General features: G+C 60.9%; 53 protein-coding genes (2 of these 53 cut by a window edge). 35 read left to right on the plus strand and 18 right to left on the minus strand.

Going from position 1 to position 56340, the window contains the following annotated elements:
* The 3 genes from AC6BYQ_RS10420 to AC6BYQ_RS10430 all read right to left on the minus strand — a co-directional run.
* Positions 1-426 carry the 5' portion of a GNAT family N-acetyltransferase gene (locus AC6BYQ_RS10420; RefSeq protein ID WP_498056840.1) on the minus strand. It extends 120 nt beyond the left edge of the window, so 426 of the gene's 546 nt are visible here — the first part of the coding sequence; the start codon lies at positions 424-426; its stop codon lies beyond the left edge, outside the window.
* 97 nt (positions 427-523) lie between these two features.
* The gene (locus tag AC6BYQ_RS10425) at positions 524-1276 is read right to left on the minus strand and encodes a DUF2076 domain-containing protein (RefSeq protein WP_019454250.1); all 753 of its coding nucleotides are present in this window, start codon (positions 1274-1276) and stop codon (positions 524-526) included.
* A gap of 125 nt (positions 1277-1401) precedes the next feature.
* Positions 1402-2187, minus strand: coding sequence for a helix-turn-helix transcriptional regulator (locus tag AC6BYQ_RS10430; protein WP_074055262.1), 786 nt, complete (start codon positions 2185-2187; stop codon positions 1402-1404).
* Positions 2188-2304: 117 nt separating this feature from the next.
* On the opposite strand from AC6BYQ_RS10430, the gene AC6BYQ_RS10435 reads away from it, so the two are divergent.
* Positions 2305-3075: a class I SAM-dependent methyltransferase gene (locus AC6BYQ_RS10435; protein ID WP_019454248.1), complete on the plus strand. Its 771-nt coding sequence runs from the start codon at positions 2305-2307 to the stop codon at positions 3073-3075.
* A 56-nt stretch (positions 3076-3131) separates the two neighbouring features.
* Here the strand turns inward: AC6BYQ_RS10435 and aqpZ are convergent, their stop codons facing one another.
* Positions 3132-3827, minus strand: coding sequence for an aquaporin Z (gene aqpZ / locus AC6BYQ_RS10440; RefSeq protein WP_004940529.1), 696 nt, complete (start codon positions 3825-3827; stop codon positions 3132-3134).
* 427 nt (positions 3828-4254) lie between these two features.
* Here aqpZ and AC6BYQ_RS10445 point away from each other — a divergent pair, with 427 nt between their 5' ends.
* Entirely contained in the window at positions 4255-5616 is a 1362-nt protein-coding gene (locus tag AC6BYQ_RS10445; RefSeq protein ID WP_498056841.1) for an esterase-like activity of phytase family protein, read from the plus strand.
* Positions 5617-5815: 199 nt separating this feature from the next.
* Here the strand turns inward: AC6BYQ_RS10445 and AC6BYQ_RS10450 are convergent, their stop codons facing one another.
* The gene (locus AC6BYQ_RS10450) at positions 5816-6991 is read right to left on the minus strand and encodes a low temperature requirement protein A (RefSeq protein WP_063918819.1); all 1176 of its coding nucleotides are present in this window, start codon (positions 6989-6991) and stop codon (positions 5816-5818) included.
* Between the two features lie 309 nt (positions 6992-7300).
* On the opposite strand from AC6BYQ_RS10450, the gene AC6BYQ_RS10455 reads away from it, so the two are divergent.
* Both AC6BYQ_RS10455 and AC6BYQ_RS10460 read left to right on the plus strand, forming a co-directional pair.
* Positions 7301-7585 (plus strand): YdgH/BhsA/McbA-like domain containing protein, encoded by a 285-nt coding sequence (locus AC6BYQ_RS10455; protein ID WP_019454243.1) that lies wholly within the window; start codon positions 7301-7303, stop codon positions 7583-7585.
* Positions 7586-7826: 241 nt separating this feature from the next.
* A complete protein-coding gene (locus AC6BYQ_RS10460) occupies positions 7827-8384 on the plus strand; it encodes a class I SAM-dependent methyltransferase (protein WP_025160073.1) in 558 nt (185 codons plus the stop codon).
* Here the strand turns inward: AC6BYQ_RS10460 and AC6BYQ_RS10465 are convergent, their stop codons facing one another.
* Entirely contained in the window at positions 8385-8846 is a 462-nt protein-coding gene (locus tag AC6BYQ_RS10465) for a GNAT family N-acetyltransferase (protein WP_498056842.1), read from the minus strand.
* Between the two features lie 217 nt (positions 8847-9063).
* On the opposite strand from AC6BYQ_RS10465, the gene AC6BYQ_RS10470 reads away from it, so the two are divergent.
* The 4 genes from AC6BYQ_RS10470 (at position 9064) to aroL (ending at position 13491) form a co-directional block, all read left to right on the plus strand.
* Complete coding sequence (locus tag AC6BYQ_RS10470; RefSeq protein WP_019454240.1) at positions 9064-10179, plus strand: ABC transporter substrate-binding protein; 1116 nt, start codon at positions 9064-9066, stop codon at positions 10177-10179.
* Complete coding sequence (locus tag AC6BYQ_RS10475; RefSeq protein ID WP_498056843.1) at positions 10172-12295, plus strand: TonB-dependent siderophore receptor; 2124 nt, start codon at positions 10172-10174, stop codon at positions 12293-12295. Before AC6BYQ_RS10470 ends, AC6BYQ_RS10475 begins: the two co-directional genes overlap by 8 nt.
* A gap of 42 nt (positions 12296-12337) precedes the next feature.
* Complete coding sequence (locus AC6BYQ_RS10480) at positions 12338-12856, plus strand: GNAT family N-acetyltransferase (protein WP_019454238.1); 519 nt, start codon at positions 12338-12340, stop codon at positions 12854-12856.
* 110 nt (positions 12857-12966) lie between these two features.
* The gene (aroL, locus tag AC6BYQ_RS10485; RefSeq protein ID WP_063918821.1) at positions 12967-13491 is read left to right on the plus strand and encodes a shikimate kinase AroL; all 525 of its coding nucleotides are present in this window, start codon (positions 12967-12969) and stop codon (positions 13489-13491) included.
* A gap of 36 nt (positions 13492-13527) precedes the next feature.
* Here aroL and AC6BYQ_RS10490 read toward each other — a convergent pair whose 3' ends face one another.
* Positions 13528-14268 (minus strand): helix-turn-helix domain-containing protein, encoded by a 741-nt coding sequence (locus AC6BYQ_RS10490; RefSeq protein WP_498056844.1) that lies wholly within the window; start codon positions 14266-14268, stop codon positions 13528-13530.
* A 98-nt stretch (positions 14269-14366) separates the two neighbouring features.
* Here AC6BYQ_RS10490 and AC6BYQ_RS10495 point away from each other — a divergent pair, with 98 nt between their 5' ends.
* The 14 genes from AC6BYQ_RS10495 (at position 14367) to ppnP (ending at position 29112) form a co-directional block, all read left to right on the plus strand.
* Positions 14367-14771 (plus strand): nuclear transport factor 2 family protein, encoded by a 405-nt coding sequence (locus tag AC6BYQ_RS10495; protein ID WP_498056845.1) that lies wholly within the window; start codon positions 14367-14369, stop codon positions 14769-14771.
* 47 nt (positions 14772-14818) lie between these two features.
* Entirely contained in the window at positions 14819-15019 is a 201-nt protein-coding gene (locus AC6BYQ_RS10500; RefSeq protein WP_004940491.1) for a YaiA family protein, read from the plus strand.
* Between the two features lie 144 nt (positions 15020-15163).
* The gene (locus AC6BYQ_RS10505) at positions 15164-15664 is read left to right on the plus strand and encodes an RNA polymerase sigma factor (protein WP_019454234.1); all 501 of its coding nucleotides are present in this window, start codon (positions 15164-15166) and stop codon (positions 15662-15664) included.
* A gap of 76 nt (positions 15665-15740) precedes the next feature.
* Positions 15741-16694: a FecR family protein gene (locus AC6BYQ_RS10510; RefSeq protein WP_019454233.1), complete on the plus strand. Its 954-nt coding sequence runs from the start codon at positions 15741-15743 to the stop codon at positions 16692-16694.
* A 156-nt stretch (positions 16695-16850) separates the two neighbouring features.
* Positions 16851-19538, plus strand: a complete 2688-nt coding sequence (locus tag AC6BYQ_RS10515) for a TonB-dependent receptor (RefSeq protein ID WP_342134955.1) — start codon at positions 16851-16853, stop codon at positions 19536-19538.
* A gap of 78 nt (positions 19539-19616) precedes the next feature.
* Positions 19617-20183 carry a heme acquisition protein HasA gene (locus tag AC6BYQ_RS10520; RefSeq protein WP_004940479.1) on the plus strand — a complete coding sequence of 189 codons (567 nt, stop codon included), beginning with the start codon at positions 19617-19619 and terminating at the stop codon, positions 20181-20183.
* Positions 20184-20255: 72 nt separating this feature from the next.
* On the plus strand, positions 20256-22040 hold the full coding sequence (locus tag AC6BYQ_RS10525; RefSeq protein WP_498056846.1) for a type I secretion system permease/ATPase: 1785 nt from the start codon (positions 20256-20258) through the stop codon (positions 22038-22040).
* Positions 22037-23368, plus strand: coding sequence for an HlyD family type I secretion periplasmic adaptor subunit (locus AC6BYQ_RS10530; protein ID WP_019454230.1), 1332 nt, complete (start codon positions 22037-22039; stop codon positions 23366-23368). The genes AC6BYQ_RS10525 and AC6BYQ_RS10530 overlap by 4 nt, the downstream gene beginning before the upstream one ends.
* 2 nt (positions 23369-23370) lie before the next feature.
* Positions 23371-24162 (plus strand): energy transducer TonB, encoded by a 792-nt coding sequence (locus AC6BYQ_RS10535; RefSeq protein ID WP_498056847.1) that lies wholly within the window; start codon positions 23371-23373, stop codon positions 24160-24162.
* Between the two features lie 253 nt (positions 24163-24415).
* Positions 24416-25189 (plus strand): IclR family transcriptional regulator, encoded by a 774-nt coding sequence (locus tag AC6BYQ_RS10540; RefSeq protein ID WP_498056848.1) that lies wholly within the window; start codon positions 24416-24418, stop codon positions 25187-25189.
* Between the two features lie 218 nt (positions 25190-25407).
* Positions 25408-26964, plus strand: coding sequence for an OPT/YSL family transporter (locus tag AC6BYQ_RS10545; protein ID WP_498056849.1), 1557 nt, complete (start codon positions 25408-25410; stop codon positions 26962-26964).
* Between the two features lie 34 nt (positions 26965-26998).
* Positions 26999-27928 carry a DUF1177 domain-containing protein gene (locus AC6BYQ_RS10550; protein WP_498056850.1) on the plus strand — a complete coding sequence of 310 codons (930 nt, stop codon included), beginning with the start codon at positions 26999-27001 and terminating at the stop codon, positions 27926-27928.
* A gap of 4 nt (positions 27929-27932) precedes the next feature.
* Positions 27933-28610, plus strand: coding sequence for an AroM family protein (locus tag AC6BYQ_RS10555; protein ID WP_498056851.1), 678 nt, complete (start codon positions 27933-27935; stop codon positions 28608-28610).
* Positions 28611-28821: 211 nt separating this feature from the next.
* The gene (gene ppnP / locus AC6BYQ_RS10560) at positions 28822-29112 is read left to right on the plus strand and encodes a pyrimidine/purine nucleoside phosphorylase (protein WP_004940463.1); all 291 of its coding nucleotides are present in this window, start codon (positions 28822-28824) and stop codon (positions 29110-29112) included.
* A gap of 65 nt (positions 29113-29177) precedes the next feature.
* Here the strand turns inward: ppnP and rdgC are convergent, their stop codons facing one another.
* Positions 29178-30089, minus strand: a complete 912-nt coding sequence (gene rdgC, locus AC6BYQ_RS10565; RefSeq protein ID WP_004940461.1) for a recombination-associated protein RdgC — start codon at positions 30087-30089, stop codon at positions 29178-29180.
* 217 nt (positions 30090-30306) lie between these two features.
* Here rdgC and mak point away from each other — a divergent pair, with 217 nt between their 5' ends.
* From mak to AC6BYQ_RS10580, 3 genes are all read left to right on the plus strand, one after another.
* A complete protein-coding gene (gene mak / locus AC6BYQ_RS10570; RefSeq protein WP_498056905.1) occupies positions 30307-31221 on the plus strand; it encodes a fructokinase in 915 nt (304 codons plus the stop codon).
* Positions 31222-31323: 102 nt separating this feature from the next.
* A complete protein-coding gene (locus AC6BYQ_RS10575; RefSeq protein WP_498056852.1) occupies positions 31324-31557 on the plus strand; it encodes a type II toxin-antitoxin system Phd/YefM family antitoxin in 234 nt (77 codons plus the stop codon).
* Positions 31554-31940, plus strand: coding sequence for a type II toxin-antitoxin system VapC family toxin (locus AC6BYQ_RS10580; protein WP_019454226.1), 387 nt, complete (start codon positions 31554-31556; stop codon positions 31938-31940). Before AC6BYQ_RS10575 ends, AC6BYQ_RS10580 begins: the two co-directional genes overlap by 4 nt.
* Here the strand turns inward: AC6BYQ_RS10580 and licT are convergent.
* The 3 genes from licT to sbcD all read right to left on the minus strand — a co-directional run bounded on the left by licT (position 31937) and on the right by sbcD (position 37498).
* A complete protein-coding gene (gene licT / locus AC6BYQ_RS10585) occupies positions 31937-32785 on the minus strand; it encodes a BglG family transcription antiterminator LicT (protein ID WP_063918827.1) in 849 nt (282 codons plus the stop codon). The two genes, AC6BYQ_RS10580 and licT, sit on opposite strands and share 4 nt — an antisense overlap.
* A 232-nt stretch (positions 32786-33017) precedes the next feature.
* Positions 33018-36269, minus strand: coding sequence for an exonuclease subunit SbcC (gene sbcC, locus AC6BYQ_RS10590; protein ID WP_498056853.1), 3252 nt, complete (start codon positions 36267-36269; stop codon positions 33018-33020).
* Entirely contained in the window at positions 36266-37498 is a 1233-nt protein-coding gene (gene sbcD / locus AC6BYQ_RS10595; protein ID WP_498056854.1) for an exonuclease subunit SbcD, read from the minus strand. Before sbcD ends, sbcC begins: the two co-directional genes overlap by 4 nt.
* Positions 37499-37713: 215 nt before the next feature.
* Here sbcD and phoB point away from each other — a divergent pair, with 215 nt between their 5' ends.
* The 5 genes from phoB (at position 37714) to proY (ending at position 44002) form a co-directional block, all read left to right on the plus strand.
* Positions 37714-38403 carry a phosphate response regulator transcription factor PhoB gene (phoB, locus tag AC6BYQ_RS10600; RefSeq protein WP_004940438.1) on the plus strand — a complete coding sequence of 230 codons (690 nt, stop codon included), beginning with the start codon at positions 37714-37716 and terminating at the stop codon, positions 38401-38403.
* A gap of 24 nt (positions 38404-38427) precedes the next feature.
* Positions 38428-39744, plus strand: a complete 1317-nt coding sequence (gene phoR / locus AC6BYQ_RS10605) for a phosphate regulon sensor histidine kinase PhoR (RefSeq protein WP_019454221.1) — start codon at positions 38428-38430, stop codon at positions 39742-39744.
* Positions 39745-39758: 14 nt separating this feature from the next.
* Positions 39759-40721: a PstS family phosphate ABC transporter substrate-binding protein gene (locus tag AC6BYQ_RS10610; protein WP_498056855.1), complete on the plus strand. Its 963-nt coding sequence runs from the start codon at positions 39759-39761 to the stop codon at positions 40719-40721.
* 484 nt (positions 40722-41205) lie between these two features.
* Positions 41206-42522 (plus strand): branched-chain amino acid transport system II carrier protein, encoded by a 1317-nt coding sequence (gene brnQ, locus AC6BYQ_RS10615; protein WP_038873241.1) that lies wholly within the window; start codon positions 41206-41208, stop codon positions 42520-42522.
* A gap of 73 nt (positions 42523-42595) precedes the next feature.
* Complete coding sequence (gene proY / locus AC6BYQ_RS10620; RefSeq protein ID WP_019454218.1) at positions 42596-44002, plus strand: proline-specific permease ProY; 1407 nt, start codon at positions 42596-42598, stop codon at positions 44000-44002.
* Positions 44003-44047: 45 nt separating this feature from the next.
* Here the strand turns inward: proY and AC6BYQ_RS10625 are convergent, their stop codons facing one another.
* The 4 genes from AC6BYQ_RS10625 to AC6BYQ_RS10640 form a co-directional block, all read right to left on the minus strand.
* Entirely contained in the window at positions 44048-44335 is a 288-nt protein-coding gene (locus AC6BYQ_RS10625) for a HigA family addiction module antitoxin (RefSeq protein WP_498056856.1), read from the minus strand.
* Entirely contained in the window at positions 44335-44613 is a 279-nt protein-coding gene (locus tag AC6BYQ_RS10630; protein ID WP_019454217.1) for a type II toxin-antitoxin system RelE/ParE family toxin, read from the minus strand. The genes AC6BYQ_RS10625 and AC6BYQ_RS10630 overlap by 1 nt, the downstream gene beginning before the upstream one ends.
* Positions 44614-44697: 84 nt before the next feature.
* The gene (locus AC6BYQ_RS10635; RefSeq protein ID WP_154747570.1) at positions 44698-44967 is read right to left on the minus strand and encodes a hypothetical protein; all 270 of its coding nucleotides are present in this window, start codon (positions 44965-44967) and stop codon (positions 44698-44700) included.
* A gap of 132 nt (positions 44968-45099) precedes the next feature.
* A complete protein-coding gene (locus AC6BYQ_RS10640; protein ID WP_063918831.1) occupies positions 45100-46356 on the minus strand; it encodes a mechanosensitive ion channel family protein in 1257 nt (418 codons plus the stop codon).
* Between the two features lie 246 nt (positions 46357-46602).
* Here AC6BYQ_RS10640 and malZ point away from each other — a divergent pair, with 246 nt between their 5' ends.
* Positions 46603-48426 carry a maltodextrin glucosidase gene (malZ, locus tag AC6BYQ_RS10645; protein ID WP_498056857.1) on the plus strand — a complete coding sequence of 608 codons (1824 nt, stop codon included), beginning with the start codon at positions 46603-46605 and terminating at the stop codon, positions 48424-48426.
* Between the two features lie 53 nt (positions 48427-48479).
* On the opposite strand, the gene ggt is transcribed toward malZ, so the two are convergent.
* The 3 genes from ggt to AC6BYQ_RS10660 all read right to left on the minus strand — a co-directional run bounded on the left by ggt (position 48480) and on the right by AC6BYQ_RS10660 (position 51890).
* Entirely contained in the window at positions 48480-50243 is a 1764-nt protein-coding gene (gene ggt / locus AC6BYQ_RS10650) for a gamma-glutamyltransferase (RefSeq protein WP_063918833.1), read from the minus strand.
* A gap of 233 nt (positions 50244-50476) precedes the next feature.
* Entirely contained in the window at positions 50477-51079 is a 603-nt protein-coding gene (locus AC6BYQ_RS10655) for a peroxiredoxin C (RefSeq protein WP_019454212.1), read from the minus strand.
* A gap of 229 nt (positions 51080-51308) precedes the next feature.
* On the minus strand, positions 51309-51890 hold the full coding sequence (locus AC6BYQ_RS10660) for an acyl carrier protein phosphodiesterase (RefSeq protein ID WP_019454211.1): 582 nt from the start codon (positions 51888-51890) through the stop codon (positions 51309-51311).
* 120 nt (positions 51891-52010) lie between these two features.
* On the opposite strand from AC6BYQ_RS10660, the gene queA reads away from it, so the two are divergent.
* From queA to secD, 4 genes are all read left to right on the plus strand, one after another.
* Positions 52011-53081: a tRNA preQ1(34) S-adenosylmethionine ribosyltransferase-isomerase QueA gene (gene queA / locus AC6BYQ_RS10665; protein ID WP_004940394.1), complete on the plus strand. Its 1071-nt coding sequence runs from the start codon at positions 52011-52013 to the stop codon at positions 53079-53081.
* Positions 53082-53153: 72 nt separating this feature from the next.
* A complete protein-coding gene (tgt, locus tag AC6BYQ_RS10670; RefSeq protein WP_016928877.1) occupies positions 53154-54278 on the plus strand; it encodes a tRNA guanosine(34) transglycosylase Tgt in 1125 nt (374 codons plus the stop codon).
* Positions 54279-54311: 33 nt separating this feature from the next.
* Positions 54312-54644, plus strand: a complete 333-nt coding sequence (yajC, locus tag AC6BYQ_RS10675) for a preprotein translocase subunit YajC (protein ID WP_004940391.1) — start codon at positions 54312-54314, stop codon at positions 54642-54644.
* Between the two features lie 24 nt (positions 54645-54668).
* Positions 54669-56340, plus strand: partial view of a protein translocase subunit SecD gene (secD, locus tag AC6BYQ_RS10680; RefSeq protein WP_071845087.1) — the 5' portion only. Its footprint extends 176 nt past the window's final position; only the first 1672 of its 1848 coding nucleotides appear in the window; it begins with the start codon at positions 54669-54671; its stop codon lies off the right edge, out of view.

Genomic DNA, 56340 nt, shown 5'->3' on the forward strand with positions numbered 1-56340 from the left:
ATTCTCCGCCCGCACAATGGCGGAAATCTCCTCCAGACCTAATCCGATAAAACCGTACCGCAATGAAGCGCGCGCCATTTCGGTGGCTAGCCCCATGCCCCACACGCGGGTGTCGAAGCGATAGCCGAGGTTCACGGTGCGCTGCGCGCCGAGCGGTTTCCAGGACAATCCGCCAAAGCCGATAATCCAATCCGGCTGTTCGCGCAGCGCGAGCGCCCAGGAGCCGTAGCCGTGTTGATGCCAGCCGGCGAGCCGGTCTTGCAGCGCCGAAGCGGCCTGCGCTTCGCTGGTAAGCGGGCCGGCGGGGTTAAAGCGCTGGGTTTGCGGATCGCCGAAGATGGCGTAGAAGCGTTCGAGGTCCGCCATCACCGGCGGGCGCATCTGCAGGCGTTCACTGAAGAACGGATCTGAAGGCGTAAAGCTCATCGTCGTTTCTCCTGGCTGGATAAATGAACAGCGTTCACTGTAGTCCAGATCGGCGAAACGGGAAATCCCCCTCTCAGGGCGAGAGGGGGAACGGGCATTACAGGAAGGAATCGTCGTCGTCGTTGTAATCGTCGTCGGCGTAGTCCGTGTCGTCCTGATAGTTGGCGTTTTGGAAGCCGTTGTCCTGGTTCAGGAAGCTGCCGCCATCGCCGTTGTTGAAGGTATCAAGGTTGTTGGAGGCGTCGAAATTGCGCATCGCGCTGTCGTCCAATTGCGCCGGGGTCTCTTCGATAATGTTCACGATTTCCTGCGGTTGCGAATGGCGGAACATGCCGGTCAGCATGTCGGCCAATACCACGCCGCCGGCGACGCCGGCCGCCGTTTGCAAGGCGCCTCCCAGGAAGCCGCCGGCGCGTGAAGGCGCCGCCTGCTGAGGTTGGGCATAGGCAGGCTGTTGCTGCTGCTGTTGCGCGTAGCCCCCCTGCTGCGCGTTGTTCCAGGCCGCCGTATTTTGCTGCTGCGCCTGATACTGTTCACGCGGGCTCGGCGTGCTGCGGTTGCCGCCGCCGAACAGCCCGGCCAGGAAGCCGCCGCTGCTCTGCTGGCCGTTGGCGTTTTGCTGCAGCTGAGCCACCTGGGCCTCAAGCTCTTTGACCCGCTGGTCCATCTGCTTGAGCGCCGCTTCCTGAATGATCATCGCCTGCGCCATGTAATAAGGGGCGGAAGGTTGCTCGCGAATATGCTGATTGATTTGCTGCTCTGCCTGGAGATCCCGTGGGCCAGTCTTGGTCTCGGCTTCTTTCAGGCGGCCAAACAGACCATCGATAAGGCGTTGTTCTTCGGATTGCATAGGAGTACCTCAGGAGATAAATAACGGTGCTGGATGATCACTATCATCGGTAACAATCACCCTAGCGCGTTTGCGTGAACCAATAAATAAATGGTGGGTAAACCTGTCTATGAATTTGTTACCAATTACGGCAGCGGGATCAGCATCACCAGCTTCAGGCCGCCGTGTTCCGCCGGGTGAAAGGTGAGCTGGCGATAGCGCAGCGCGCCTTGCTGAGGATGCTCGAAGGTTCTTTCGCCGCCTTCGCGCGCCATCACGTCATGCTGCTTCCACCAGTGATTAAAGTCCGCGCTGTTGTGCGTCATGTTGCGCACAAAGGCGCGCATCTCTTCGGTATTTTGATGATGGCTGGTCTCGGCGCGAAACTCGGCCACCACGCGGCGCGCGCGTTCTTCCCAATCGCTGACCAGCGTTTTCGCCAGCGGGTGGAAGAACATGAAGTGCAGCAGGTTGGGGCTGTTGGCCGCATCCAGCCAGCCGCTGAACAGCGTCGCCGCCTGCGGGTTCCAGGCGACGACGTTCCAGGTCACGTCCAACAGATAGCAGGGGACCGTCATCTGATGCACGCTTTGCAGCACCGCGTCATTGGCGGTTTCGCGGTGCGTTTCCTGCTCAGGATCGGCGACGCGCGCCAGGGTAAACAGATAGTGACGTTCGGCGGGGCCGAGCCGCAGCGCCCCGGCGATGCGCGCCAGCGTGAAGGGGGAAATGGACACCTCGCGCCCCTGTTCTATCCAGGTATACCAGGTGGCGCTGATGCCGCTGATCTGCGCCAGCTCTTCGCGCCGCAGGCCGCTGGTGCGGCGCCGTGAAGAGCTGGGCAGGCCGATCATTTCCGGCGTGATGCGTTCGCGGTGCGCGCGCAGAAACGCACCGAGGGCTTTTGGCCCGGATAAGGCTTCTGATGACATTGCATGGTACCTATTTATACCAGGATAACTGCTCATATTGTACCCGTATATCAGCCTGATTATAGTAGCCGAAAGCCTTCAGGCACAGGCGCAAGCCGGATAATAACGGGAGCAAACATGAGCATCAGCAACAGTCACAAAAACGCGGTAGACCGGCAGTTCGGCGAGCAGGCCAACGCTTATTTAACCAGTGCGGTGCATGCGCAGGGCAAGGATTTGCAACGTCTCACGCAGTTGCTGGCGCCGCACGCCGATGCGCGCCTTCTCGATCTGGGCTGCGGCGCCGGGCACGCCAGCTTCACGGCGGCGGCCAGGGTGGCGCAGGTGGTGGCCTACGATCTGTCGGCGCAAATGCTGGCGGTGGTGAAGCAGGCGGCGGCGGAAAAAGGCCTGGGCAACATCCAACTGCAACAGGGGGTGGCGGAGTCGTTGCCGTTTGAGGACGCCAGCTTCGATCTGGTGATCAGCCGCTATTCGGCGCACCACTGGCACGACGTTGGCCAGGCATTGCGCGAAGTACGGCGGGTGCTCAAACCGGGCGGCAAAGCGATCTTTATGGACGTGGTTTCGCCGGGGCATCCGCTGTTGGATATCTATCTGCAAACCGTGGAAGTGCTGCGCGATACCTCGCACGTGCGCAACTATGCGCCGGGCGAATGGCTGACGTTGCTGACCGAGGCCGGGCTGGTGGTGCGTGAGGTGACGTCGGATCGGTTGGTGCTGGAGTTCGGCAGTTGGGTGGCGCGCATGCGCACGCCGGCGCATTTCGTTACCGCGATCCGCGCGCTGCAGCAAAGCGTGTCGCAAGAGGTGGCGGCGCATTTCGCCATTCAGCCGGACGGCTCCTTTACCAGCGATATCATGATGTTTGAAGCGACGAGAGGCTGAAAGCAACGGGGCAGCCGATAAAGGCTGCCCCGCGAAACGCTATCGACAAGATGCGCTTATTTTTTGTCTTCCAGCAGGCAGCGGTAGATCAGGCCGCCGATAATGCCGCCGACCAGTGGCACCAGCCAGAATACCCACAGCTGCTGCAGCGCCCAGGTGCCCTGGAAGATCGCTACGCCGGTGCTGCGCGCCGGGTTGACGGAGGTATTGGTCACCGGGATGCTGATCAGGTGGATCAGGGTCAGCGTCAGGCCGATCGCCAGCGGGGCAAAGCCTGCCGGCGCGCGCTTGTCGGTTACGCCGTGAATAACGATCAGGAAGAAGGCGGTGAGCACCAGCTCAATCACGATCGCGGCTTGCAGAGAATAACCGCCTGGTGAGTGTTCGCCGTAACCGTTGGAGGCGAAACCGCCTGCGGTGGCGTCGAAACCGGCTTTGCCGCTGGCGATCAAATACAGCACCGCCGCTGCGGCGATACCGCCGATGACCTGAGCGATAACGTAAGGAATAACGTCTTTCGCCGCGAAACGGCCGCCGGCGAATAAGCCGACGGTGACCGCCGGGTTAAAATGCCCGCCGGAAATATGGCCGACGGCATAGGCCATCGTCACTACGGTCAGGCCGAAAGCGAGCGCGACGCCGAGGAAACCAATACCCAGCTGTGGGAATGCCGCTGCTAATACTGCGCTACCACAACCACCAAACACCAACCAAAATGTGCCAAAAAATTCAGCAAAAAGTCGCTTTGACATAGATTCCATCCTGCGGAATAGACTAACGGGCGTTAGCACTAAAAACTATAGAACAGCTTTTTCAGTTCATGCAGATATTCTATAGAATTTTCTTAATGCACCTTGAATAACGGCGGTATTAAATCCCCGGCATTTTATTTTGTCTATGGGAAAAACACCGTTTTTCACCGCACTGGCGCGCGTTTGCCGATTTTTTTATCTTCGCTATGAGAATTTACCCTAAGCGAAATGACGGGCTATTTCCGGGCATTTTTTTCCAGCGGTTTTCTCCATTCAATACGCTCGGGTTAATTGCTAATTTCTATTTGCCAGCCAATCATATTGCCTGTTTTACATTTGACGAAGCGCCTATTGTCATCTAAGTGTCATGCTAAATTAATATCGTCTTCTGCCTGACAATGCTTCATTCAACCTCGGGTAAAAAAACATGAAAATAAAATCGCTCTCCCTGCTGTTGGCTTCACTGTTTCCTGTATTGGCTCATGCTGCTGATATTGAGGTGGCGCGTTATGTGGTCGGCTTCCCCGGCGGGGAACGCGTCGCCTATCAGGGGGAGTTCGCCAAAAATTTCCCGCAGGGATTGCCGGTGGGAATTGGCTCCGGGCTGACGTTCAACCGGAAACAGGGCGACGATCTGGTGCTGACGACGCTGACCGATCGCGGCCCTAATGCCGATGCCCCGGCGGTGGGCAAGCAAGAAGCCAAGATTTTCGCCAATCCGCAATTCACGCCTCTGTTGATGGACATCCGCATCGGCGGCGGCAAGGCCGTGGCCGAGAATGCACGGCCTTTGCATGACGAAAAAGGGCCGATTAGCGGACTGCCGCTGCCGAGCGAGCTGATTGGTTCCACGAACGAAGTGGCGTTGAATGACGCATTGCAGGCGCTGTCGGGCGATCGCCGCGGGTTGGATACCGAGGGCATTACCAGTGACGGCAACGGCGGTTACTGGCTGTGCGATGAGTACGGCCCGTTTCTGATCCATATCGACGGCAAAGGTAAAATTCTCGCCAAATACGGCCCAACGCCGCAGGCCGGCGAACAGGCGGTGGCGGGCGGTTTGCCGAACATCCTGAAGTGGCGCCAGCCTAATCGCGGTTTTGAGGGGCTGACCCGGATGCCGGATGGGCGCATTTTGGCGGCGGTGCAGAGCACGCTGGATGTCGATGGTAAAAGCAAAAACAAGGCGCAGTTTACCCGGTTGGTGAGCTTCGATCCGCGCAGTGGCAAAACCGCCATGTACGGCTATCCCATCGATGTCGACAGCTATAAAAAAGCCAAAGACGCCAAAATTGGCGATGTGGTGGCGTTGGACAATCAGCGCATCTTGTTGATTGAACAGGGCAGCGGTAAAGACAAAACGATGATCAACAAAATCTACCTGGTGGATCTCGCGCAGGCCAGCGATCTGAGCGCGTTTGACGGCCAGGGGAAAGCGCTGGAGTTCGACGACGCGAAAGATCTCGCTAAACGCGGCGTGAAGCTGGCGCAGAAACGGCAAGTGGCGGATCTGCGCCGGTTGGGCTGGCGCCAGGAGAAAGCGGAAGGGTTGGCGCTGATCGACGATCGTACGCTGGCGGTGATCAATGACAATGATTTCGGCTTGCAGGCGAAGCTGGTGGATGCGTCGCCAAAGAGCAAGAAAATCGGCGACTATCAGCTGGAGAAAGAAGGGCGGTTGAGCCTCGACGGCGACAAGACCGACGCCCGCATCGAATTGCGCCCGCTGGAGCAGCCGGAATCGCTGAGCGAGCTCTGGGTGCTCACCTTGCCGCAACCCTTGCAGTGAGCGATATCGGGGGCGACATCGCCCCCGTCAGACCGTTGACAAAGGAGAAAAAAACGTGGTTTTTCCTCCTTTGTGGCCATCAGCCGAAAATCAATAAATTGATTTTCCTTGTTTTTTATCCGCTGCTCTTTGCAAACCCGGCAATGGCATGAGTTTTGTCATCAATCTCACAGCGGGGGCGATAGCGCCCCCGTTTGCTTCAGGCTTCCGCCTGCCGCTGCGGCGCTCTGCCGCGCGAGATGCTCTCCCACACCGCCACCATCACCATGATCAGCGTCGTCAGGCCATTGACCATCAGCAGATCGGTTAAATAGGCGAAAGGGGCCAATACCGCCAGCGCCAGCAGCCCGACCAGATGCGACAGCGGGAAACGGTGATACACCAGCCGTTTGTACAGCGCATTGGCGAGCAGGTAAATCGCCGGGCCGAGCAGCAACACCGCCGCCGTGGCGTGTTGGATGCGGCCGTCGGGATGGGCGATCACCAGCTCGTTGGCCACGGCGCAGACGATGATCGCCCCCACCAGCGCAACGTGGACGTAATGGAAGTAAGCGCCCAGTTGGCCGGGGTTTTCCGCCTGGCTGATGGCGTGGCTGCCGGCTTTGCTGCTGGTGTCGAAGTAGACCCACCACATCGCCAGGCTGCCGAGAAAGGCCACCAGCGAGGCGATAAGCACCGGCGGGCTCCAGCTTTCCATCTCGCTCAGGGTGGCGCCGGTGATCAGAATGGTCTCCCCCAGCGCCACGATCACGAATAGCTGGCAGCGCTCCGCCAGATGGTGGCCTTCGATGGTCCATTCGCTGCTGCTGTCCGAGCGCCCCAGCACCGGCAGACGGAAACCGAACATCGGCGAGACGTATTCGCACAGTACGGCGATCGCCCACAGCGCCGGGCGCGCGCTGCCCTCCGCCAGCCCGCCGGCGATCCAGAAGACGGCGGAGATGCACAGCCAGCCGAGGATGCGGCGAAAGTTTTGCTTTAACGGGTGGCCGGGCTCCAGCAGGCGCAGCACGGTAATGGAACGCCCGACCTGGATGGCGACGTAGAACAGGGCGAAGATCAGGCCGCGTTCGCCAAACGCCTGCGGCAACGCGGCGGCGGCGAACAGCCCCAGCAGCATGATCGCGAACAGCAGCAGGCGGATCTGACGGGTATCCGGGTTAAACCAGTTGGTGACCCAGGCGGTGTATTGCCAGGCCAACCAGACGGCGAACCACAGCAGCAGGGTTTCCAGCGCCCCGGTCAGCGTCAGGTGATGCAGCAGATAGTGGGAGAGTTGGGTCACGGCGAAAACGTAGATCAGATCGAACAGCAGCTCGGAGAATGAGACCGAAGCGCCATGACCGTCACGCACGCGCAGCAGGTTTTGCGACATAAGCGTTCTTCCTTAAAAGGGTAAGCCACAAAATCAGCGTAGCTCAGCGCGCTCCGGCGGGTAAAAAATCTTAAATAGCGACGGCGCCCATTCTTTATCTCGCACCGTCTTTAATTGTTCATCAAATAGGGGTAAGGTGAGGTCTATAAAGTCATTCCCGCCTGAAAATACACACTCGCTCTCACTTCCTCCTTATTCTCCTCACAATGATTGATGTTCTTTACGTTGCATGACGTCCGTTTTCATTGGCTAGCGGATAATTAACATCACTGACCACGAGCTAATAAACAAGAACACCTGGAGTCAATCATGAAACTTATCCCAAGCATCGCAGCAGTCTTGATCGCCGCCGCCTCATTCTCCACTTTCGCCGCGCCGCTGTCGTCGGTGAAACAGGTTAACAGCGAGCAGGCCGCCAATCTGCAAAGCCTCGGCGTGGTGTCGGTTTCCGGCATTAGCGGTTCACCGCATGACGCCATTCACGCCCTGAAAGAAAAAGCCGCGGCGGACGGCGCCAGTCATTACCGCATCATCGGTCTGGACACCCCCGGGGACTCCAGCAACTGGCGCGGCAATGCGGAAATTTATCGCTAAGCGTTGACTTTTTACCCTTTGGCCACGGCAACGTGGCCAATAAAATAAACGGTCGTAATAATTATCTGGTAAGTCGGCGTATAAGCGGCTTATTTTCAGGTCATTATTACGACCGTTTTTATTTGTGCCGCTGCCGCTGAGGTTGCATTTGATTACAACTGTGTTCGCCGCTTTCGGAATCATGTTAATGAAGACTTAAGAAATTCGGTTCACATTGGGGGCTTAACCCAAGGAGGCCTCAATGTTAAATGCGACCCGGCTACAACTGATGAATCACTTCGCTTACCTGCAGCAATTTATGGCTTCACCGCGCACCGTCGGTACGCTGGCGCCTTCCTCCCCGTGGCTGTGTCAGGCGATGTTGAACCAGGTGGAGTGGACCCGGGCGCTGTCGATCGCGGAGCTGGGCGCGGCGGACGGCGTACTGACCAAACGCATCCTGGGGCGGATGCGCGCCGACGCGACTCTGGAGGCTTTCGAGATCCAACCCCATTTCGTGCATCGGCTGCGCGGGATTGACGATCGGCGGCTGCAGGTGATGGCCCATTCGGCGACCCGGATGGCCACGGATTACGACGTGGTGTTTTCCTGTCTGCCGCTGCTGTCGATCCCGCTCAGGATCAGCGCGCGCATTCTTCAGCAGGCCCGGCAACGGCTGCTGGCGCGCGACGGCACGTTGGTGCTGTTCCAATACAGTCACCTGTCGGAAAAATTGCTGTCACGCTATTTTCACTGGAAACGCCTGCGGGTAGTGCGCAACTTCCCGCCGGCGCTGGTGTATGTTTGTACCCCGCGTTAACTACAGTTTCTTCGCCATCACCACCACCTCTTCGTCGTGCTGCCGGCGGCGTTCAAGGGGATGCCAACCCCAGCTGGCGTACAGCGCTTCCGACTTGTCGGTGATCAGATGCAAGACGGGATGATGGCGCTGCCGCGCCGCCTCGACGATCGCCATCTCCAGACGGTGGGCGATGCCCTTGCGGCGGTGATCGGGATGCACGAAGACGCCGGCCAGCCACGGGGTGAGGTCCTGGCGCTGATGATCGTCGCTGGGCCACAGGCTGGCCATCCCCACCGGGCGATCGCCGTCGATCATCATCAGCGTCAGGTGATCGTCGCTCGGCCGGCTGCATTGGGCGAAGCGCAGCTGGGTGCGCTCCAGCGAGCCGCCGCGCTGTGAGCCCCACTGGCCGAAGGCCCAGGCGGCGCACACATCGGCAAACTGCGGGCAATCCGACAGCGGAATGATGCGTTGAGTCATGGATGTCTCCCGATTCTTTTCTGGGTTCCCACCCCATTTAACCCATTTTTCGGCCATTTTTTTAACTTTTTAAAGCCGTTCTTTTAGCGGTTTCGCGGTGTTTCGCCCCGCGCCCGGCGTCGTTTCCCGGATTTCTTTTGGCAATCGCGGTGCAGGATTGCAAGTGCTAATGAGAGTGATTATCATGCGCACACTATTTCTCCGTTTCGGCTCAATCATGCGCAATTCCCTCATTTTACTGCTGCTTTCCCTGTGGTTCGGCCTGTTCCCCGCCCAGGCGAAAACGGTCACCGACATCACCGGCCGTCAGGTCGTGGTGCCGGATAACCCGCAGCGTATCGTGCTGGGAGAGAGCCGCATGCTGTATACGCTGGCGCTGCTGGAGCCGGGCAACCCGGCGCAGCGCATCGTCGGCTGGCCGGCGGATCTGGCGCGCTTCGATGCGCAAAGCTGGCAGCTTTATACGCAGAAGTTTCCGCAGATCGCCGCGATCCCCGTTATCAGCGGCAACAATTTTCGCCAGGTCAATATCGAAAGCCTGCTGCAGCTGAAGCCGGATCTGGTGATCCTGGCGCGCTACGCGCGTGAAGACGGCGACAACGATCTGCTGGTTTCCGCGTTGAACAAGGCCGGCGTGGCGGTGATCTATGTCGATCTGCGCATCGATCTGCTGAACAACACCGTGCCGAGCGTGCGGCTGCTGGGCGACGTGCTCAATCGCCAGGAGCGCGCCGAGCAGTTCATCGAATTTTATCAGCAGCATATGGCGGTGATTCAGCAACGGCTGGCGGGCTATCAGGGGGCGAAACCCAAAGTGATGCTGCACCTGCATCTGGGGCGACGCGACACCTGCTGCACCACCGCCGCGCACGGTAATCTCGGCGATCTGCTGACCTTCGCCGGCGGTGACAACATCGCCAACGCCAGCGTCAAAGGCGTGTATGGCGAACTGAACCCGGAAACCATTCTGAGCGCCAATCCCGACGTTTACCTCGCCACCGGCATGGCCGGGCCGCAGGGCAAACGGCTGTCCGACTTGCGCCTCGGGCCGCAGGTCAGCCCACAGGAGGCTGCCGCCAGCTTCCACCAGTTGATCGCCAAACAGCCGATGCTGGCCAGCCTGCAGGCGGTGAAAAACCACCGTGCCTGGAGCGTCTGGCACAATTTTTACCTCAGCCCGTACCACGTGGTGCTGGTCGAGATGTTCGCCAAAGCGTTTTACCCGGATCTGTTCGCCGACATTAACCCGCAACAGACCTTCCAACAGCTGTATCAGCAGTTTTTGCCGTTACCTTTTTCAGGGACCTATTGGAGTCAGTTAGATAATGAATAACAACAAGCGCGGTTGGTGGTGCGCATTGCCTTTGGCGGCCTGCGCGACATCGCCGACGTGGGCGGCGGAAAAAAACGCGTCGCAGGACGAGAACCTGGTGGTGATCGGCCGTAAAGACGCCGACGGCGTGCAGAGCTATCAGCCGTTGACCAGCGTCACCGGCACCCGCAGCGAAACCAACCTGCTGAACGTGCCGCAGGCGATCGACGTGGTGCCGCAGCAGGTGATTACCGATCAGGCGGTCAGCAGCCTGGACGAGGCGTTATACAACGTCAGCGGCATTACCCAGGCCAACACGCTGGGCGGCACTCAGGACGCGGTAATGAAGCGCGGCTTCGGCGACAACCGCGACGGCTCCATTCTGCGCGACGGCGTGCGCTCGGTGCAGGCGCGCAACTTCACGCCGACCACCGAACGGGTGGAGGTGCTCAAGGGGCCGGCCTCGATGCTGTACGGCATGGGCGAGCCGGGAGGGATGATCAACATGATCACCAAAAAGCCCCAGCTGCAGCAGCATACCCACGTGGAGGGCTGGGGCAGCAGTTTCAACGGCGGCGGCGGCCAGCTCGACGTCACCGGGCCGCTCGGCACGTCGGGATTCGCCTATCGGATGATCGTCGATCACGATGAAACCGACTACTGGCGCAACTTTGGCCGCAATCGTCAGACGGTGATCGCGCCCTCGCTGATGTGGTACGGCGAGAACACCACCGTGCGGCTGGCCTACGAGCATATGGAATATCTGGTGCCGTTCGATCGCGGCACCATTATCGATTCGCGCACCGGCAAACCGGTGAATACGCCGCGCGATCGCCGTTTCGACGAGGCTTACAACGCCACCCGCGGCGATCAGGACAGCGTCACTTTGCAGATCGATCAGACGCTCAACGAGCGCTGGAAAAGCTCGCTGACCTACGCCTATAGCCGCAACAGCTACAGCGACAACCAGGCGCGCGCCACGGCGTTGAACCCGGAGAACGGTAAATTGAGCCGCCAGGCCGACTCGACCGCCAACGCCGTCAGCCATGCCAACGCGGTGCAGCTGACGCTCAATGGCGACGTGGACTGGGGCAGCATCAACCACCAGATGCTGTTCGGCTTCGATTTTGAGGATAACCGCACCTACCGCGGCGACATGATCCGCGGCAAAAAGAACGGCGATTTCAATATTTATCATCCGGTATACGGCCTGATGCCGCCGTCGACGGCGGTCAGCGCCAAAGACAGCGACCAGCGGGAAAACCTCACCAGCTACGGCTGGTTTATGCAGGATTCTATCCAACTGACCGATAAATGGCTGGTGATGGGCGGGCTGCGTTACGACGCTTTCGACGTCTATGCCGGCAAGGGGCGGCCGTTCCAGACCAACACCGACAGCTCGGACGGCAAGCTGGTGCCGCGCGCCGGGGTGGTGTACAAGCTGACGCCTTATGTGTCGCTGTACAGCAGCTATACCGAGTCGTTCAAGCCGAACTCCTCCATCGCCACCCAGATCGGTTCGCTGCCGCCGGAGCAGGGCAAATCCTGGGAAGTCGGCGGCAAGCTGGCGCTGCCTAACGGCGTCACCGGCACCCTGGCGCTGTTCGACATCACCAAGCGCAACGTGATGGTCAATGAGCTGGTGGAGGGCGAAACCGTGACGCGCACCGCCGGGCGCGTGCGTTCGCAGGGCGTGGAGCTGGACGTGGCCGGCAATCTCACCGATTCGCTGAGCCTGATCGGCTCCTATGCTTATACCGACGCCCGCGTGGTGGACGATCCGGACAACAAGGGCAAAGAGATGACCAACGTGGCGCGCCACACCGCCTCGCTGTTCCTGACCCAGAACCTGGGCAGTCTGGGCCTGTACAGCGGCGATGAGGTGCGCATCGGCGCCGGCGCGCGCTATGTCGGCCGCCGCCCGGGTGACGCTGCCAACAGCTTCTACCTGGATAATTACACCGTTGCCGATGCGTTCGCCGCTTACACCATGCCGATCAACGGCTATCGGGTGAAATGGCAGCTGAACGTGAAGAACCTGTTCGATAAAACCTACTACCCATCCAGCGGGGGCAACTTGCGCGTGGCGGTGGGGGAACCGCGTGAGGTGGTGCTGCGCGGCAGTATCGATTTCTAAGCCACGGGCGGTAAATAACCGCCCCAACGTTAAGGAGAACGCATGAGCCTGCAGATTCGTTTGGCGCAGCAGCGGGATATCGCGCATCTGATGGCGGTTGAACGCTCGGCGGCGCAGCTGTTTCGCCAGCAGCCGACATGGCGCTTTATCGCTGAAGGCGAGGTGATGACCCCGCAACAGCACGCCGCATTTATTGCCGATCGCCGTGAATGGCTGGCGGAAAGCGACCACGGCGAGTGCGCCGGTTTTATCGCCGTGCAGGCTCAGGGGGAAGATTGGCACATCGCCGAATTGTCGGTCGCCGGCACCTGGCAGCGGCAGGGCGTCGGCCGCCGCCTGATCGGGGCGGTGGCGGAAGAGGCCAAACGGCAAGGCGCCTGTCGCCTGACGCTCACCACCTTTATTGACGTGCCGTGGAATGCGCCTTACTACCGGCGGCTGGGATTCCGGCCGCTTGAAGGCGCGCAACTCACGGTCGCCCTGCGGCGGCATCTGGATGAGGATCTGGCGCATGGCTTTGCCGCCGGCAGTCGCTGTGCCATGGAATTTACACTATCGTAAATATTGAAATACAGAGCGGGCAGGGTATGATGCTGCCACCACGCCATCGCACCCGTTCGGTATTTTTGGTATGCAATGCACTCAAGTCACCGTATAAGGGACAACCCGTAATGACACAAACCCTGTTCATGGTAGGCGCTCGCGGAGCCGGCAAGACCACGGTAGGCAGCGCATTGGCGCTGGCGTTGGGCTATCAGTTCGTCGATACCGATCTGTTTATGCAGCAGGCGGCGCAGATGAGCGTGGCGGAAATGGTCGAGCGCGAAGGTTGGCTGGGGTTCCGCCGCCGCGAGACTATCGCGTTGCAGACCGTGACCAAACCGTCAACCATAGTTGCCACTGGGGGCGGCGCGATCCTGGCGGAGGAGAACCGTCAGTTTATGCGTCAGCATGGCACCGTTATCTACCTGCGCGCGCCGGCCAGCGTGTTGGCGCAGCGGTTGGAAGCCTATCCGGAAGATGCGCAGCGCCCGACGCTCACCGGCAGGCCGATCGCCGAGGAGATGCTCGAGGTACTGGCGGCGCGCGAAGCGCTGTATCAGGACGCCGCGCATTACGTGATGGATGCGGCGGCCGATCCGCAGCGGGTGGTGGAACAAATCCTCGCGGTGCTGCCGCGTGAGACGGTGAAATAACCTTTTCTTCTCTTCGGGCGCCGTGCGCCCGTTTCCCTATTCCGTTAGCCGAACTGCCGCAAAGTAGGCGCCGGGCGTGACGCCGAAGCGGCGGCGAAAGGCGGCGATATAGGCGCTGACGTTGTCATAGCCACAGGCGTCGGCCACCTCGCCGACCGCTTCGCCGCGTGATAATCCCTCCAGTGAACGCAATACCCGCGCCTGCTGGCGCCACAGCGCGAAGCCGATGCCGGTTTCCTGCTGAAAGCGGCGGCTCAGGGTGCGCGGGCTGAGCCCGGCCCAGACGGCCCAGTCGCGCTGGCTGCGCAGGCTGGCGGGATCGTTCAGCAGCGCGCGGGCGATGTTCAGCAACCGGGCGTCCTGCGGCAGCGGCAGTTGCAAAGGGGCGCCGCTCGCCGCGTGCATTTCGTCCAGCAGCACCTGCAGCAGCCGCCGTTGCGGCGCACTCAGCGGGCCGGCAGGGAACTGCGCGATGCGTTCCACCAGCGCCTGCAACAGCGCAGAGGCCGTGAACAGCTGCGGCTGCAGCGGCATCTCCGGCGCGCTTTCCACCGGCAGATACAGACTCCAGCCCGCCACATCGCCGCAGGCCAGGGCCTGATGGGCGCACCCCGGCGGCAGCCAGCCCAGCGTGCCGCCGGTGATCGCCCATTGCCGGCCGGGCAGTTCCAGCGCCAGCATGCCGCGCGTCAAGAGATAGATCTGGCCGCCTTGGTGCTGATGCCAGGGCGTCAGGTACTTTTTTTCATGCTGAAGGCGTTGGCTGCGGATCTGCATCGTGTTGGCCGTTTAACGTTATTGAAAGTCCTGATGCGGTTATTATGCCATCACCCGACCGAGATAGGATCGCCATTCACCCTATTCGGAGAAACGTGATGACTCAACTTACCCCATTGAATCTGGTGCTCGATACGCTGCGGCAGATCGTCGCCAACCCGGAGCATCGGCCGGCCCAGCTCGCCGCCCGCTTCAGCGCGGACTACCGCCAGCAGGTGGATGGCAAGGTGCTGCACTTCGAGCAGTTTGAGCAGCATATGGCGCTGCTGAAGCGGCAAACCCGCCGCATGACGCTGAGCATCATCGCGGCGGCGGAGCAGGGCGAGGCGGTGCTGACCCACCATCTGGTCGAGGTGGAAAAGCGCGACGGTACCTGCAGCCGCGTGCGGGTGCTGGCGCACTTCACCGTGCGTGAAGGCCGCATTTGCGCCTGCGAAGAACTGACCGAGCTGTTGGCGGGCGCTCCCGGCGATCGCGATCTTGGCTCGCGCGTGTCGGAATGAGGGCGGCTGCTATACTTGCTACTGTGTGAAACACACGGGAGAACGGCATGCGCGAAAATGATCAACCTGCTTATCCACGGAGTGCCCGCGTCGTAGAGGTGTTTCGAGGCGACCCGAACCTGCATCTGCGCCGCTTTGAGGTGCGCACCGACGACATTGAGCCGAATACGTTGCTCAGTGAACATGAAACCGAGCAGGAAGCGCTCGACGCCAAGCATCGCTATGAAGACGAGGCGTTAGAGCTCTGACCTGCAGCCCAGCGGAAACCGGCGTCAGGCCGGTTTCCTGTTTATCCCCGCCTTAGCACATATTTCCCAGAACAATATTGATAATGATAATCATTTATGTGATTTTTATCGCCCCTATTGGGTGTTTCACTTCTGGGAAAAGAGATGTCCAATTCCGAGTTGCAGGCGCTGTTTCTGCGCCATATGCGGCCGCTGCAAGCCTACTTGAACGCCAAACTGCGCGACCCTCAGCTGGCCGCGGATTTGGCGCAGGAAAGTTTTACCCGCCTCACCGAGCAATACCCGCAGGGCAATATTCTCGATATCGAGGCTTACCTGTATAAAACCGCCAAGAATCTGATGCTTGACCATCTTCGGCAACAGCAGCGGCGACAGACTGATGCGGTAGAGGATGACATTCTGGCGCAGTATCCCTCCGGCGAACCGGCGCTAGAGCAGCTGGCGATTGACAGCCAAATGCTGCAGCTGTTGCAACAGGCGCTGGCGGGCATGCCGCCGCGCACGCAGCAGATTTTCCGGCTCAACCGGCTCGACGGGCTGACCCAGGCGCAGGTGGCGGCTCAGCTGAGCGTATCGCTCAGTACGGTGGAGAAGCATCTGGCCAGCGCGCTGGAGCGGCTGATGACGTTGATGGACGATCAATAATGACAATTTTTTTACGGGTTTATCCGCCTTCAGACGTCTTAACCTATAACCAGAAAAAACAGGGGTCTATGCCATCATGAATCCGCTAACCGCGCAGTCGCGGCAACAGGCGGCCGCCTGGGCCGTGCGCCTGGCCGAAGGGGCGCTGGCCGCCGACCAGCGGCGAGCGTTGGAGGCCTGGCTGGCCGATGATCCGCAGCATCCGGCGGCGCTGCGTCAGGCTCGCTTGCTGTGGGCGACGCTGGGGCAACTGCCGCCAGAACAGCGACAGGCGCTGCAGCCGCAGGTAGCGGCGCTGAAAACGCCATTTCGCCGTAGAGGAGCCCGCTGGGCGATGGCGGCGGCGGTGGCGATCGCCGTTTCCTTCGGCGTTTATCGCGGGCCGGATATATGGATCGGCATGCAGGCGGATTATCAAACCGTTCGCGGCGAGGTGCGCGAAGTCACGTTGCCGGACGGCAGCCGGGTGGCGCTGGACAGCGGCAGCGCGATCGCGCTGGCCTATTCCGCCAACGAACGCAAGGTGCGGCTGCTGAGCGGCGCCGCCTATTTTATCGTCGCACCGGTGAACGGGCCGGAAAAGCGCCCGTTCAGGGTAGAGGCGGAAAACGGCGTCACCCAGGCGCTGGGCACCGAGTTCAGCGTGGCGCGCACCGGGCAGGGCGTCGACGTCAGCGTGCATCAGCACAGCGTGCGGGTGACGCTCGAGCGCGGTGAGCGCTCGCTGGTGGTCGCGCAACGCCAGGCGGCGCATTACCGCAGCGGCCTGCTGTGGCTGACGCGGCAAACGGCCGGCGATGATGCCTGGCGGCGCGGCTGGCTGGTGATCGACCGCCAACCGCTGACGCAGGCGCTCGCGCAGCTCAACCGCTATCGCGAGACGCGCATCGTGGCTGTCACCCCTGCGCTGAGAGCGCGCACGGTAAGCGGCGTGTTCGCGCTCAATAAACTCGACGACGGTGTCAGCGCCATTCGTCAGGAACTCGCCGCCCGCCAACTGAATCTCCCCGGCATCACGCTGCTTTACTGAGCGGCGCAGGTGGGCCGGGACGCCCGTTTCGCCGCTATTTTCACTTTCTGTAAAAAATCTTTACGGGTTTTCACCCTCCGGAACGTCCTTATGTTTAAACGAGATTGATTTCCATTATCACTTGGTTTGGCATTCTTTCGGGTGGAACACACACGCATGTTTATTCACAAGGGAACCACGCCGGCCGGCCGCTTGGCCACGGCGGTACGCGCTGCGTTGGCGGCGATGGTGCTGACTCAGCCTGTTGTGGCGATCGCCGCGCAGGCTGAAGCGAGCGGCGCGCAGGCCGCACAGCAAAAGAATTTCAACATTGAAGCGCAGCCTCTGCAGAGCGCCATGCTGCGCTTCGCCGAGCAGGCCGGCATGCAGGTGTTTTTCGACGAGGTGAAGCTCGACGGCATGCAGGCGGCGGCGTTGAACGGCAGCATGAGCGTTGAACAGGGCCTGCGGCGCTTGATCGGCGGCAATCCGGTGGCTTTCCGCCTGCAGCCGCAGGGGCAGATCGTATTGAGCCGGCTGCCGGCGGCGAACGGCGATGGCGGCGCGCTGGCGCTGGATAGCCTGACGGTGCTGGGGGCCGGCGGCATGAGCGTCAACGACTGGGTTTACGACGAACCGCGCTCGGTCAGCGTCATCAGCCGCGAACAGATGGACAACCGCCCGGCGCGGCACACGGCCGATATTCTGGAACAGACCACGGGCGCCTATTCCAGCGTCAGCCAGCAAGATCCGGCGCTGTCGGTCAACATCCGCGGCATACAAGACTATGGCCGGGTGAACATGAATATCGATGGCATGCGGCAGAATTTTCAAAAGAGCGGTCATGGCCAGCGTAACGGCACCATGTATATCGATTCCGAGCTGCTGTCCGGCGTAACCATCGACAAGGGCACCACCGGCGGCATGGGCAGCGCCGGCACGCTTGGCGGCATCGCGACGTTCAATACCGTCAGCGCGAGCGATTTCCTGGCGCCGGGCAAAGAGCTGGGCGGCAAGCTGCACGCCAGCACCGGCGATAACGGCACCCACTTCATCGGCAGCGGCATACTGGCATTGGGGAATGAAACCGGCGATATCCTGTTGGCCGCCAGTGAACGCCACCTCGGCGACTATTGGCCCGGCAACAAAGGCGATATCGGCAACATTCGCATCAATAACGACACCGGCAATTACGATCGCTACGCCGAGAGCATCAAGAACAACAAAATCCCCGACACTGATTACCGCATGCACTCGCGACTGGCCAAGGTGGGCTGGAACCTGCCCGCCAACCAGCGCCTGCAGCTGAGTTATCTGCAGACCCAGACCGCGTCGCCGATCGCCGGCACGCTGACCAACCTGGGCACCCGGCCGCCCTATGAACTGGGCTGGAAGCGCACCGGCTACAGCGACGTGATGGCGCGCAACGCGGCGTTCGACTATAGCCTGGCGCCGGAAGGCGTCGACTGGCTCGATTTTCAGGCCAAGCTGTATTACGTCGATACTCAGGACGACAGCGATACCTACAGCACCAGCACGCTGCTGAACAACGGCTACGCGACGCGCACTCGCCTGCGCACCTATGGCGCACAGGCGCAAAACACCTCGCGTTTCAGCCTGGCACCGGGGCATGACTTCCGCGCCAACTACGGGCTGGAGTTCTATTACGACAAGGCCACCAGCGACTCTTCCCGTCAGGGCATGGAAGGGGTAACACCGGCCGGCAACCGCTCGGTCGGCAGCCTGTTCGCCAACCTGACCTACGACTACGACGGCTGGCTGACGCTGGAAGGCGGGCTGCGTTACGACCGCTATCGCCTGCGCGGCCAGACCGGTCTGAGCTACGCCGACTTCCCGTATACGGCGGAGAATCCCTGCAAACAGCTGCGGCTGCGCAACTGTCTGGCGACCACCACGCAGCAGGAGTGGAACGTCGATCGCGATCAGGGCAAGCTGTCGCCGACGCTGGCGCTGGCGGTGCGTCCCGGCGTGGAGTGGCTGGAGCTGTATACCACCTACGGCAAATCCTGGCGGCCGCCGGCGATCACCGAAACGCTAACCAACGGCAGCGCTCACAGCACCTCTACGCAATATCCCAACCCCTTCCTGCAGGCCGAGCGCTCGCGCGCCTGGGAAGTGGGGTTCAACGTGCAGCAGCCGGATCTGTGGTTTGAGGGCGATCGATTGGCGGCCAAGGTGGCTTATTTCGACACCAAAGTGGATAACTACATCAACCTGGCGATTAACCGCGACAAGCCGGGGCTGGTGCAGCCGAGCATCGGCAACGCCGCCTACGTCAACAATCTGTCGAAAACCCGTTTCCGCGGGCTGGAGTACCAGCTCAACTATGACGCCGGGGTGTTTTACGCCGACCTGACCTACACCCACATGATCGGTAAAAACGAGTTTTGCTCCAGGAACGCCTGGCTGGGCAATCGCCTGCGTTACGGCGCCAACTCCCGGCCGGGCAACTTCTACGCGGAGCAGGATCCGACGGCGAATGACGCCGTGTCCTGCGACGGAGGCTCGCAGTTCGGCACCGCCGCTTACCTGCCGGGCGATCGCGGCTCGGTGACGCTGGGCGGCCGCGCTTTCGATCGCAAGCTGGACGCCGGGGTGACCGTGCGCTTCGCGCCGGGCTATCAGGACAGCTCGGTGCCGTCCAACTACCCGTATCTGGCCGACTGGCCGAAATACACCCTGTTCGATCTGTACGCCAGCTACAAACTGACCGACAGCCTGACGCTGCGCGGCTCGGTGGAGAACCTGACCAACCGCGCCTACGTCGTTAGCTACGGCGAGACGCTGGCCAATACCCTGGGGCGCGGCCGCAGCGTGCAGGGCGGGGTGGAGTACCGTTTTTAAGCAGTAAAAGGGCGTTGCTCATCGTTGAGCACAGAGGTCGCCTCGCAAGGGGCGCCGTTCATCAATGGAGATAGAGAAATGGCATTTTCAGTCAATTATGACAGCAGTTTCGGCAGCTACAGCATCCATAACTATCTGAACGAGTGGGCGTCGTCGTTTGGCGATATCAACCACACCAACGGTAATGTCACCGACTCCAACAGCGGCGGTTTCTACGGCGGCAGCCTGTCCGGCAGCCAATATGCCGTGACCAGCACCGCCAATAACATCACCTCGTTCGTGGCGGGCGGCAACCTGACCTACACCCTGTTCAACGCACCGGCGCACACCCTGTACGGTCAACTGGATTCCCTGTCGTTCGGCGACGGCCTGAACGGCGGCGGCTCTACGCCGTACAACATCCAGGTGCCTGACGTCAGCTTCGGCGGCCTGAATCTCAGCAGCCTGCAGGCGCAGGGCCACGATGGCGTGGTACACCAGGTGGTGTACGGCCTGATGTCCGGCGATACCGGCGCGCTGGAAACCGCGCTGAACGGCATCCTCGACGACTACGGTCTGAGCGTCAACTCCACCTTCGATCAGGTGGCGGCGGCGACGGCGGTGGGCGTGCAGCACGCCGACAGCCCGGAATTGCTGGCGGCCTGATCGCGGCCGTTTGCCCGCCGGCGCCGCGTGCCCCGGCGGGCGTTTTCTCGTTTTTAGCCGATGGAAAACGCCATGAAAAACGCCGTCAGGCGCGGAGAAGTGATGAGCGTGCTGGGCGCATACCGGCGCGGATTTTGGGGCATTGCGCTGTTTACCGCAGTGATCAACCTGCTGATGCTGGCCCCGGCGCTGTACATGCTGCAGGTCTACGATCGCGTGTTGCCGTCGGGCAACCGCATGACGCTGGCGATGCTGACCCTGATGGTGGTCGGCCTTTATCTGTTTATGGGCCTGCTGGAGTGGGTGCGCAGCCAGGTGGTGATCCGCCTTGGCGCCCAGATGGATATGCGCCTCAATCAGCGGGTCTACGACGCCGCCTTCGAAACCAACCTGAAAACCGGCAACCCGCTGGCGGGGCAGGCGCTGAACGATCTGACCAACCTGCGCCAGTTCGCCACCGGCAATGCGCTGTTCGCCTTTTTCGATGCCCCCTGGTTCCCGGTTTATCTGCTGGTGGTTTTTCTGCTCCATCCCTGGCTTGGCGCGTTGGCCTGCGCCGGGGTGATCGTGCTGGTGCTGCTGGCCTGGCTCAACCAGCGGGTGTCGCAGGCGCCGCTGGCGGAGGCCGGCCGCGTCGCGCTGAGCGCCACGCAACAGGCCAACGGCAACCTGCGCAATGCCGAAGCTATCGCCGCCATGGGCATGTTGACCGACTTGCGCCTGCGCTGGCTGCGGCAGCATCAGCAGTTCCTGCTGCTGCAGAACCGCGCCAGCGAGAAAATCGCCGCGGTCACTGCCTGGTCGAAAACCGTGCGGCTGGCGCTGCAGTCGCTGATGTTGGGCTGCGGCGCGCTGCTGGCGGTCAACGGCGACATTACGCCGGGCATGATGATCGCCGGATCGATCCTGATCGGCAGGGTGCTGGGGCCGATCGATCAGCTGATCGGCGCCTGGAAGCAGTGGTCATCGGCGCGCCAGTCCCTGCAGCGGCTGGAGGTGATGCTGGCCGCTAACCCGCCACGAATGCCGAGTCTGCCGCTGCCGGCGCCCGGCGGCACATTGGCCGTGAATCAGTTGACCGTCAGTGCGCCAGGCGGCACGGCGCCGGTGTTGCACGGCGTCAGTTTTCGTCTGGAGGCCGGCGAGGTGCTGGGCGTGATTGGCGCGTCCGGCTCCGGCAAAACCCTGCTAATGCGCCAACTGGTTGGCGCGCTGACGCCGCTCAGCGGCGACGTGCGGCTGGACGGTGCAGACATTCAGCAGTGGGACAAGCAACAACTCGGGCCGCATATCGGTTACTTGCCGCAGGATATCCAGCTGTTCGCCGGCACCCTGACGGACAACATCGCTCGCTTTGGGCAGGTCGACGCCGAGAAGGTGGTGGCCGCGGCGGCGCTGGCCGGCGTGCATCAGCTGATCCTGCATTTACCGAAAGGTTATGAGACCGAGCTGGGTGAAGGCGGCAGCGGCCTGTCCGGCGGCCAACGTCAGCGGGTGGCGCTGGCGCGCGCGCTGTATGGATCTCCGGCGCTGGTGGTGCTGGACGAACCGAACGCCAACCTCGATCGCGAAGGGGAAGGGGCGCTGCAGCAGGCGATCGAAGCGCTGAAGGCGCGTGGCACCACCATCGTGTTGGTGACCCACAAACCTGCGATCCTGGCGGCCACCGACAAATTGCTGGTGCTGAGCGCCGGCCAGATACAGCACTTCGGCCCCAGCGACGCCATCCTGAAAAAACTGCCTGGTTTTGCGCCCGCCGCTGCCGCTGCACCGGCCAATGCCGGGCGCAGCAACGGCGGCTTCAACGTCAATTACGCCAACTTCGCCAAAACGGCCAGCGGTGAACGAAAAGTATGAGCAATCAGAGTGTGATTCCCGGCGATATCGACACCCTTTCCCGGCAGTTCGACGAAGGTCGCTACCTGCGGCTGGGAGGCTGGCTGGTGGTGCTGGGGTTTGGCGGTTTCCTGCTGTGGGGGCTGTTGGCGCCGCTGGACAAAGGCGTGCCGGTTTCCGGCAGCGTGGTGGTGGCTGGCAATCGCAAGGCGGTGCAGCACCCGAGCGGCGGCGTGGTGTCGCAGATTCAGGTGCATGAGGGCGACCGGGTCAGCGCCGGGCAGGTGCTGTTGTTGATGGATACCGTCGACAGCCGCACCCAGCGCGATGCGCTGCGCAGCCAGCAGTTGAGCAATGCCGCACAGCAGGCGCGGCTGCAAGCCGAGCGCGACGGCCTGCAAGCGATCGCTTTCCCGCCATCGCTGCAAGCGCGGCGAGAAGAGCCGGAAGTGATGTCACTGATGCTGCTGCAACAGCAGCTGTTCACCAGCCGCCGTGCGGCACTGCAGAGCGAGCTGGCGGCGATCGCGGAAAGTATCGCCGGATCGCAGGCGATGTTGGAAGGGGTTCGGCAGTCTTATGCCAGCAAACAGCGGCAAAAGGCCATGCTGCAGGAGCAGCTGGGCGGCATGCGCAAGCTGGCGGCGCAAGGGTATGTGGCGCGCAATCGGCTGCTGGATCTGGAGGGGCAGCATGCGCAGATCGATGGCCAGGCGTCCGAGGACAGCGGCAATATCGGCCGTCTGGGGCGCCAGATCCTGGAGCTGAAACTGCGGGCGATCCAGCGGCGGGAAGAGTATCAGAAAGAGGTCAGCAGCCAGCTGGCCGAGGTGCGGATGAAACTGGACGAGCTGGATAACCGTCTGGCCAAGGCGGAGGCCGATTTGGGGCATACGCAGGTGAAAGCGCCGGTGGCGGGCACCGTGGTGGGGTTGAGCGTGTTCACCGAAGGCGGCGTGATCGGCGCCGGTCAGCAACTGATGGAGATCGTGCCCAGCGATCGCGGGCTGCAGGTAGAAGCGCGCATCCCGGTCGAGTTGATCGATAAAGTGCAGGTGGGGTTGCCGGTCGAGCTGTTGTTCTCGGCGTTCAACCAAAGCACCACGCCGCGCGTCGAGGGCGAAGTGACGCTGGTCGGGGCCGATCGCCTGACCGACGAGAAAAGCGGCGCGCCTTATTACAGCGTGCGCGCCAAGGTCAGCGAAGAAGGATTGCGACGCTTGAGCGGGTTGGAGATCCGCCCGGGGATGCCGGTCGAAGGCTTCATCCGCACCGGTGAGCGTTCGATGATGAACTATCTGTTCAAACCGCTGACCGATCGCCTCCATTTGGCGCTGACGGAAGAGTGAGCATGTCGGTTTCGCCGCTGCCTTTCGCCGCGCCCGGTGCCACCATGCCCTGGCGCCGTTGTCTGGTGTTGGTGCTGGCGCTGCATCTGCTGGTTGCAGCGCTGCTTTGGCCCTGGCGAGACAAGGCCGAGCCGCCGTGGGTACCGCCACCGGCGGTGATGGTGCTGATGGCCGCCACACCGCAGGCCCCGGCCGAGGCGAAACAACCGCCGGGACAAAGGACGCCGCCGCCTCAGGTTGAACCGCCGGCGCCACCGGAGCCGTTACCGCTAGTGAAAGTGCCCGACGCCGCGCAGCCGAACATCGCCGTGCTGCCGAAACAGAAAAAACCGCCTAAGCCGGTGAAAAAAAACAATCTGCCCCGCACGCCGCCGCAGGAGAGAACCATCGCGCCGCCGAGGGTTCAGGATCACAACGCCGGCGCGCCGCCGCCGGGCCACGCGGATAAAACGGCCGCGCCGCAAACTCGCCTGACGCCCTATGTTCAGGCGGGGGAAGACAACTGGCGCAGCCGCATCAGCGGCCGCCTGAATCGTTTTAAGCGTTATCCTAAAGACGCATTGCGGCTGAAGCGCCAGGGCGTCGGGCAGGTGCGTTTCACGCTGGACAGACAGGGCCACGTGCTGGCGGTGACGCTGGTCAGCAGCGCCGGGCTGCCGTCGCTGGATCGCGAAATCCAGGCGCTGGTCAAACGCGCTTCGCCGCTGCCCACGCCGCCGTCGGAAGCCTACGTCAACGGCACGGTGGAATTGACGCTGCCGATCGATTTCAGTTTGCGCGGCGCGAGTTTTTGAGTCGCGACAAGATATCCCCCGAACAAAACCATTTTTCAGCAGCTTGTCCTGCTATTCATTATTTTCAAAGCGTATCGTTATTTTAATCAACGTGACGAAGCTGGCGTTCTGCGCGATATTTTAATTTAAAAAGCACGAATGCCTTTTATTTTTCTGCTGATAAAAAATAAACAGCTTGACGCTGTGGAGTTCGGGTTTTAGTTTTTAATTATAAAACAGGAACTGAGTTCCATATAGTGGAACAAGGCGGATCATGACAACGCTGGAAAATGCCGCTGCGGTATTAAAACTCTTTTCTCAACAACGCGTGATGCATGGTCAGCCGGGTATAGCATTCAGCGACGTGGTGGATCAATTGGCGCTGCCGAAAAGCACGGTGTCGCGCCTGCTGCAGACCATGGAAAATCAGGGCATGCTGGAGCGCGATCCCGATAGCCGGCGTTACCGCATCGGCGCGCTGTTGCTGGCGGTATCCAGCCACTATCTGTCGATGCCGCTGGTGGACAGCCTGGCGACCAGTATGGCGAAGTTGTGTCGCCAGACGGCGTGTACAGGCTACCTTTCGGTATTGGAGGGGCAGGAGATCATGGTGATGCGCATGTTTCCCGGCCGCCACTTTTTGCAGGTGGTCACTCCGGCGGGTTACCGTTCACCGGCGGCGGAAACCTCGGTCGGCCGAGCGATACTGGCGCGTGAAAGCGACGAGCAGATTCAGGTGCGTTACGCCGGCGGTTACCGGGCGACTTCGCCCAATGCGCCGCAAACGTTGGATGCGCTGTTGCAGAAGTTGCAGCAGGTGAGGCATCAGGGATGGTCGTTGGCACGCAATGAAACTTTGAACAGCATCAGCTCGCTGGCGACCGCGCTGGTGAACAAGCACGGCAGCGAGACGGTGGGGCTGTGTCTGTCCTTCCCTTCGCAGGGCGAGGAACAGCCGTTCGTACCGGAAGTTCTGGCCGAATTAACCGCAGTCACCCGCCAACTGGCGGAAAAATATGGCGATGATTATTGGCAGCAGATCAAATAACGCGTCAGAGCTGTAGCATTCCATCATAATTAACGAGTGCCGACACCAGGGAACTCATTGGTTATATTCCACCGTATTTTATTGGTGGGAATAGATAGGCTGAGTAAGAAAATAATAACGTTATGACGCCAGCAGTTCCAAATAATGGAACTGCTGCGGCGATCTATCGCCTGGCGTTATTTCCGTCATGCGGCAGGGAATATTCAGGGAAACCAAGCATGAAATCAAATAATCCGCTAAAAGCGGCCGGCACGCTGTTGGTCATGGCGCTACTTTCGGTGATGGGGGCGATCATCGGCGTTCAACTGATCACCACGCTGGGCGTGACGCCTAACACTTCGATCATCGGCGCGCTGATCGCCATGCTGTTGGCGCGCATCCCGCTACAGATGTTCCAACGCTATCGTTCGGTGCACACCCAGAACCTGGCGCAAACGGTGATCTCCTCCGCCACTTTCGGTGCAGCCAACTGTCTGCTGATGCCGATTGCGGTGCCTTACGTGATGGGGCAACCACAGCTTATTCTGCCGATGTTCTGCGGCGTGGCGGCGGCGATGCTGCTCGACGCCTATCTGCTTTATCGTCTGTTCGATACCAAAGTGTTCCCCGCCGCCAATGCCTGGCCGCCGGGCGTCGCCGCCGCGGAGGCGATTAAAGCCGGCGATCGCGGCGGCAAGCAGGCCTGGCTCCTGGTGGTGGGCGTAGTGGTGGGCATCGCTGGATCAATGCTCAAGATCCCTATGGCGGCTTTCGGCACCGCCTTTATCGGCAATATTTGGGCGCTGAGCATGTTCGGTGTCGGGCTATTGCTGCGGGCCTACGCCGAGCCGGTGGCCGGATTCGATATTAACGCCCATTTTATTCCGCATGGCGTGATGGTCGGCGCAGGCCTGGTGGCGCTGATCCAGGTCGCGCAGGTGATCCGCAGCCGCCGCGCCGATAGCGCCGGTTATACCCAACCCGACAGCGCCGTAAGCAAAGCGCTCGGTCTGGGCGCGGTCGGCTATATCGTCATCGCCGCTTTTTTGGCCCTGGTCGGCGGGCTGTTTAGCGAGATGTCGCTGCCGATGTTGGCGCTGTTCGTGATTTACGCGGCGTTTGCCGCTTTCGTTCATGAGTTGATCGTCGGTATCGCTGCCATGCACTCCGGCTGGTTTCCCGCGTTCGCGGTGGCGTTGATCACCCTGATAGTCGGTATCCTGATCGGTTTCCCACCGCTGGCGCTATGCATCCTGACCGGTTTTACCGCCGCCACTGGGCCGGCCTTCGCCGACATGGGCTTTGATTTGAAAGCCGGCTTCATCCTGCGCGGCTACGGCGAGGATCTGCAGCAAGAGCTGCTGGGGCGTCGCATCCAGTTGTTTGCGGCGTTGATCGCTTTCATCATCGCCATTCCGGTGGTTTACCTCTCTTACCACAGCTATTTCCTGCAGGATCTGATCCCTCCGGTCGCGCGCGTTTACGCCAAAACCATCGAGGCCGGCGCGCAGCCGGGCATCGCTTGGAGTCTGTTGATCTGGGCGATCCCCGGCGCCGTGGTGCAGCTGATCGGCGGCCCTAAGCGCCAGCTCGGCGTGCTGCTGGCAACCGGCCTGCTGATCAACAACGCCTTGGCCGGATGGGCGGTGCTGGTCGGCATCGTGCTGCGCGTGGCGATCCTGCGCCGTTGGGGGGATCGTGGCCGCACGCCGATGGAGATTATGGCGGCCGGATTTATCGCCGGCGATGCGCTCTACAACTTCTTCAGCTCGATTTTTTCCAGCAAGGGCAAATAGCTCCTGCCGATGACATTGGTGAGGTAAAACGACCATGAGTTTGCAACAAACGCTGCAGGTTTTTGAATTGATTGATAGCGCATTCGTCAGCGGCCAAGACGTCGTCGACCTGTTTGCGTCTTACCCGGCGATCCGGGCCAGCACCTTGCGCGCCGAGGGGCCGAAGGGCGGCACCGATTTCGTGCGTATCGAGATCCCCGGCAGTGCAGGAAAATTCGGCGGTGGTGCGGCGCCGACGCTGGGCATTATCGGCCGCCTGGGCGGCATTGGCGCGCGGCCGACGCGAATCGGGCTGGTGTCCGACGGCGACGGCGCGATCGCCGCCATTGCCGTCGCGCTGAAGTTGGCGGAGATGCAGCGCAAGGGCGACATGCTGCCGGGCGATGTGATCGTCACTACCCATATTTGCCCGAACGCGCCGACCCGGCCGCACGATCCGGTCGATTTTATGGATTCACCGATCGATGACGTGACGATGAACGATAACGAAGTGGTGCCGGAGGCTGACGCCATCTTGTCGATCGACACTACCAAAGGCAACCGCATCATCAATCATAAAGGCTATGCGCTGTCGCCGACGGTGAAAGAGGGGTACATCCTGCGGGTGGCGGAAGATCTGCTGCGCATCATGGAGATGACCAGCGGCCGGCCGGCGGTGACTTTCCCGATCACCACGCAGGACATCACCCCTTACGGCAACGGTGTACACCACCTCAACAGCATCCTGCAGCCCTCGACCGCTACTGCAGCGCCGGTGGTCGGCGTGGCGATCTGCAGCGAATCAGTGGTGCCGGGCTGCGGTACCGGCGCCAGCCACGAAATGGACATCGCGTTGGCGGCCAAATTCGCGGTGGAAGTCGCCAAGGAATTCGGCCGCGGTACCTGCCGGTTCTATGATGCCGCCGAATACAGCCAGCTGCTGGCGCTCTACGGCAGTCTGAGCCACCTGCAAAAAAGGAGATAGACCCATGACGGCTTCATTCGCCACGCTGACCATCGGTCAGGCGCCGCGCAGCGATATCATGCCGCTGCTGTCTGCTTATCTGCCGGCGGAACGAGTGAGGCACGTCGGTTTGCTGGACGGCCTGGATATCTGGCAGATCGCCGAGCGTTATGCACCGCAACAGGGCGACAAGCTGCTGGTGTCGCGTCTTTTGGACGGTACGCAGGTGACACTCGGCGCCGCTCGCGTCGAAAGCGGGTTGCAGGAGAAGATCTGCGAACTGGAAGCGACGGGATGCGAGGTGATTCTGTTGCTATGCACCGGCGAATTCGGTCGATTGCAGGCGGAACGGGTGCTGTTGCTGGAGCCGGATCGCATTATCCCGCCGTTGATCTCCGCGATCGTCGGCACACACCGTGTCGGCATCGTGGTGCCGGTGGCTGAACAGGTTGGGCAGCAGGCGCGCAAATGGCGGCAGCTGGCGGCGCCGCCGAGTTATGCCGTCGCCAGCCCCTATCTGGCGGATGACGCTGCGCTGGAGCAGGCGGCTTGCACCCTGCTGCGGCAGGGGGCGGAGGTGGTGGTGCTCGATTGTATCGGTTATCACCAGCGTCACCGCGCTTTTCTGCAGGCGCGTCTGTCGGTGCCGGTGCTGCTGTCGAACGTACTGGTCGCCAAGTTGGCTGCAGAGTTAATCGACTGATTCAAATAGCCATAAATCTGCGCTCGACGCGACCACGGGCGTTTTGCGCCCGTGAGGCGCCCCGGGCTTCAGCAGCCCTGACTGTCGGCGAGAGGGCCTGTAGCGTTTTACTCTGCGCCGCGATCGCATTTCGCGCGAAAAACCAGTGACAGATCAACCGCAATCCCCCAATATGGATTTTCCATCAAGATGATTACGCGGGTGCCAGTCTATGCTGAAAGTGAATGAGTATTTTGCCGGAAAAGTGAAGTCTATCGGTTTTGACAGTAGCAGCATCGGTCTTACCAGCGTGGGTGTGATGGAAGAGGGCGAATACACCTTCTCCACCGCGCAGCCGGAAGAAATGACAGTGATCACCGGGGCGCTGAAAGTGCTGCTGCCGGGAGCGCCGGACTGGCAAGTGTTTACGCCGGGCGAGAAGTTCTTCGTGCCGGGGCACAGCGAGTTCAACCTGCAGGTGGCCGACGCCACCGCCTATCTGTGCCGCTACCTGAGCAAATAAATTTTGTTCGCTAGGGGAACGCAGGGCTCAGCGGATGCTGGGCCCTGGTCATTTCTGAGGCGAGATTAACGCTGGGCTTCGCCGCCGAGCGCTTCGATGGTGTTTTTGATCAACGCCGCCAGCTCGCTGGTCATCAGGATAAAGTCGGCGTCAAAGCGCTGGGCGAAGTCGTCGCGATCGATGTCGTCGTTCTGTTCGCGCAGCGTGTCGGCGAACTTCAGGCGCTTGAGCGAGCCGTCGTCCGACAGCATCAGCTGGATGCGCTCTTGCCAGTCCACCGCCAGCTTGGTCACCAGCTTGCCGGCTTCGATGTGCACCGCGATTTCGTCGCTGATCAGATTCTGCTTCTTGCAGCGGATTACGCCGCCTTCTTCCAGAATCGCTTTCAATTCCGCTTCATCCTGAATGGCGAAGCCAGCCGGCATCTCACCGGAACGCACCCATTCGGTCAGCGTCAGTTCGATCGGGCTTTCCATGGTCAATGGCACCACCGGCAGCGAGCCGAGGCTCTTGCGCAGCAGCGCCAGCGTGTCTTCGGCGCGTTTGGCGCTGGCGGCGTCGACCATGATCAGATCGTTGACGGTGTCTATCCACATGAAGGTCTGGTTGAAGCGGCTGAACGCGCGCGGCAGCAGGCTGTGCAGCACTTCATCCTTCAGCGCGTCCTTCTCGGTTTTCTTCAGTTTGCGGTGTTGCTCCGCTTCCAGGCGCTCAATCTTGGCCTGCAGCTCTTGCTTGATCACCGGCGACGGCAGGATTTTCTCTTCCTTGCGCGCGCAGATGACGATCTGGCCGTTGACCGCGTGCGTCAGCGCATCGCTGTGCGAGCCCATCGGGGAGACCCAGCCGGTCTTCGCCATGTCCTGGCTGCCGCACGGCGTGAAGGCGAACGCGCTGAGTTGTTTTTCCATTTCATCCGCGTTTAACGCCACTTCGCGGCTCAAACGGTAAACCATCAAATTCTTAAACCACAGCATAATGTTATCCCTGGCTGGGCGTGCGTTCGGCACGCTGATTCGTCAAAAGCAGGGCGGCATGATAACGAATTGACGCTGAAAAATCGCCCCATTCTCTCCGAATTGCGTCGCTTTGCGCATCGGGAAAGGACGGGACGGAGAATGGGAAACAGGTGATTCATTCGCGCGCTTACATTAGGCTGTGACAACGCTGCGCGGCATCGAGGAGAAAAAATACGTGCGCATTGGCATCGACTTGGGTGGAACGAAAATTGAAGTGATCGCGTTGGCGAATGACGGGCGGGAGCTGTTTCGCCATCGCATCGCCACGCCGCGCCATGACTACCGGCAAACCCTGGCGGCGATCGCCGGACTGGTGAAACTGGCGGAGGATCATACCGGCGAACGAGGATCGGTCGGGATCGGCATTCCCGGCACGCTGTCGCCGTTTACCGGGCGAGTAAAGAACGCCAACTCGGTGTGGCTCAACGGCCAGCCGCTGGATAAGGATCTGTCGGCGCTGCTGGCGCGCGAAGTGCGCATCGCCAACGACGCCAACTGCCTGGCGGTGTCGGAAGCCACCGACGGCGCCGGCGCCGGCGTGAAAACCGTGTTTGCGGTCATCATCGGCACCGGCTGTGGCGCCGGCGTGGCGCTGAACGGCCAGGCGCATTCCGGCGGCAATGGCATCGCCGGCGAATGGGGCCACAATCCGCTGCCGTGGCAGGATGACGATGAGCTGCGCTACGCCCGTGAAGTGCCGTGCTACTGCGGCAAGCCGGGCTGCATCGAAACCTTTATTTCCGGCACAGGTTTCGCCACCGACTATGCGCGCCTGAGCGGCAACGCGCTGCAAGGGCATGAGATCATGGCGCTGAGCGAGCAGGGCGATGCGCTGGCGGTGCAGGCGATCGAACGTTACGAAATGCGCTTGGCGAAATCGCTGGCGCACGTGATCAACATTCTGGATCCGGACGTGGTGGTGCTCGGCGGCGGCATGAGCAACGTGGATCGTTTGTACCGCACGGTGCCCGCGTTGGTGAAAAGTTGGGTGTTCGGCGGCGAGTGTGAAACGCCGATCCGCAAGGCGGTCCACGGCGACTCCAGCGGCGTGCGCGGCGCGGCCTGGCTGTGGCCGCAACAGCAGCGCTAAGCGTTGCAACAAAGCGCGAGCAAGCTCGCGCTTTAAACCCTTCCCTGTACAAAAACTGGACGGCGCTTTATGCTTTAGCTAACTTAGCTAAGGAGGACGCGTATGGCAATTCAGGCCAATATGCACGAAGCAAAATCCAATCTGAGCCAGCTGGCGGACAGAGCCGTGGAGGGAGAAACCGTGATTATCGCAAAAGCAGGGAAGCCGTATGTACAGCTGGTCGCCATCAAGGGCGAAGCGCGCCGCCCTGGCGCCGCCAAGGGCAAGTTCACCGTGCCGGCGGATTTCAACGCGGGGGACGCGGCCATTGCGGCGCTGTTTGAGGGCGATGAATGAAGCGCTTGCTGCTGGATACCCACGCATTGCTGTGGTGGCTGATTGATGACGCCTGCCTGGGCGCGAACGCCAAAAGGCAGATCGCCGATCCGGGCAATGCGGTGTACGTCAGCGCGGCCAGCATTTGGGAGATCTCGATCAAGCAGGCGCTGGGTAAACTGGCGCTGCCGGAAGATATCTTTGCGATCATCGAGGCCGAAGATTTTCTGTCGCTGCCGATGGACGCCTTTCACTGCCAACAGGCCGGGCAGTTGCCGCCCTATCATCAGGATCCTTTCGATCGCATGCTGATCGCACAGGCGCAGGCCGAAGGGCTGACGCTGATCTCCGCCGATGCGGTGTTTCCGCAGTACGGCGTGCGGGTGGCGGACGCCCGCCGTTAAGCCGGCTTTTCCTCACTTTCGCTGCGCACCCGTTCGATATGAATGGTCAGGAACATCATCTCTTCCGTGGTGAGCTGATGCTGATAGTGCTTTTCGATGTGGCGGTTGATCTTGCCGGCGCAGGCGAAAGACTCGCGGTATTTCTCTTTCACCACCTGATACAGCGAGTCGTCGTCGCTGTCGACATAGTTTTTCCCCAGCAGGCGCTGAGCGAAGAACTTCAAATGGGTGACGAAACGGTGGTAGCTCAGGGCTTCCTCGTTGTAATCAAAGCGGAAGTGGTATTTGACCAGGTTGAGGATCTCTTGCATCACGCGGGTGATGTGCAGCGTGTTGTGCATCTCGTCGTTAAGCTGGGCGTTGACCAAGTGCAGGGCGATAAATCCAGCTTCGTCTTCCGGCAGCGCGGTATCCAGCCGTTGGGCGATCAGGGCCAGCGCCTCCAGCCCGACGGCGAACTCGGCCGGGTAGAGCTTTTTAATCTCCCACAGCAGCGCATTTTTGATATCCAGCCCTTGCGCATGGCGCTGCAGGGCGAAGTGGATGTGATCGGTCAGCGTGATGTAGACGATGTTATGCAATTTGCCCGGCAGGCGTTCGCGGGCGAGAGTGATAATCCTGTCGGCAGTGGTAACGCAGGCCAGCGGGATCTCGGCGAGCAGCTCTTTATAGCGCTCGGCGATTTCACCGCCGTTATGGGTGAATACCTTTTCGATCAGGCTTTCGTCCAGCGTATCGCCGGGCTTCTTTTTAAAGCCGATTCCTTTTCCCATCACCACCGTCTCTTCCTGACGGTCGTCCAGCGTAATCACCACGTTATTATTGAGTATTTTAGCGATTTTCATGGTTTTTCCCGGTGTTTCAGCATCCTGAAAACGAAAAAACCTGACGCCCGGAAGCGATCCCGGGCGTCAGGTTTTGCCTGTATTTTATGTTTCTGCCCTGCGGCCCTGAGCGGCGGAGGGGATACAGTAACAATCCTATTATGTTGGCATAATAACCCGTGCCCGCTGCGGCTCAACGCTTTTCACCGCGGAGTGCCGCCGCGGTCACACTTCTGCGCCGCGCGCCGCGGGATCATTCCAGCCTGAAGTGCGCTTCCAGCCGGCTGACGCCAAGCCCGTTAACCTTCTTCACCTTGATCTGCACCGGAATACGCTCTTTCATCGCCTCGACGTGACTGATCACGCCGATGGTTTTGCCGGAGGCGTTCAGGCTGTCCAGCGCATCCAGCGCGGTATCGAGGGTTTCGGCGTCCAGCGTGCCAAAGCCTTCGTCGAGGAACAGCGAGTCGATGCTGGTTTTATGGCTGACCAGATCGGACAACGCCAGCGCCAGCGCCAGGCTGACCAGGAAGCTCTCGCCGCCGGACAGGGTGCGGGTATCGCGCAGCGCATCCGCCTGCCAGGTGTCGACCACCTGCAGTTCCAGCGCATCGCTGGTCTTGCGCTGCAGCAGATAACGTCCGTGCAGCCGGCCGAGCTGGTTGTTGGCCAGGTAAACCAGATGATCGAGCGTCAGCCCCTGAGCAAAGCGGCGGAACTTGTCGCCTTCTTTTGAGCCGATCAGCTGGTTGAGGTAGCTCCAGTCATCGTAGTCTTGCTGGCTGCGGGCGATCTGCTCGAACAGCGCCTGCTGATTGAGGCGGCGGGCGGCGTCGCTTTCCAACTGATTGCGCAGTTCGCCCTGGCGCAGCTGCAGCACCTTCAACTGCTGCGCCAGCTCGGCCAGCGATTGGGTGAGCGCGTCGATATCCGCGTTGGCTTCATCCAGCCCTTCAGGGCGGTTCTGCCGATGCTGCTCCAGCGTTTGCGTCGCCTGTGTCAGCAGGGCGGTGGCCTCTACCTGCCGCTGTTGCAACTGCTCTTTGCGCTGCTGCAATTCGCGGCGCAGGGCGTCGTCCAGCAGCGCGGCGGCGAAGGCGGTTTCATCGACGAATTCGCTGTCGGCCAGCGCCTGCTGCCACTGCTGCTGCGCCTGCTGCAGCCGTTCCTGCATTTGGGCGTGTTGCTGTTGTAGCCCGGCCTGTTGGCCTGCCAGGCGTTCGCGCAGTTCCTGCGCCTTTTGCCACTGCTCGGCAGCCTGAACACTGGCCTGTTCGCAGGCGGTTTGTTTGGCGCGCAGCTGTTCGCGCACCTCGGCGACCCGCTGTTCGCCGAACAGCGCCAGCCGCTGCGCACGCCGTTCGGCGAGGATTTTCTCGCCTTCTTGCCAGCGTTGTTGCAGGTCTTGTTGCTGTTGCAGGCTATCGGCGTGGTTTTTTTGCAGCAGCGTAAAGCGCTCTTCGAGCAACGCCAGCTGTTGCTGCGCCTGCTGCTGCTGCGTTTGCAGCGCCGCGAGCGCGTCTTTCGCCTGCTGTACCGCCTGCGCCGATTGTTCATGCTGCTGCAGCGCCTGTTGCCCGCGCCGCTCTTCATCGTCGCAGCCACTCAGCCAGGCGCTGAGCGGCTCGTCATCCGCCAGCGTAAAGTCGAACGCCAGCGGCGCGCTGAGCTGCTGCCACTGCTGCTGTTGGCCGGCCAGCTGCTGTTCATCCTGCGCGATGGTTTGCTGCTGGCGCTGCTGCTGTTCCAGCAGGCTTTCGCAGCGGGTGCGCAGTTCGGTACCCTGGGTTTGCAGTTTCTCTGCCAGGGTGCGCATCTCAACCAACCGCCGCTCCGTCGCCGAAGGCTGCACCGCCTGATATTGCTCCACCGCCGGGTGGGTGGTCGAGCCACACAGCGGGCAGGGGGCGCCACTTTGCAGCAGGGCACGCTCCGCTTCCAGGCTGACGATGCGTTTTTCCAGCTCGTGGATCCGCTCTACTTCCTGCAGCTGCGCCTTGTGTTGTTTGAATTGCTGGCGTGCGCTCTCCAGCTGTTGTTGCAGCTCGGCGAGTTGCGTTTGTCGTCCGGCGTGCTCCGCTTGCTGCCGGGTCAGCCGCTCGCGGGTCTGACGGTGGAGGGTGGCGAGCGTGGACAACTGCTGACGCGTTGGACGCAGATCTGCCAGGGCACTCAGGCGCTGGCGCAACGGGGCCAGCGGCGTTTGCGCCTCCAGCGCTTGCTGCTGCTGCTGTTGAACGGCCAGCGCTTGGGTCAGCGCGTTCAATTGCTGCTGATGCTGTGCGCCCTGCGTCGTCAGTTGATTGCGTTGAACGGTGAGCTGCTCCAGCGCCGCCTGCTGTTGGGCGCACTGCTGCGCGGCAGCATCGCCGGCCTGTCGCCGTTCGGCCTGTGTCGATTGCAGTTGGGCGATCTGATGATCGAGCGGGGCGACCTGCTCATCGATCAGCTGTTGCTGTTGCCGCATGTGCTCGGCATGGGCTTGCTGCGCCAGGCGGGTCTTTTCTACCGCCTGCTGCAGCGGCGCCAGCTGCGCCGACTGCTGTTCCTGCTGCTGCGTCAGCAGGGCCGCTTGCTGCTGTATCGTCTGCAGCTCGGCGCGGCAGCGATCGCGTTCGCCGCGCAGCGGCCGCAATTTTTCGGCCGGTTCGCTGAGCGCCAGCCGGTGAAGCTGTGGGGCGGCCTCGGCCTGCTCGCGCTGGGCGTTTTCCAACCGTTGCCGCCCCTCGTTTTGCTGTTGCCGGAATCGCTGCCATTGTTGTAACCAGCTCAGCGCCTGTTGCTGTTGCCGGGTTTGCTCGCCGAGAGCGCTTTCCTGCTCGCTCAGCGCCGTCAGCTGTTCGGCCAGGGAGTGGCGCTGTTCGTCGTTCAGCAGCTCGATACCGCTGGCGCGCTGATGCAGCCCATCCAGATCGGTTTTGGCCTGTTTGTGGGATTCGAACACCTGTTCGGACAATCGCCCGTAGATTTCGGTGCCGGTCAGTTCTTCCAACAGCTCGGCGCGATCGTTGGCGTCGGCGTTGAGGAAGGCGGCGAACTGCCCCTGAGACAGCATCATCGACTTGGTGAAGCGGCCGAAGTCCAGCCCGGTGATGGCGGCGGTGATCTCCAGCTTGTCGCGCACTTTGTCCGCCAGGATCTTGCCGTCTTCGCGGCGCGCCAGTTCGACTTTCGGCGCCTGCAGGTTGCCGTCCGGCGCGTTTTTGGCGCGGCGCTGACTCCAGAAGGCGCGATAGCCGACGCCCTTGACCTCGAACTCGACTTCCGCCAACGATTCGGCGGTATGGCGGGTCATCAGTTCATTCTGGCTTGGCGTGACGTTGAGGCGCGGCGTCTGGTGGTATAGCGCCAGGCAGATGGCGTCCAGCAGGGTGGTTTTGCCCGCGCCGGTCGGGCCGGTAATGGCGAACAGACCGTTGCTGGCGAACGGCTCGGCGGTGAAGTCAATCTTCCATTCGCCCTGCAGCGAGTTGAGGTTTTTTAAGCGCAGGCTGAGGATTTTCATGGGTTGTTCTCCTCGGCGTTGTGCTGCACCGCCTCGACCACCTGGCGGAACATTTGGCGCATCCGCTGTTGGCGCGTTTCGGGCAGCTCAATCTCCTGCGCCAGGCGCCGCTCGAACACTTCATTGACGCTCAGTTCGTTGAGCGTTTCCTTATCCTGCTGTGCGATCGCCTGGCGGCGCTGTTCTTTGCTGCGCCGCAGCAGCACCACTTCCACCGGTAGCTCGTCCGCCAGCAGCTGAATGCGGCGCTGGATGTCGCTGAGGTAGTCCTGCGTCGCCACTTCGATATCCAGCCACACCGGCAGCTCACCGTCATAATCGGCAAACTGCCGCAGCTGCCGTTCGATCTCGGCCAGATCGCCTTTGATCAGCTGCATGGGCTGAAACTGCGGGATCGTTAACGCTTCCACCTGCTGCAAAGCGCCGTCGGCGAAATCGACCATAAAGACGCTTTTGGCTTTGCCCAGTTCATCGAAGCTGAGCGGGATCGGCGAGCCGCTATAGCGAATGTGCTCCGATTTGGCGACGTTCTGCGCGCGGTGGATGTGGCCCAACGCGATATAGTCGGCGGGAGGAAAGGCCTGCGCCGGAAAGGCGTCGAGGGTGCCGATATAGATGTCGCGCACCGAGTCGGAGGTGGTGACGCCGACGGTGGTCAGGTGGCCGGTGGCGACGATCGGCAGCGGCAGGCCCAATTGGTCGCGGCGCTCGCAGGCCGCCTGATACAGCGTTTGGTAATGTTCGGCGATGGCTTCCTGTAACGCCTGCTGTTTCTGCGCGCCGGATTCGCCGGCGCGGCTGGTGAGCAGATCGCGTGGCCGCAAGAACGGGATGGTGCACAGCACCGCGCCCGGCTGGCCGTCGCGCCGGTTCAGCACCAGGATCTGCTGTTCGGGGGCGCCTTGCGCGCTCGCGATCACCGTGGTGTTCAGGCAGGAGAGCAGTTCACGCGATTCGTTCAGCGTCGCCACCGAATCGTGGTTGCCGCCCAGCACCACCAGTTGGCAGCCGGTGTGCTGCAGTTCCACCACGAAGCGGTTGTACAGTTCGCGGGCGTAGCTGGGCGGCGAGCCGGTATCGAACAGATCCCCGGCGACGATCAGCGCATCCACCTGCTGCTGCTCTACCTGTTCGATCAGCCAGTTCAGAAAAGCCTGGTGCTCGGCGGCGCGGCTTTTGGTGAAAAAGTACTGGCCAAGGTGCCAGTCAGAGGTGTGGATCAGGCGCATGACACTCCCGGGTGCAAAGGTAATGGCGATGATTATAAAGGCCGCGGCGCCGGCTGTCCCGGCGCAATGGCGAGGGCAGCGGAATGATTTTTCTTTACTATGGGAAATAATCGCTATGCTTACTGCCTATAACAGCCGCTTTTTTTCATAAAAGTGTCACAAAACTGACGCATAATGGCGCCCGCAAAGTCGCTAACACATTGGCAGGATTGACGATGGCAAGACGCATACTGGTGGTGGAAGACGAAGCGCCGATCCGTGAGATGGTGTGCTTTGTGTTGGAACAGAATGGTTACCAACCGTTGGAAGCCGAGGATTATGACAGCGCCGTGACGCGCCTGTCTGAGCCGTTCCCTGATTTGGTGTTGCTCGATTGGATGCTGCCCGGCGGTTCCGGCATTCAGTTTATCAAGCATATGAAGCGCGAAGCGCTGACCCGCGATATCCCGGTGATGATGTTGACCGCGCGCGGCGAAGAGGAAGACCGGGTGCGCGGCCTGGAAGTGGGGGCGGATGATTACATCACCAAGCCGTTCTCGCCCAAGGAGCTGGTGGCACGCATCAAAGCGGTCATGCGCCGTATTTCACCGATGGCGGTGGAAGAAGTGATTGAAATGCAAGGACTGAGCCTGGATCCGTCCTCCCACCGCGTGATGGCGAACGATCAGGCGCTGGACATGGGGCCGACCGAGTTCAAGCTGCTGCACTTCTTTATGACCCACCCGGAGCGGGTTTATAGCCGCGAGCAGTTGCTTAATCACGTCTGGGGCACTAACGTTTATGTGGAAGACCGTACCGTTGACGTGCATATCCGTCGGCTCCGCAAGGCGTTAGAAACCAGTGGGCATGATAAAATGGTTCAAACCGTTCGGGGCACCGGCTACCGGTTCTCAACGCGCTACTGATCGCGCCGCGCTGGAGAATATGCCGTGTTAGAACGTCTGTCGTGGAAGAGGCTGGCTCTGGAGCTGGCTCTTTTTTGTCTGCCCGCCTTACTGCTGGGGCTGATTTTCGGTTATCTGCCCTGGTTCCTGCTGGCCTCTGCGCTGGCTGCGCTGGTGTGGAATTTCTACAACCAGCTCAAACTCTCCCATTGGCTGTGGATCGACCGCAGCATGACGCCGCCGCCCGGCCGCTGGAGCTGGGAGCCGTTGTTCTATGGCCTGTATCAGATGCAGCAGCGCAACCGCCGCCGCCGCCGCGAGCTGGCGCTGCTGATCAAGCGCTTTCGCAGCGGGGCCGAATCGCTGCCTGACGCGGTGGTGATGACCACCGTCGAAGGCAATATCTTCTGGTGCAACGGTCTGGCGCAGCATCTGCTCGGCTTCCGCTGGCCGGAAGACAACGGCCAGCACATCCTCAACCTGCTGCGTTATCCGGAGTTCAGCCACTATTTGCAACAGCAGGAGTTTTCGCGCCCGCTGACGCTGCAGTTGAACAACGAACATTACGTCGAATTCCGCGTGATGCCCTATTCCGAAGGGCAACTGCTGATGGTGGCGCGCGACGTCACCCAGATGCGCCAGCTGGAAGGGGCGCGGCGCAACTTCTTCGCCAACGTCAGCCATGAGCTGCGCACGCCGTTGACGGTGCTGCAGGGCTACCTGGAAATGATGGGCGACGAAGAGCAGGACGGATCGCTGCGCAGCAAGGCGCTGAGCACCATGCAAGAGCAGACCCGCCGGATGGACGGGCTGGTCAAACAGCTGCTGACGCTGTCGCGCATCGAGGCGGCGCCCAATGTCGACATGAACGAACGGGTGGATATCCCGCTGATGCTGCGGGTGTTGCAGCGCGAGGCGCAATCGCTGAGCGGCGGTAATCACGAGATCGCTTTCCGGGTGAACGAACAGCTCAAAGTGTTCGGCAATGAAGACCAGTTGCGCAGCGCGGTGTCTAACCTGGTATACAACGCGGTCAACCACACGCCGAAGGGCACCCATATCGAAGTCAGCTGGCAGCAGACGGCACATGGTGCGCAGTTCCAGGTCAGCGACAACGGGCCGGGCATCGCCGCCGAGCACCTTCCGCGCCTGACCGAGCGTTTTTATCGCGTCGACAAGGCCCGTTCGCGCCAGACCGGCGGCAGCGGGCTGGGGCTGGCGATCGTCAAACACGCGCTCAGCCATCACGACGCGCGGCTGGAGATCCTCAGCGAACCGGGGATCGGCACCCGCTTTATCTTTACCTTACCCAACCGGTTGATTGTTCCGGCCGCTTTATCAGAGAATGCGGTGAAAAATTAACGCGAGACACCGGTATGACCCGAATCACCCGAGGGCTGTTGCTTTGCCTGGCGCTGCTGGCCGGACGTGGCGCGCTGGCGCAGCCCGACGGCATGCTGGCGGGCAATCTGTCCAGCGTCGGCTCCGACACCCTGGCGAACCTGATGGCGCTGTGGGCGCAGGACTTCAGCCAGCATTATCCCAACGTTAATCTGCAGATCCAGGCCGCCGGTTCGTCGACCGCGCCGACCGCGTTGGCGGCGGGCGCCGCGCAGCTGGGCCCGATGAGCCGGCCGATGAAGGCGGCCGAGGTTTCGGCGTTCGAACATCGTTACGGCTATGCGCCGCTGGCGGTGCCGGTGGCGGTGGATGCGCTGGTGGTGTTGGTGCATCAGGACAATCCGCTGCGCGGCCTCAATTTGCAGCAGCTCGATCGTATTTTCTCCGCCACCCGGCGCTGCGGTGAAAGCCAGCCGCTGACGCGCTGGGGCGAACTGGGTCTGAGCGGCGACTGGGCGACGCGCTCGCTGCAACGCTTTGGCCGCAACTCGGCTTCCGGCACCTACGGCTATTTCAAACTGCGCGCGCTGTGCGGCGGTGATTTTATGCCGCGCGTCAATGAGTTGCCCGGTTCGGCCTCGGTGGTGCAGGCGGTGGCCGGTTCGCTCAACGGCATCGGCTACGCCAGCATCGGTTTTCGCGCCAGCGGCGTGCGGCTGCTGCCGTTGGCGGAGTCGGGGGAGGACTATGTCGCGCCTACCGCCGCCAACGTGCGCAACGATCGCTACCCGCTGTCGCGCTACCTGTATATCTACATCAACAAAGCCCCCAATCAACCGCTGGAGCCGCTGACCGCGGCGTTCCTCGATCGCGTGCTGTCGACCGCAGGACAGAGCCTGGTCAACCACGACGGCTATCTGCCTCTGCCACCGGCCGCTCTGCAGAAGACCCGCCAGGCGCTCGGGCTGCAGCCGCTTGCACCGGTCATGATGCAATAAGCGACAAAAGGCGACGTAATTTTCGCCTTTTCTCACGCCGAAATGGAGCTTATGCCACGCGAAAACCGGGCTTTTATTGGCGTTTTCGCGCGGTAAAGTGATATATGCTTCACGTTTCGTGAATTGGCTGTTCAAAAATGATACAAATCATGTAGTGTATATTTATTGATAGCCAATATGATCGACTGGTGGCTAAAGTTTATATGGTCGATAGCTCTGCTTTTCGCCGTGCGTCTTGCCTTGAAGCGCTATAAACGTTTACCTTAGCCCTCGTTGTCGGATTAAACCTCCATTTTTATAACTCCTAAAACTTTGCCCATCTTCATGAGCGGCCACTTTCGAATAGGGACATAAACGCCGGAACGATTGCGTTTAGGGTGCTTATTTGGCGCTGCGATGGTCGGGCATGCCGACAACCGGGTGGGGCGTCACGCCACCACGCTATCGGACAATTTTTTCATTTGAACAGGCAACACGACATCGTATGAGTCATCGTTTAACGTCAAAAGATATCCTGGCATTGGGCTTTATGACCTTTGCCTTATTCGTCGGGGCCGGGAACATCATCTTCCCGCCGATGGTCGGTTTACAGTCCGGTGAACATGTCTGGACTGCGGCGCTGGGCTTCCTGATCACCGCCGTCGGCCTACCGGTCATCACCGTCATCGCGCTGGCGCGCGTCGGCGGCGGCATCGACGCCCTCAGTTCGCCGATTGGCCGCGGTGCCGGCCTGCTGCTGGCGACCGTTTGCTACCTGGCCGTCGGCCCGCTGTTCGCGACGCCGCGCACCGCCACCGTCTCCTTTGAAGTGGGCATCGCCCCGCTGACCGGCGACGGCGCCATGCCGCTGTTCATCTACAGCCTGGTGTATTTCGCGCTGGTGATTGGCATCTCCCTGTATCCGGGCCGCCTGCTCGATACCGTCGGCCACGTGCTGGCGCCGCTGAAGATCGTCGCGTTGGCCGTACTGGGCATCGCCGCGTTGCTGTGGCCTGCCGGCGCGCCGATTCCGGCGACGGCGGCTTACCAGAGCGTGCCTTTCTCTTCCGGTTTCGTTAACGGCTATCTGACCATGGATACGCTGGGCGCGCTGGTATTCGGCATCGTTATCGTCAACGCGGCGCGCTCGCGCGGCGTGAAAGACGCCGGTCTATTGACCCGTTACACCATTCTGGCCGGTTTGATCGCCGGCGTGGGCCTGACGCTGGTTTATCTGAGCCTGTTCAAGCTGGGTTCCGGCAGCGGCGCGCTGGTGCCTGACGCTACCAACGGCGCGGTGATCCTGCACGCTTACGTTCAGAACACCTTCGGCGGCCTGGGCAGCTTCTTCCTGGCGGCGCTGATCTTCATCGCCTGCATGGTGACTGCGGTAGGCCTGACCTGCGCCTGCGCCGAGTTCTTCGCGCAATACCTGCCGTTCTCCTACAAGACGCTGGTGTTTATTCTGGGCCTGTTCTCGATGGTGGTGTCCAACCTCGGTCTGAGCCACCTGATCCAGATCTCCATTCCGGTGCTGACCGCGATTTACCCGCCGTGCATCGTGCTGGTGGTGCTGAGCTTCACCCTGCGTTGGTGGCACAGCGCGCCGCGCATCATCGCGCCGGTGATGCTTGTCAGCCTGTTGTTTGGTATCCTTGACGCAGTGAAAGCGTCCAGCTTCCAGCAGCTGCTGCCGGCCTGGACCACTCACCTGCCGCTGGCGGAGCAGGGATTGGCATGGTTGCCGCCTTCGCTGCTGATGCTGGTGCTGGTCGCGATTTATGATCGGGTGTGTACGCGTTCTCAAGTGACCGCGCACTGATAATCCCCCGGCTTAATCTAGGGCCACGGACATGTCCGTGGCTTTTTTACGTTTAAAACTATGGGTCATCTTCATGCAACAACAGTCACCCACCACTGCCCCCGACAATAAGCTGAAACGCGGCCTCAGCACGCGTCACATCCGCTTTATGGCGCTGGGGTCGGCCATCGGCACCGGGTTGTTCTACGGCTCGGCGGACGCCATCAAAATGGCCGGCCCGAGCGTGCTGCTGGCTTACCTGATCGGCGGCATCGTGGCCTTTATCATCATGCGCGCGCTGGGGGAGATGTCGGTCAACAACCCACAGGCCAGCTCGTTTTCCCGTTACGCGCAGGATTACCTCGGCCCGATGGCGGGCTACATCACCGGCTGGACTTACTGCTTTGAAATCCTGATTGTCGCCATCGCCGACGTGACCGCTTTCGGCATCTATATGGGCGTCTGGTTCCCGGAAGTGCCGCATTGGATCTGGGTGCTGAGCGTGGTGCTGATCATCGGCGCCATCAACCTGATGAGCGTCAAGGTGTTCGGCGAGCTGGAGTTCTGGTTCTCGTTCTTCAAGGTCGCCACCATCATCATCATGATCGCGGCCGGCATCGGCATCATCATCTGGGGTATCGGCAACGGCGGGCAACCGACCGGCATTCATAACCTGTGGTCGAACGGCGGCTTCTTCAGCAACGGCTTTATCGGCATGATCCTGTCGCTGCAGCTGGTGATGTTCGCTTACGGCGGCATTGAAATTATCGGCATCACCGCCGGCGAAGCCAAAGATCCGAAAAAATCGATTCCGAAGGCCATCAACTCGGTGCCATGGCGCATTCTGGTGTTCTACGTCGGCACGCTGTTCGTCATCATGTCGATCTACCCGTGGAATCAGGTGGGCACCAACGGCAGCCCGTTCGTGCTGACCTTCCAGCATATGGGCATCACCGTGGCAGCGGGCATCCTCAACTTCGTGGTGATCACCGCTTCGCTGTCGGCGATCAACAGCGACGTGTTCGGCGTCGGCCGCATGCTGCACGGCATGGCCGAACAGGGGCACGCGCCGAAGATGTTCAGCAAGGTATCGAAACGCGGCATTCCTTGGGTGACGGTAGTGGTGATGATGCTGGCGCTGTTGCTGGCGGTGTACCTCAACTACATCATGCCGGAGAGCGTGTTCCTGGTGATCGCCTCCCTGGCGACCTTCGCCACCGTGTGGGTGTGGATCATGATCCTGTTCTCCCAAATCGCCTTCCGCCGCAGCCTGAGCAAAGAGCAGGTGAAGCAGCTGGCGTTCCCGCTGCGCGGCGGGGTGTTCACCTCGGTGGTGGCGATCGTGTTCCTGGTGTTCATCATCGGCCTGATCGGCTACTTCCCGACCACCCGCGTCTCGCTGTACGCCGGCCTGGTCTGGGTGGTATTGCTGCTGGCGGGGTACTGGTTCAAGGTCAACCATCAGAAAAAACGCGCGCCGTTGGCGACGCAGCAAGACTAAATGGAAAACACCGGCTAAGGCCGGTGTTTTTTTAGGGGGCAGGCGTCAAGCGAAGTCCAGCTTGCGCAGTTTCGATACGTCGATGGACTGCCTGGCCTGCCACAGATCGTAAGCATCCTGCATGCCCATCCACACCTGTTCGGAACTGCCTATCACGATGGACAGGCGGATGGCCATTTCCGGCGAGATATCGGACTTTCCGCTGATCAGACGTTGAACCGTGGAGGGTGCGACGTCCAGCGCTTTAGCCAGCGCGCGCGCGCTGAGATTCAGCGTTTCCAGGGTTTCTTTGATCAACTCGCCAGGATGAGGGGGGTTATGCATGCGGTTCATTAGTGATAGTCCTCATAATTCACGATATAAACATCACCCTCGACCAGTTCAAACGTGATACGCCAGTTGCCGGTGACGGTGACGGACCATTGCCCGCTGCGAGCGCCCGTTAACGGGTGCAAGAAGAAGCCGGGCAGATCTACATCATCAATCACTTTCGCCAGATCCAGCACGCTCAGCCGCAGCGCGATTTTCTTCGCCTGCTTGGCGTCGATACCCGCTGTTGAACCGGTTTCGAAAAACTTTTTGAGTCCCTTATGCTTGAAGCTTCTTATCATCCTGACGGCTCCATGGGTGTTGCGCTATACGCATCATAGCCAGGTGTTGCGTATGGCGCAACAAGGTGGGGTGTTTTTTGACCATCACGTCAGGCGTTTATCTTCCACTTCATCCTCCCCGGCGGCGCGCGCTTCGATACGCATGTCGCCGTCGTTCAGGCGTTCTTCCTCTTCCTCGCCGGCGCAGCGCGCCAGCACTTCGCGAATGTCCTGCAGGTTGCTGCTCAGAGCGCTCAGCGAAGGTTGCAGGTTGCGGGGCATGCGGCTTTCATCCAGCGAAGCGCTGTGCAGGCAGCCGATAAACAGCAGGGTGGCCATCAGGGTGAACAGCCGATGACGTAACCGTTTCAGCAAGGGCTTTCCCTCTCGGTGGTGAAGGTGATGGCGCATTAACGCCGTTTTCGCTGGGGAAAAGAAGGGCATGGAGATATCTGCTGGCAATTGAAAGAACATCATTACCAGCAGACATCTTTACGTCAGCCGATGTCAGGAAGCGTTCGCGCTTTGTAGCAGCATGCCGCGCAGGTCGTTGCCGGTTGGCGTCTGGTGCACGCGCAGGCCGAATTCGTCGATCACCGCCAGGATATGGTCGAAAATATCCGCCTGAATGCTTTCATACTCCGCCCAGACCGTGGTGTTGGTGAAGGCGTAGATTTCCAGCGGCAGCCCTTCCGGCGTCGGCGCCAGCTGGCGCACCATCAGCGTCATGTTCTGGTGAATGCGCGGGTGAGCGCGCAGGTAGGCTTCCAGATAGGCGCGCAGCGTGCCGAGGTTGGTGAGGCGGCGGCCGTTGAGCGGCGAGGCCAGATCGATGGCGATCTCCTGGTTGTGCTGGCTCAGCTCCTGGGTTTTGTTATTCAGATAGCTGTGCAGCAGCGGGTTGCGCTGCAGGCGGCGCTGCTCTTCTTCCGACAGGAAGTGCACGCTGCCAGTGTCGATATTCAGGCTGCGCTTGATGCGGCGCCCGCCGGATTCCGACATCGACCGCCAGTTTTTGAACGAGTCGGAGATCAGCGCGTAGGTGGGGATGGTGGTGACGGTGTTGTCCCAGTTACGCACTTTGACCGTGGTCAGGCCGATGTCGGTGACCGCGCCGTCGGCGCCGTATTTCGGCATTTCCAGCCAGTCGCCGATCTTGAGCATATCGTTGGCGGAAAGCTGAATGCCGGCCACCAGCCCGAGGATCGGATCCTTGAACACCAACATCAAGACCGCGGTCATGGCGCCCAGTCCGCTGAGCAGCAGCAGCGGCGATTTGCCCATCAGCAGCGAGACGATCATGATGCCGATCAGGATCGCCGCCACCAGTTTCAGGCCCTGGAAAATGCCGCGCAGCGGCAGCTGATTGGAAATCGGGCTTTGGCGCAGCAGCGCCAGCAGCGTATCCAGCAGCGAGAACAGCGACAGCAGGGTGAAGGCGAGGATCCACACCTGCGCGGCGGTGACGATCACCGCCTGGGTCTGGCTGCCACTTTGCAGCCACAGCGTGGCCTGGATGCTGATGATCACCCCTTGCAGCAGCAGCGCCACGCGCTGGAACAGTTTGTATTGGGTGATAGCCTGTTGCCAGACGCGCTGCGATTGCTGGCCACGGCGCTGAAGGGCAGCCAACACCACCCGATGCAGCACCAGGTGGATCGCCACCGAGATCAGAACAATCAACCCCAATACCATCAACAGCGACATCACTCCGCCGAATTCCAAACCAAATTGTTCCAGCCAGCGCGTTATCTGTTGTTGCATTACCGCTCCTTAAAAAATGCGCAAAAAATATCCTGTAAACTTAAAACGCGTTAGCCTAAGGGGTAACGTGCAGGATTTGTGCCTGTTTACCTTTTTTTACATCAAGTTAGCGTTATTTTTCAGTCTCCGCCCCCCGGCTCATCCCCGGGTTTTGCGGCCAGAGAGGAGGGGGAGTTGCACTTAACGTGGCATTGTTCGCTTCTTGAAGAACGCCGTCGATTTCGTTTGGTACAGCAGGAGAACAGTATGCTTAACGCCTGGCATCAACCGGTCCCGCCTTTTGTCGTGAAACAAGGGCAACGTTTGGATATCACGCTGTGGTTACAAGGGGATGAACTGCCGGAACGGGTATTTTTGCGCGCCGAACCGGACAACGAAGAGTGGCTGCTGGCGATGAAAGCGCAGCGCCACGAGGGGATGCGGCGCTACCAGGCCAGCCTGACTTTGAATGAGGGCGAGCCGACGCGGCGTTACTGTTTCAAGCTATTGTGGGCCGATCGCCAACAGTGGTTCGGGCCGCAGGGCTGGTCGCCAACGCCGCCGGGCCAGCTGGCGCAGTTCGCCGTCGACGATCCTGACAATGGTCCCGAATGGGTGGCGGATCAGCTGTTCTATCAAATTTTCCCCGATCGCTTCGCCAGCAGCGGCGGCGAGCACGGCATCCAGAGCGGCAGCTATCGCCATCACGCGGCCGGCGCAGAGGTGATTCGGCGCGACTGGCAGCATCCGCTGGAGGACCGCCACGCCGCCTCGACCTTTTACGGCGGCGATCTGGACGGCATTTGCGCCAAATTGCCATACCTGCAGCAGCTGGGCGTGACGGCGCTGTACCTGAACCCGATTTTTACCGCGCCGAGCGTGCACAAGTACGATACCGAGGACTACTACCAGGTCGATCCGCACTTCGGCGGCAACGCGGCGCTGCAGCGTTTGCGAGTGAGTACTAACAAGGTAGGCATGAAACTGGTGCTGGACGGGGTATTCAACCACACCGGCGACTCGCACCCGTGGTTCGACCGCCATCGTCAGGGTGAAAATGGCGCCTGCCACCATCCCGATTCGCCGTATCGCGGCTGGTTCAACTTCTACCCGGACGGCCGCGCGCTCGACTGGAAGGGCAACGCCAGCCTGCCGAAGCTCAACTTCGCCGAGCCGCAGGTGGCGGAAGCGATTTATCAGGGCGAAGGCAGCGTGGTGCGCCACTGGCTGCGCCCGCCGTACAGCATCGACGGCTGGCGGCTGGACGTGGTGCACATGCTGGGGGAGAACGGCGGCGCCGCCGGCAACCTGCGCCATCTGGCGGGCATCTATCAGGCGGTGAAACAGGAGAATCCGCAGGCCTACGTGTTGGGCGAGCACTTCGGCGACGCGCGTCGCTGGCTGCATGCCGGCGTGGAGGATGCGGCGATGAACTACATGGGATTCGCGTTGCCGGTGCGGGCATTTTTAGCGGGGCTGGACGTGGCCTATCACCCGGTGCGGCTGGACGCCGCCGGATGCGCACAGTGGATGGACGGCTACCGCGCCGGGTTGCCGCATGGCCGCCAGCTGATCCAGTTCAACCAGTTGGACAGTCACGATACCGCGCGTTTCCTCACGCTGTTGCAGGGGAACGCGGCGCGCATGCAGATGGCGGCGGTGTGGCTGCTGAGCTGGATCGGCGTGCCTTGCCTCTATTATGGCGATGAGATTGGGTTGGACGGCGGCAACGATCCGTTCTGCCGCAAGCCGTTCCCGTGGGACGTCGCCGACTGGGACCGGCCGCTGCTGGCGCTGTTCCAGCGCATGGCGGCGCTGCGTAAACAGAGTCTGGCCTTGCGCCGTGGCGGCTGCCAGGTGTTGTACGCCAGCGGCGAAACGCTGGTGTTCGTGCGCCTGTATCAGCAGGAGCAGGTGCTGGTGGCGCTGCAGCGCGACGGCAGCGGCCAGGCGCAGCTGCCGCATAACCCGCTGTTGGCGCGCGGCCTGTGGCGGCGTGTGGAAGGGCGGGGAGAGTTGAGCGAAACGGCGGGCGGGCTGCGCCTGCAGTTGGCGGAAGAGTCGGCCACCGTATGGCGCTGCGAAGGTTAAAGAAACTGCGGGGGCCAAAGGGCCCCCGCGATTAAGGTAAGTGGGCGTTTACATCAGTAACCGACCGCGGAGCCTGCCGGGCGGCGCACGTCGTTGGCGCCGTACAGATAGCCTTCGCGTACTTTGCCGGAAACCGCCGAATCGTTGCCGGAGTTGGCCGGGGTGACGCCCGCCGCGCCCGGCAAGCCGACCAGAATCAGTTCGGCAGCGCCCCACGGCGTTTGCTCGACCATCTTGTAGCCCATGCCGCTCAGCAGCTTCAGCGTATCGGCGGAAACGCCGCGCTGTTCGTAGTACACCTCATCCGGCAACCATTGGTGATGAATGCGTGGCGCGTCCACCGCTTCCTGCGGCGCCATGCCGTGGTCGATCACGTTCAACGCGGTCTGCAGGGTGATGGTGATGATGCGCGAACCGCCCGGCGAACCCAGCACCATAAAGATCTTGTTGTCCTTGGTCACCAGCGTCGGGCTCATCGACGATAGTGGGCGCTTACCGGGGGCAATGCTGTTGGCGGTGCCTTGCACCAGCCCGTACAGGTTTTTCTCACCCACTTTGACCGTAAAATCGTCCATCTCGTCGTTGAGGAAGAAGCCGGTGCCCGGTGCGATCACCACGGCGCCGAAGCGGCCGTTGACGGTATAGGTGGTGGAGACCGCGTTGCCGTCATGGTCGACAATCGAATAATGGGTGGTTTCCGGTTTCTCATGCGGCTCCATGCCGGGCTGCACGTTTTCCGACGGCGTGGCTTTGTCTGCAACGATTTTCTTGCGGATCTGCTCGGCGTAGCTCTTGCTCACCAGCCGATCGATCGGGTTCTTGATGAATGCCGGGTCGCCGAGATAGGTGTTGCGGTCCATGTAGGCATGGCGCATCGCCTCGGTCATGGTGTGAATGGCCGCCGCTGAGTTGAAGCCCATGCTTTTCAGGTCGTAGCCTTCCACCACGTTGAGGATTTCGCACAGCGTCACGCCGCCGGAGCTGGGAGGCGGCGCCGACACGAACTTGTAGCCGCGATAGCTGCAGGTGATCGGCGGGGTTTCGGTGACCTTGTAGTTGGCGAAGTCGGCCGCCGTCAGAATGCCGCCGCCCTGTTTGGCCGCCGCCTCCACCGCCTGCGGGATCTTGCCTTTGTAGAAAGCGTCGGTTCCCCCTTTGGCGATGGCTTCCAGCGTGTTGGCCAGATCGGTTTGTACCAGCTTATCCCCTGGCTGCAGCGGGCTGCCGTCCGGGCGCAGGAAGATTTTGGCCGACTCGGGATCCTGTTTGAAGCGCGCGATGGTGGTGTCGAGGATATCGGTGTCGGCGCGGGTTAGCACAAAGCCTTCCCGCGCCAGCTTGATCGCCGGTGCCAGCACCTGTTCGCGGCTCAGTTTGCCGTACTTCTCGCGCGCGGTTTCCATCCCCAGCACGGTGCCCGGCACGCCCGCCGCCAGATAGCCATACAGGCTGGCGTCTTTCTTCACCTTGCCGTCGGCATCCAGATACATGTTGGCGCTGGCCGCGGCCGGCGCGGTTTCGCGGAAGTTGATGAAGGTGTCGGTGCCGTCCGCCAGGTGGACGGTCATAAAGCCGCCGCCGCCGATGTTGCCGCAGCAGGGGTTAACCACCGCCTGCGCATAGCCGACCGCCACAGCGGCGTCGATGGCGTTGCCGCCCATTTTCAGGATATCCACACCGACCTGCGAGGCCAGGTGCTGCGAGGTGACCACCATGCCGTTTTTGGCTTCCACCGCCGGGTTAGACGCCGCATACAGGCTGCCGCTGACCAGCAGCGCCGCCATGGTCAGGGGTTTGCTCCATTTCTGTAAAAACATAGTTATTCCTACCCTGTCAGTTTTTTATTGTGTTGTGTTTGCTTGCCGTTACTCGCTTGCAAAGCGCGAGCCAGCGTTATTGATAGTAGCCGCAGATGGGCGCACGCGCGGCGATCGGGATAGGAAATGTGAGCGGAAACAGGGAAATAAAGCACAGAAGGTGGGCATGTTGCCCCAAAAAGGGGCACAAAAAAACCGGCCCGTGGGCCGGTTGATTCACTATCAGGCTGAAATTACAGCTTGGCAGCGTTTTCAGACAGGTATTTTGCTACGCCGTCTGGGGAAGCGCCCATACCTGCTTTGCCTTTTTCCCACTGAGCCGGGCACACTTCACCGTGCTCTTCGTGGAATTGCAGCGCGTCAACGGTACGGATCATTTCGTCGATGTTACGGCCGATTGGCAGGTCGTTAACAACCTGAGCACGCACGATGCCGTCTTTGTCGATCAGGAAGGAGCCGCGCAGCGCAACGCCGGCTTCCGGGTGTTCGATGCCGTAAGCTTTCTGAATTTCACGCTTGATGTCAGCAACCATTGCGTATTTCACTTCACCGATGCCGCCTTTGTCGACAGGGGTTTTACGCCATGCGTTGTGAACGAATTCTGAGTCGAAGGAAACGCCAACCACTTCAACGCCACGCTTCTGGAACTCTTCATAGCGGTGATCGAAAGCGATCAGCTCGGAAGGGCATACGAAGGTGAAGTCCATTGGCCAGAAGAACAGGACGGCTGGTTTGCCGTTCAGGTGCTTCTTCAGGTTGAAGTTTTCAACGATTTCGCCGCTACCCAGTACGGCAGCTGCAGTGAAGTCAGGGGCTTGACGAGTTACCAGGACCATAATTACTCCTGTAATAGGTGTTAAAGGGTGGATGTAAAAACAAGGGCCAGTATAGGGGCCGTGACTTGGTGAATAAAGGGTAAAAGACCAATCGATGAGATAGCTTTCACCTATCAAAGTCGTTGATATAATTTATCGAGCTTTAAAAATAACCTTTTCCCACAAAAGGGCAAGCGGCAAAACGTAAATTCTTGCAAGACGCTGCAATTTCAAACGCTTGGGCTTGACCTCAGAGCCTTTTATCCTTCGCCTGCCGCATCATTTGCGGGTAAAACTGCCAGAACTGTGTTTCAAGCTGATGATAATGTTGCTCGACGTCGGCGAACGAGCCGGCCAGCGCCTCAAGACGCGGGCGGCGGCTGGCCATGCCCTGCAGCACTCGGGCGATGAACGGCAATTCGGCGTAGCGTTCCAGCCAGCGTTCCGGCCACAGATAGCCGTTCAGGTTCTGAAAACGCGGCGGCGTGAGCGGCAGGTAAGGTTCGATCTGGCTGCGGGCTTCCTGGGTGAACTGGTGCAGATCGCGCGAGGGCTCCAGCTGCTGCCAGTGGCGCGCCAAAAAATGGTCCCACACCACGTCGAGGGTGATCGGCGCCACGCGGCGGTAAGGGGCGCTGAAATAGTCGCGGCAGGCTTTGACCTGAGGCAGGCTGTCGGTCAACACGTCGACGCGGCGATGCATCATGATGCCGGCCACCACGTCGGGCTGGTAGTCGGCGGCGGGGTTGCCGCGCACGAAATCGGCCAGCAGGTTGCCCAGCAGCGAGCTGTCCGCCAGCATGGCCAGATGGAGATGAGCGAGAAAATTCATCCCTCAACTATACCCGAAGTCAGGCAAATCCTCCTTATTTCTTGCCGCTGACCGCCCCCGGCTTTAGACTAGGCCGCCTGTTTTTTACCAACCAGCCTTAAATTGAAGAAGTGAATACCCATGCGCGTCGCTGATTTTTCGTTTGAACTTCCCGAATCCCTGATTGCCCACTATCCCCAGGCCGAGCGCAGCGCATGCCGCCTGCTGCAGCTGGACGGGCCGAGCGGGGCGCTGACGCACGGCGTATTCACCGATCTGCTGGACAAGCTGGAGGCCGGCGATCTGCTGGTGTTCAACAATACCCGCGTGATCCCGGCGCGCATGTTCGGCCGCAAGGTCAGCGGCGGCAAGATTGAAGTGCTGGTGGAGCGCGTGCTGGACGACCATCGCGTGCTGGCGCACGTGCGCGCGTCGAAAGCGCCGAAGCCGGGCGCCGAGCTGCTGCTGGGGGATGACGAGAGTATCGCCGCCACCATGGTGGCGCGCCATGAGACGCTGTTCGAGCTGCGTTTCAACGACGAGCGCGACGTATTCACCATTCTCAACGCGGCCGGCCATATGCCGCTGCCGCCGTATATCGCTCGCCCGGATGAAGACGCCGACCGCGAGCTGTATCAGACGGTCTACAGCGAGAAGCCGGGCGCGGTCGCCGCGCCGACCGCCGGCCTGCATTTCGACGAACCGCTGCTGGCGGCGCTGCGCGCCAAGGGCGTGGAAATGGCGTTCGTGACGCTGCACGTCGGCGCCGGCACCTTCCAGCCGGTGCGCGTGGAAACCATCGAAGATCACGTGATGCACGCCGAATACGCCGAAGTGCCGCAGGAGGTGGTCGATGCGGTGCTGGCCTGCAAAGCGCGCGGCAAGCGCGTGGTGGCGGTGGGCACCACCTCGGTGCGCTCGCTGGAGAGCGCCGCGGCGGCCAGCAAAGAGGCGCTGATTGCGCCGTTCTTCGGCGACACCAGCATCTTTATCTATCCGGGTTACCACTACCAGGTGATCGACGCGCTGGTGACCAATTTCCACCTGCCTGAGTCGACCCTGATCATGCTGGTGTCGGCCTTCGCCGGCTATAAAAATACCATGAACGCCTATCAGCAGGCGGTAGCCGAGCAGTATCGCTTTTTCAGCTACGGTGATGCGATGTTCATCAGCCGTAACCCGCAGGCGGAAAACGAATCCGTCGGCGGCTAAATTCCCGGGCTGCGCGTATGGCGCGGCCCCGTTTCAACGACATCAGACTGTTTCTCTGATGCTGGAGGCTTTGTGAAGTACGAATTACAAACTACCGATGGCCGCGCGCGTCGCGGCCGCCTGATCTTCGACCGCGGCGTGGTGGAAACCCCGGCCTTTATGCCGGTCGGCACCTACGGTACGGTCAAGGGCATGACGCCGGAAGAAGTGAAGGAGACCGGCGCGCAGATCCTGCTGGGCAACACCTTCCACCTGTGGCTGCGCCCGGGCCAGGAGATCATGAAACTGCACGGCGATCTGCACGACTTCATGCAGTGGCCGGGCCCGATCCTCACCGACTCCGGCGGTTTCCAGGTGTTCAGCCTGGGGGCGATGCGCAAGATCAAAGAGGAAGGCGTGTACTTCCGCAATCCGATCAACGGCGACAAGGTGTTCCTGAGCCCGGAAAAATCGATGGAAATCCAGTATGACCTGGGTTCCGACATCGTGATGATCTTCGACGAATGCACGCCGTACCCGGCCGACTGGGACTACGCCAAGCGTTCGATGGAAATGTCGCTGCGTTGGGCACAGCGCAGCCGCCAGCGTTTCGACGAGCTGGAAAATAAAAATGCGCTGTTCGGCATCATTCAGGGCGGCGTTTACGAAGATTTACGTGATGTTTCAGTAAAAGGGCTGGTGGATATCGGCTTTGATGGGTACGCTGTGGGCGGCTTGGCTGTAGGCGAGCCGAAAGAGGATATGCATCGCATTCTTGAACACGTTTGCCCGCAAATTCCGGAAGATAAGCCACGCTATTTGATGGGCGTCGGCAAGCCGGAAGATTTGGTGGAAGGCGTGCGCCGCGGCATCGACATGTTCGACTGCGTCATGCCGACCCGCAACGCCCGCAACGGCCATCTGTTCGTGACTGACGGTGTGGTAAAAATCCGTAATGCCAAGCACAAGGATGATACTTCTCCGCTGGATAAGGACTGTGATTGCTACACGTGTCGCCATTACAGCCGCGCCTACTTGCACCATCTCGACCGTTGCAACGAAATATTGGGTGCTCGACTGAACACAATTCATAACCTGCGTCACTACCAGCGCCTGATGGCGGGTTTACGCCAGGCTATCGAAGAGGGTAAATTAGAGCAGTTTGTTGCGGATTTCTATGGTCGGATCGGCAAGCCGATTCCGCCTTTAAACGCTTGATCTAATAATTGATAACTTAATGAGGGAATTTCAATGAGCTTTTTCATTTCTGACGCCGTCGCATCCGCAGGGGCTCCGGCTCAGGGAAGCCCGTACTCTCTGATCATTATGCTGGTGGTGTTCGGCCTGATCTTCTACTTCATGATCCTGCGCCCACAGCAGAAACGCGCGAAAGATCACAAGAAGCTGATGGACTCCATCGGTAAAGGCGACGAAGTGCTGACCACCGGCGGCCTGATCGGTCGCGTGACCAAAGTGGCCGACACCGGCATCATCGCCATCGCGCTGAACGACACCACGGAAGTGATGATCAAGCGTGACTTCGTGGCGGCCGTTCTGCCGAAAGGTACCATGAAGGCCCTGTAATCTTTTTTCCCGAAGGGAATTGCCGTGCTAAACCGTTATCCTTTGTGGAAGTATCTGATGTTGATCGTCGTGATCCTCGTCGGTCTGCTTTATGCGCTTCCCAACATCTACGGTGAGGATCCGGCCGTACAAATCACTGGCGCGCGCGGCGTCGCCGCCAGTGAAACTACGCTGGACCAGGTCCGTACCGTATTAGAAAAAGACAACATCGCGAGCAAGTCGATTGCGCTGGAAAATGGCGCCATCCTGGCTCGCTTTAAAGATCCTGACGTTCAGCTGCGCGCCCGCGAAGCGCTGGTGACCGAGCTGGGTGACAAATTCGTCGTGGCGCTGAACCTGGCGCCGGCCACGCCGACCTGGCTGGCCATGCTGGGCGCAGAGCCGATGAAACTCGGCCTGGACCTGCGCGGCGGCGTGCACTTCCTGATGGAAGTGGACATGGACACCGCGCTGAGCAAGCTGCAGGAACAGACCATGGATACCCTGCGCAGCGAGCTGCGTGAGAAGGGCATTCCTTACGCGTCTATCCGCAAGCTGGACAACAACGGCGTGGAAGTTCGTTTCCGCGACGATGCGGCCCGCGACCAGGCCATCAGCTACATCGGCCCGCGTCAGCGCGATCTGGTGCTGTCCGCCAACGGCGCCAACACCATGAAAGCCAGCCTGACGGACGCCCGTCTGAGCGAAGCGCGCGAATACGCCGTCCAGCAGAACATCACTATCCTGCGTAACCGCGTCAACCAGCTCGGCGTCGCCGAACCGCTGGTGCAGCGCCAGGGCTCCGACCGCATCGTGGTCGAGCTGCCGGGCATTCAGGACACCGCGCGCGCCAAAGAAATTCTGGGCGCCACCGCGACCCTGGAATTCCGTCTGGTGAACACCAATGCGGACGCCACTGCGGCGGCCAACGGCCGCGTGCCGGGCGATTCCGAGGTGAAGTACACCCGTGACGGCCAGCCGATCGTGCTGTACAAGCGCGTGATCCTGACCGGTGACCACATCACCGACTCCACCTCGAGCACCGACGAATACAACCAGCCGCAGGTTAACATCTCGCTGGACAGCGCCGGCGGCACGTCCATGTCCAACTTCACCAAGGACAACATCGGCAAGCCGATGGCGACCCTGTTCGTGGAGTATAAGGATAGCGGCAAGAAAGACGCCAACGGTCGCGCGGTGCTGGTGAAACAGGAAGAAGTGATCAACGTGGCGAACATTCAGTCGCGTCTGGGCAACAGCTTCCGTATCACCGGTATCGGCAACCCGAACGAAGCGCGTCAGCTTTCGCTGCTGCTGCGCGCGGGTGCACTGATCGCGCCGATTCAGATCGTTGAAGAGCGCACCATCGGTCCAACCCTGGGTCAGCAGAACATTACCCAAGGCCTGGAAGCCTGTCTGTGGGGCCTGGTGGCGTCCATCGTCTTCATGGTGGTCTGGTACCGTAAATTCGGCGTGATCGCCACCACGGCGCTGGTCGCCAACCTGGTGCTGATCGTCGGCGTGATGTCCCTGTTGCCGGGGGCGACGCTGACCATGCCGGGTATTGCCGGGATCGTGTTGACGCTGGCGGTGGCGGTCGACGCCAACGTACTGATTAACGAACGTATCAAGGAAGAGCTGAAGAACGGCAGGTCCGTTCAGCAGGCGATCCATGAGGGCTATAAAGGCGCGTTCTCCAGTATCGTCGACGCCAACA

The organism is Serratia sp. LTN-2 (assembly GCF_059740205.1).

Bases quoted from the DNA above. Each gene is read 5' to 3' on its own strand.
- queA (WP_004940394.1), top strand. From the start codon at position 52,011: ATGCGCGTCGCTGATTTTTCGTTTGAACTTCCCGAATCCCTGATTGCC.
- AC6BYQ_RS10460 (WP_025160073.1), top strand. From the start codon at position 7,827: ATGTTAAATGCGACCCGGCTACAACTGATGAATCACTTCGCTTACCTG.
- AC6BYQ_RS10655 (WP_019454212.1), bottom strand. From the start codon at position 51,079: ATGGTCCTGGTAACTCGTCAAGCCCCTGACTTCACTGCAGCTGCCGTA.
- AC6BYQ_RS10550 (WP_498056850.1), top strand. From the start codon at position 26,999: ATGAGTTTGCAACAAACGCTGCAGGTTTTTGAATTGATTGATAGCGCA.
- AC6BYQ_RS10630 (WP_019454217.1), bottom strand. From the start codon at position 44,613: ATGATAAGAAGCTTCAAGCATAAGGGACTCAAAAAGTTTTTCGAAACC.
- AC6BYQ_RS10505 (WP_019454234.1), top strand. From the start codon at position 15,164: ATGTCCAATTCCGAGTTGCAGGCGCTGTTTCTGCGCCATATGCGGCCG.
- AC6BYQ_RS10580 (WP_019454226.1), top strand. From the start codon at position 31,554: ATGAAGCGCTTGCTGCTGGATACCCACGCATTGCTGTGGTGGCTGATT.
- AC6BYQ_RS10525 (WP_498056846.1), top strand. From the start codon at position 20,256: ATGAAAAACGCCGTCAGGCGCGGAGAAGTGATGAGCGTGCTGGGCGCA.
- aroL (WP_063918821.1), top strand. From the start codon at position 12,967: ATGACACAAACCCTGTTCATGGTAGGCGCTCGCGGAGCCGGCAAGACC.
- phoB (WP_004940438.1), top strand. From the start codon at position 37,714: ATGGCAAGACGCATACTGGTGGTGGAAGACGAAGCGCCGATCCGTGAG.
- sbcD (WP_498056854.1), bottom strand. From the start codon at position 37,498: ATGCGCCTGATCCACACCTCTGACTGGCACCTTGGCCAGTACTTTTTC.
- AC6BYQ_RS10510 (WP_019454233.1), top strand. From the start codon at position 15,741: ATGAATCCGCTAACCGCGCAGTCGCGGCAACAGGCGGCCGCCTGGGCC.
- AC6BYQ_RS10435 (WP_019454248.1), top strand. From the start codon at position 2,305: ATGAGCATCAGCAACAGTCACAAAAACGCGGTAGACCGGCAGTTCGGC.
- AC6BYQ_RS10430 (WP_074055262.1), bottom strand. From the start codon at position 2,187: ATGTCATCAGAAGCCTTATCCGGGCCAAAAGCCCTCGGTGCGTTTCTG.
- AC6BYQ_RS10515 (WP_342134955.1), top strand. From the start codon at position 16,851: ATGTTTATTCACAAGGGAACCACGCCGGCCGGCCGCTTGGCCACGGCG.
- AC6BYQ_RS10625 (WP_498056856.1), bottom strand. From the start codon at position 44,335: ATGAACCGCATGCATAACCCCCCTCATCCTGGCGAGTTGATCAAAGAA.
- AC6BYQ_RS10475 (WP_498056843.1), top strand. From the start codon at position 10,172: ATGAATAACAACAAGCGCGGTTGGTGGTGCGCATTGCCTTTGGCGGCC.
- AC6BYQ_RS10610 (WP_498056855.1), top strand. From the start codon at position 39,759: ATGACCCGAATCACCCGAGGGCTGTTGCTTTGCCTGGCGCTGCTGGCC.
- AC6BYQ_RS10520 (WP_004940479.1), top strand. From the start codon at position 19,617: ATGGCATTTTCAGTCAATTATGACAGCAGTTTCGGCAGCTACAGCATC.
- rdgC (WP_004940461.1), bottom strand. From the start codon at position 30,089: ATGCTGTGGTTTAAGAATTTGATGGTTTACCGTTTGAGCCGCGAAGTG.
- AC6BYQ_RS10540 (WP_498056848.1), top strand. From the start codon at position 24,416: ATGACAACGCTGGAAAATGCCGCTGCGGTATTAAAACTCTTTTCTCAA.
- AC6BYQ_RS10445 (WP_498056841.1), top strand. From the start codon at position 4,255: ATGAAAATAAAATCGCTCTCCCTGCTGTTGGCTTCACTGTTTCCTGTA.
- sbcC (WP_498056853.1), bottom strand. From the start codon at position 36,269: ATGAAAATCCTCAGCCTGCGCTTAAAAAACCTCAACTCGCTGCAGGGC.
- malZ (WP_498056857.1), top strand. From the start codon at position 46,603: ATGCTTAACGCCTGGCATCAACCGGTCCCGCCTTTTGTCGTGAAACAA.
- aqpZ (WP_004940529.1), bottom strand. From the start codon at position 3,827: ATGTCAAAGCGACTTTTTGCTGAATTTTTTGGCACATTTTGGTTGGTG.
- AC6BYQ_RS10640 (WP_063918831.1), bottom strand. From the start codon at position 46,356: ATGCAACAACAGATAACGCGCTGGCTGGAACAATTTGGTTTGGAATTC.
- AC6BYQ_RS10470 (WP_019454240.1), top strand. From the start codon at position 9,064: ATGCGCAATTCCCTCATTTTACTGCTGCTTTCCCTGTGGTTCGGCCTG.
- AC6BYQ_RS10545 (WP_498056849.1), top strand. From the start codon at position 25,408: ATGAAATCAAATAATCCGCTAAAAGCGGCCGGCACGCTGTTGGTCATG.
- licT (WP_063918827.1), bottom strand. From the start codon at position 32,785: ATGAAAATCGCTAAAATACTCAATAATAACGTGGTGATTACGCTGGAC.
- AC6BYQ_RS10660 (WP_019454211.1), bottom strand. From the start codon at position 51,890: ATGAATTTTCTCGCTCATCTCCATCTGGCCATGCTGGCGGACAGCTCG.
- AC6BYQ_RS10495 (WP_498056845.1), top strand. From the start codon at position 14,367: ATGACTCAACTTACCCCATTGAATCTGGTGCTCGATACGCTGCGGCAG.
- proY (WP_019454218.1), top strand. From the start codon at position 42,596: ATGCAACAACAGTCACCCACCACTGCCCCCGACAATAAGCTGAAACGC.
- AC6BYQ_RS10465 (WP_498056842.1), bottom strand. From the start codon at position 8,846: ATGACTCAACGCATCATTCCGCTGTCGGATTGCCCGCAGTTTGCCGAT.
- AC6BYQ_RS10555 (WP_498056851.1), top strand. From the start codon at position 27,933: ATGACGGCTTCATTCGCCACGCTGACCATCGGTCAGGCGCCGCGCAGC.
- AC6BYQ_RS10455 (WP_019454243.1), top strand. From the start codon at position 7,301: ATGAAACTTATCCCAAGCATCGCAGCAGTCTTGATCGCCGCCGCCTCA.
- AC6BYQ_RS10450 (WP_063918819.1), bottom strand. From the start codon at position 6,991: ATGTCGCAAAACCTGCTGCGCGTGCGTGACGGTCATGGCGCTTCGGTC.
- brnQ (WP_038873241.1), top strand. From the start codon at position 41,206: ATGAGTCATCGTTTAACGTCAAAAGATATCCTGGCATTGGGCTTTATG.
- AC6BYQ_RS10535 (WP_498056847.1), top strand. From the start codon at position 23,371: ATGTCGGTTTCGCCGCTGCCTTTCGCCGCGCCCGGTGCCACCATGCCC.
- AC6BYQ_RS10490 (WP_498056844.1), bottom strand. From the start codon at position 14,268: ATGCAGATCCGCAGCCAACGCCTTCAGCATGAAAAAAAGTACCTGACG.
- ppnP (WP_004940463.1), top strand. From the start codon at position 28,822: ATGCTGAAAGTGAATGAGTATTTTGCCGGAAAAGTGAAGTCTATCGGT.
- AC6BYQ_RS10480 (WP_019454238.1), top strand. From the start codon at position 12,338: ATGAGCCTGCAGATTCGTTTGGCGCAGCAGCGGGATATCGCGCATCTG.
- yajC (WP_004940391.1), top strand. From the start codon at position 54,312: ATGAGCTTTTTCATTTCTGACGCCGTCGCATCCGCAGGGGCTCCGGCT.
- AC6BYQ_RS10530 (WP_019454230.1), top strand. From the start codon at position 22,037: ATGAGCAATCAGAGTGTGATTCCCGGCGATATCGACACCCTTTCCCGG.
- ggt (WP_063918833.1), bottom strand. From the start codon at position 50,243: ATGTTTTTACAGAAATGGAGCAAACCCCTGACCATGGCGGCGCTGCTG.
- AC6BYQ_RS10500 (WP_004940491.1), top strand. From the start codon at position 14,819: ATGCGCGAAAATGATCAACCTGCTTATCCACGGAGTGCCCGCGTCGTA.
- AC6BYQ_RS10575 (WP_498056852.1), top strand. From the start codon at position 31,324: ATGGCAATTCAGGCCAATATGCACGAAGCAAAATCCAATCTGAGCCAG.
- AC6BYQ_RS10425 (WP_019454250.1), bottom strand. From the start codon at position 1,276: ATGCAATCCGAAGAACAACGCCTTATCGATGGTCTGTTTGGCCGCCTG.